The following is a 57,671-nucleotide window of genomic DNA, read 5'->3' as shown; positions in this document are numbered from 1 at the left end:
GGAGCGAGCCCTGTTGGCCGAACTGGAGGCCGGCTGCTCCGCACCGGTGGGCGCGATCGCTGAAGTGGTCGAGTCCATCGATGAGGAAGGCCGGATCTTCGAAGAGCTGTCGCTGCGTGGTTGCGTGGCGGCGCTGGACGGGTCCGACGTGATCCGCGCATCCGGCATCGGCACTCCCGGTCGGGCACGAGAGCTCGGGCTTTCGGTCGCCGCGGAGCTGTTCGAGCTAGGTGCCCGAGAGCTGATGCGCGGAGCGCGGGAAGACCCGACGCGAGGAAATTAAGTGCGAGTTACGTGGGAGCGACAATGACGACGCGAGGGCGTAAGCCGACACCCGGCCGCATCACGTACGTGGGCTCCGGCCCCGGTGATCCTGGACTGTTGACGGCCCGGGCAGCCACGGTGCTGACGAACGCCGCTCTGGTGTTCACCGACCCTGACGTGCCCGAGCCGGTGCTGGCGTTGATCGGCAAAGACCTGCCGCCGGTGTCCGGCCCGGCCCCTGCCGACCCGGCCGCTTCCAACGGCGACGGCGCCGACCAAGGCCAGACGCAGGCGGCGGTGATCTCCGGCGGCCCCGACATCCGCCCGGCGCTGGGTGACCCCGCCGAGGTTGCCAAGACGTTGACCCACGAGGCGCGGACGGGCGTCGACGTGGTGCGGCTGGTGGCCGGTGACCCGCTGACGGTCGACGCCGTCATCACCGAGGTCAACGCGATCGCGCGGAGCCACCTGCACATCGAGATCGTGCCGGGCCTGGCGCCCGCCAACGCCGTCCCGACGTACGCGGGGCTGCCGCTGGGCTCGTCGCACACGGTGGCCGACGTGCGTGACCCGCAGGTGGATTGGGACGCGTTGGCCGCGGCGCCCGGACCGCTGATTCTGCAGGCCACGTCGTCGCATCTGGCCGACGCGGCGCGCACCCTGATCGACCATGAGCTCGCCGAGAACACGCCGTGCGTGGTGACCGCCCAGGGCACCACCTGCCAGCAGCGTTCCATCGAGACGACGCTGCACGGCCTGACCGACTCGGCCGTGCTGGGCGGCACCGATCCGGCGGGTCCGCTGACCGGTCCGCTGGTGGTGACCATCGGCAAGACGGTGTCCAGCCGCGCGAAGCTGAACTGGTGGGAGAGCCGCGCCCTGTACGGCTGGACCGTGTTGGTGCCCCGCACCAAGGACCAGGCCGGCGAGATGAGCGAGCGGCTGACGTCCTACGGCGCGCTGCCGATCGAGGTGCCGACCATCGCCGTCGAGCCGCCACGCAGCCCCGCGCAGATGGAGCGGGCCGTCAAGGGATTGGTCGACGGCCGATTCCAGTGGGTGGTGTTCACCTCCACCAACGCGGTGCGCGCGGTGTGGGAGAAGTTCGGCGAGTTCGGTCTGGACGCGCGGGCGTTCTCCGGGGTGAAGATCGCCTGCGTGGGTGAGTCGACCGCCGACCGGGTCCGGGCGTTCGGGATCAGCCCCGAGCTGGTGCCGGCCGGCGAGCAGTCCTCGCTGGGTCTGCTCGACGACTTCCCGCCCTACGACAGCGTTTTCGATCCGGTCAACCGGGTCTTGCTGCCGCGGGCAGACATCGCCACGGAGACGCTGGCCGAGGGTCTGCGCGAACGCGGTTGGGAGATCGAGGATGTCACCGCCTACCGGACGGTGCGGGCCGCGCCGCCGCCGGCGGAGACGCGGGAAATGATCAAGACCGGCGGGTTCGACGCGGTGTGCTTCACGTCCAGCTCCACGGTGCGCAACCTGGTCGGTATCGCCGGCAAGCCGCACGCGCGGACGATCATCGCCTGCATCGGTCCCAAGACCGCCGAGACCGCCGCCGAGTTCGGGCTGCGGGTGGATGTCCAGCCCGAGACCGCCGCGGTCGGTCCGCTGGTCGACGCTTTGGCCGAACACGCCGCGCGGTTGCGCGCCGAGGGCGCGCTGCCACCGCCGCGCAAAAAGAGCCGCAGGCGCTAGTGTCCTACCCGCGGCAGCGTCCGCGTCGGCTCCGCTCAACCCCGGCGTTGCGCCGTTTGGTCGCGCAAACGTCCCTGGAGCCAAGGCATTTGGTGCTGCCGATGTTCGTCGCCGACGGCATCGACGAACCCCGGCCGATCGCCTCCATGCCGGGGGTGGTGCAACACACCCGCGACTCGTTGCGCAGCGCGGCCGCCAGTGCCGTCGCCGCCGGGGTGGGCGGGCTGATGCTGTTCGGGGTGCCGCGTGAGGAGGACAAGGACTCGGTGGGGTCGGCCGGTACCGACCCCGACGGCGTCCTCAACGTCGCCCTGCGCGACTTGGCCAAGGACCTCGGCGAGGCCACCGTGTTGATGGCCGACACCTGCCTGGACGAGTTCACCGACCACGGCCACTGCGGCGTCCTCGACGACCGCGGCCGGGTCGACAACGACGCGACCGTGGCGCGCTACGTGAAACTTGCTGTGGCGCAAGCGGAATCGGGCGCTCATGTGGTGGGTCCGAGCGGGATGATGGATGGTCAGGTCGGCGCGATTCGCGACGGGCTGGATGCCGCCGGCCACACCGACGTGGCGATCCTGGCCTATGCCGCCAAGTTCGCCTCGGCGTTCTACGGCCCGTTCCGCGAGGCGGTCAGTTCCAGCCTGTCCGGAGACCGGCGCACCTATCAGCAGGAGCCTGGCAATTCCCGCGAGGCGCTCCGCGAAATACGGCTCGATCTGGACGAGGGCGCCGACATCGTGATGGTGAAGCCGGCATTGGGTTATCTGGACGTAGTGTCCGCGGCGGCCTCGATTTCGCCGGTGCCGGTGGCCGCCTACCAGGTGTCGGGGGAGTACGCGATGATTTGCGCTGCCGCCGCGAACAATTGGATCGACGAGCGCGCCGCGGCCCTGGAATCATTGACGAGCATCCGCCGCGCCGGAGCCGATATCGTTCTCACCTATTGGGCCGCGGATGCGGCAGGGTGGCTTTCGTGAGACGGGGCTTGCTTTGACATCAGAGACGACTAGAAGCGACACCCAACCGAAGCCGTTGTTCTACGAACCCGGCGCCAGTTGGTGGTGGGTGGCGTCGGGCCCCGCCGCGGCGGGGGCCATGGTCCTGATCGAAATCTGGAGCGGTGCCAAGGTGTCGTTCGTGGTCCCCGTGATCTTCTTGGTCCTGGTGTCGGCCTTCGTGGGGTTGCAGGTGAAGGCGGCACGGATCCACGTCTCGGTCGAGCTGACCGAAGACGCCCTACGCCAGGGCACCGAGACGATCTTGGTGCGCGAAATCGTCAGGGTCTATCCCGAGCCCGAGAACCACGAAGCCTCCGGCAAGGAGCTGGCGCGATGGCAGTCGGCGCGGGCGCTCGGCGAGCTGGTCGGGGTGCCGCGCGGGCGGATCGGTATCGGCCTCAAGCTCACCAACGGCCGCACCGCCCAGGCGTGGGCGCGTCGTCATCGTCAGCTGCGGGCGGCCCTGACGCCCCTGGTCCAAGAGCGGGTGGAGCCCACCGGGACCGATGTCATCGACGACGAAAGGGACGACCTCCCTGATGACCAGGCCGGGCCCGCGCAATGATCGCCAGCTACCGGGCGGTGGTCGAGCTCGTCGTGGCGGTTGCCGCCCTGGCGGGCTCGGGAATCAGCTGGACGCGCTCGCATCACACCGTGGCCGTCGCGCCCATCGCCGAGGGGCAGCCCTTCACCACGTCGGTGGTTTACGACCCGCAGCTGTTGCTGCTGACGCTGGTGCTGTTGACGTGCGCCGGCGTGCTGGCGGTCGTCGGAGCAGCCAGGCTGCGGCGTTCCCGTTCGGGCGCTACGGCGTCTTCCTGACCAGCGGCAACGCCATCCGGCGGCGGATCCTGATCGCGTCGGCCCGATCGCGCAGCGCCTCCTGAACAGAGCGCATCAGCGGGAAGCTGACGTCGTGACCGGTGTCTTCGAGCACCTCGGTGACCGCCGAGCTGGCCACCAGCGTCCAATCCACGCCGGCGGCGCGACAATCGGCGTCCAACGCGTATAAGAGCGAGATAGCGGCCTCAGCAAACTGGCTGAGATCGGCGACGTCGAGTACCAAAGGGTTTTCCCCGAGCGTGAAACGCCGAATGTGGTGACTGACGCGGTCGACATTCGCGTCATTGATTTCGCCGCGAATATGCACCACGGTCGCCAGGTGCCGATAGTGCGCGCGCACCTGAGCGCCCTCGCACTCAAAGACGCAGTTGTCCTGGCGACTCCCGGTGCCTGCGCTCGTCATGAGGACCCCTCACTCTCCGTGCCGCTCGCGCCGGCCTTGGAGGGCGCCTCCCCGCTCACCAAAGCCGCCTTAAACGCTAGGCCGCAAGCCTAAGGAGACCGGTAGCCACGCCTAACTCTTTGCTAAGAAGCGAATGAGGTTTCCGGGCGGAGCAAACCTCCGAAATTCGCCGTGGGCGCTCCGGGCGGCGCTGAAGGCCGTGTGCCACACCATAACCGTCCACGCATGCCGGCGATTGCGCTGCTAGGCTGCCATGGCTGCCGGTTGCCAGTCGGGGGGCTTGCGAAATGGCGAGATCGCCCGCCTCAGCCGACAGCGGGAGAACGGAACGGCAGGATCCAGACGGGAAGAGCAGCGTGCGGGGCGGAGAGATCCGGGGCGAAATCAAGGCCCTGACGGGACTCCGTATCGTCGCCGCGGTCTGGGTGGTGCTCTTTCACTTCCGGCCGATGCTCGGGGATGCATCGCCCGACTTCCGCGATGCGCTGGCCCCCGTCCTCAACTGCGGCGCCCAGGGCGTCGACCTCTTCTTCATCCTCAGTGGATTCGTCCTGACGTACAACTATCTCGACCGGATGGGCCGGTCCTGGTCGACCCGCGCCACTTTGCACTTCCTGTGGCTGCGGCTGGCCCGGGTATGGCCGGTGTATCTGGTCACGTTGCACCTGGCCGCCCTGTGGGTGATCTTCACCCTGCATGTCGGTCACGTGCCCTCGCCGGACGCCGCTTCGCTCACCGCGATCAGCTACGTGCGCCAGATCCTGTTGGTGCAGTTGTGGTTTGTGCCGTTCTTCGATGACTCGAGTTGGGACGGGCCGGCCTGGTCGATCAGTGCGGAATGGCTGGCGTACGTCCTCTTCGCCCTGCTGGTGTTGGTGCTGTTGCGGATGAAGCAGGCGACGCGGGCGCGCAGCCTGATGGTGCTGGCGTTCGCGGCGTCGCTGCCCCCCGTGGTGATGCTGCTGGCCAGCGGCCACTTCTACACGCCGTGGAGCTGGCTGCCGCGGATCGTCACGCAGTTCACCGCGGGTGCCCTAGCCTGTGCCGCCGTGCGCAGACTGCGGCTGACCGACCGTGGCCGCCGCGTCGCGGGGTACATCTCCCTGCTTCTGCTGGCCGCCATGGTGGGCGTCCTGTATTGGTTTGGCGCACACCCGATATCCGGCGTGGTGGAAAACGACAGCGGCGGCGTCGTCGACGTGTTGTTCGTTCCGCTGGTGATCTCCCTGGCCGTCGGCCTGGGGAGCCTACCGAGGGTGTTGTCGACGCGGGCGATGGTGTACGGCGGTCAGATCTCGTTCTGCCTGTACATGGTTCACGAATTGGTGCACACGTCCTGGGGCTGGGCCGTGGAACAATTCGAGCTCGCAACGCAGGACAACCCGTGGAAATGGAACGTCATCGGCCTGCTCGCAATTGCCGTGGTCCTGTCGATCGTGTTGTATCACGGCGTCGAAGAGCCCGCCCGCCGTTGGATGCGCAAGATGGTCGATGTCAGGGCCGTGAACGCGAGAAGTGATCCCGGTGAGTCAACGAACGGCAAGCCGCATCCGATCGACCGTCCGCTGGAAGCGATTTCGGTCCGCGCGGTGTGATGGCTGCTTTTGCGCCCGGCCGTGATTCGCGGGCAGTATTCGATGAGTACATAGCGGCACCCGACCATGCCGTTGACAGTGGAGGTAAGAGTGAGTCGTCTGGCCACCTTTCTCATTGGGGTGAGTTTTCTGGGGGGCGTGGGCATCGCATACCCGCCGCAGGTGCGCACTTACGAGACGCTGACGCTGGACTTCCGGCTCAATCACCTGGCAGTCATCGGGGATTCGTATACCACCGGCACCGATGAAGGCGGCCTGGGCGCGCGGTCATGGCCGTCGCGGGCGTGGCAGACGCTCGGCGCGCGGGGTTCGCGGGTTTCGGCCGATGTGGCGGCCGAGGGCCGCGCCGGTTACGCCGCGCCCGGCGACCACGGCAGTACCTTCGAGGACCTGACCGCCAGGGCCGTCCACCCCGATGACGCGCTGGTGGTGTTCTTCGGCTCCCGCAACGACCAGGATATCGATCCTCTGGTGCTGACCGAAAAGACCCACGCCGCTTTGGATCTGGCGCGCCGATTCGCCCCGGCCGCGCGTTTGCTGGTGATCGGGCCGCCGTGGCCGACCGCCGACGTTCCGCCGTCGATGTTCCTGATTCGCGACATCCTCGGCGGTGCGGCAGGGGCCGCCGGGGCGACGTTCATCGACCCGATCGCCGAACACTGGTTCGTCGGCAGGCCCGACCTGATCGGCCCCGACGGCGTGCACCCGAACGACGCGGGGCATCAGTACATGGCGGACAAGATCGCACCGCTCATCCGTACTCAGCTGTCGACCTGACGGGCCGCCTCCCGGGCGAGCTGGACCCGCGATGACACGGCGAGTTTGGCGTAGACGTGCGTCAGGTGGGTCTGCACGGTGCGTGGTGAGACGAACAGCCGCGTCGCAATGTCCTTGTTGGGCAACCCTTCGCTGACGAGCCGGACGACGTCGCGCTCGGTCGGCGTGAGTGACTCCCATCCGCTGGCCGGGCGGCTGCGCGTGCCGCGGCCGCGCTGCGTGTAGGCGATGGCCTCCGGGGTGGACAGGGCGTTGCCCTCGGACCAGGCGGCTTCAAAGGCTCTCCGCCCCAATGCCTTACGTGCGGCCGCCAGTGAAGCATCGTAGTCCGCTTGAAAAACTCTGAGCCGTATTTCGCGATGGCGCTGCCGCATGCCCTCCGCGGCGCCGAGGAGCCGCGCGGCATGCTCGGCGTTGGTGTCGGCGGCCAGGGCGGCGAGGCATTCGAGTGCTTCAGGCAGGCGCAGGTGCCCGCCGGTGCGCTCGGCGACCTCGATCGCGTCGTGCAGGTCGCGTTCGGCCCGCTGCGGCTCGCCCTGGGCAATGGCGACCCGCCCTCGTGCGAGAAGCGCCCACGCGCGAAAACTCCCGGGAACGACCGCGATGGCATCGTCGGCCCAGCGGCGGGCGCCAACCAGATCGCCGCATCCCATGGCGGCCTCGGCGATCGGCACCGTGCTCCGGGTCAACAGCTCCTTCAGCGGGTACGTGTGCCGCCACGCGGCGTCGCAGGCCTGTTTGGCGGCGGCGGCGTCGCCGGCGGCCAGTGCGGCAATGGCCAGGGAGACGTAGGTCGAGTCCTCATGAAAACCGCCCAGGGTGGCGCCAATCTCCAGGCCGGCTTCGGCCGCCGCGCGCGCCGCGCCAGGATCGGTGTACGCGAGGGCCTGCGCCATCGTGATGAGACCGAAGGTCTCCATTGGGCGGTCCGCCGCGGCGCGCGCCTCTTCGACCAGCGAACGGAATACGAGGAGCGCCTCGGCCAGCTTGCCCTGTACTGCTAGTGCACTCCCTAGGAACGTGCGGCTATACCGCGACATGAAGCTCTCGCCGAGCGCGTCGGCGAGGTTTCGCCCCTCCTCGCCGGCCGCCTGCCCAGCGATGGGATTTCCGGCGACGCCCTCGGCGAAACTCTGATAGGCGCGCAGGTGGCAAAGCGCCGCAGCATCTTTCGAGGCGCGAGCCAGGTGTACGCCCTCGGCGAGATACGGTTCTGCCAGCTCGGTGTTGTTGACCGCCAGCATGCCGCAGGTCATCAGGCAATGTGCGACGAGCGCTTGGTCGCCGAGTTCGCGCGCCGCGGCCAGCGCCTCTTCGCCTCGTTGCAGGCTGGCCGGGATGGAGAACCAGACCGCCAGCAGTCCCGCGTCGGCGACCGCCCGTACCCAGACCTCGGCGGCGACGTCATCGTCGCGGTAGCGCGCGTCGCCGAAGACGGCGTCGAAACCGGCCACGCCCTCGCGAAATCGCCCGCGCGTCACCCACAGCCGCTGCAGCGCCGACACGAGCCGCAGCGCCTGCTCGAATTCCGCTGCGTCACAACTCCACGCGTGGGCCGCCCGCAGGTTGTCCATCTCGAGTTCGGCCCAGGGGACCAACGGCGTGCCGTCGCCGCGCGTCCGCGATGCCAGCGCCACGGCGGCCGCGGTGTAGTGGTCGCGGTGACGGGTCCGCACCGCCTCGGCTTCGCCCGATTCCGCCAGCTTTTCCAGACCGTACTGGCGGACGGTCTCCAGCAGGCGGTAGCGCATCATGCCGTCGACCTCTTCGGTGACGATCAGCGATTTGTCGACGAGCAGCCCGAGCTGATCGACGAGCTGAAAGTGCTCCACGTCCGCGTCGGCGCCCACCGCGTGGGCGGCATCGAGATCGAAGCCGCCCATGAACACGGCCAGGCGGCGAAACAGGATGCGCTCGGGCTCGGTGAGCATGGCGTGCGACCAGTCGATGGAGGCGCGCAGCGTCTGTTGACGGCGGACCGCGGTGCGCGCGCCTCCGGCGAGCAGGCGGAAGTTGTGGTGGAGACCATCGACGATCTGCGTCAGCGACAGGGTGCGGATCCGCGCCGCGGCGAGCTCGATCGCCAGCGGCATGCCGTCCAGGCGCCGGCAGATCTCAACGATCGCGGCCGAATTACCCTCGGACAGACGGAAATCCGGCCGCGTACGGCGGGCCCGGTCGATGAACAACTCGACGGCCTCGCCATCCACCGACAGCGACGGCACGCGCCAGGTGAGCTCTCCGGCGATGCCGATCGGCTCCCGGCTGGTCGCCAGCACGGTGACATCCGGTCCCGCGTCAAGCAGGGCCACGGCCAGCGTCGCGCTGGCGTCCAGCAGGTGCTCGCAATTGTCCAGGATCAGCAGCATCTTTCGATTGCGGACGAACCTCGACAGCGTTTCCATCGTGGAGCGGCCCGGCTGGTCGGGAAGACCCAGAGTGCGCGCCACGGTGACGGGTACGACGAGGGGATTGGTGACCGGCGCGAGGTCGACGAACCAAGCCCCGCCGGCGAATTCCGCGGCAATCAGGTCGGCGACCTGCACTGCCAACCGTGTCTTTCCGACGCCGCCCGCGCCGGTCAGGGTCACCAACCTGTTGTCGCGCAGGGCCTGCCCGATGTCACTGATCTGGGTGCCGCGCCCGACGAAGCTGGTCAACTGGCTCGGAAGATGGGAACTGGCACCGTCATTCGCCACGCGCAACGGCGGGAAGTCGTTGCGCAGATCGGGATGGTTGAGTTGGACGACCCGTTCCGGCCGCGGCAGATCCCGTAGCGGGTGCTCACCCAGCTCGGTCAGCCACGCGTCGGCGGGTAGGCGGTCGATCACCAACGGCTCGGTCGCGCCGGACAGCACGGTCTGCCCGCCGTGGGCGAGGTCGCGCAGCCGTGCGGTCCGATTGATGGTGGGTCCGGCGTAGTTGCCGGCGTCGCGCAGTTGGATCTCCCCGGTGTGCAGGCCGATGCGGATGCGGATCGGCGGCTGCACGGTTAGCTGCAACTCCAGTGCGCACGCGACGGCGTCGCTGGCGCGCGCGAACGCGACCACGAAGCTGTCGCCCTCGCCCTGTTCGACGGGCCGCACGCCGCCGTAGTGGGCGACCAGATCGTTCACGGTGTGGTTGAGCTGCTCGAGCGCGGTTGTCATCGTGTCGGACTGGGTTTCCCACAATCGCGTCGAGCCTTCGACGTCGGCGAGCAGCAACGTCACGGTTCCAGTGGGCAGCTCGCTCACGATCTGCTCGCTCCAGTTCAGCAGTGGCGTGTCGGCCGGCGGATCAATGCTGATCATGTTAGCCAGCATGCGGGCGCCAGGGGTGCAAAAACATCAGCGCAAACGCGTAGAACCAGACCCACGCGATGCGGATTTACTGACCAGGTGCCTTTGCTACGGGCGTTCTAGTCCTCCGCGTGGCGCTCGTAGTCCCACCGCTCCAGGCGATCTTGCAGGTGCAGGAGGCCGACTCCGGCGAAGGGCGCAGCGACTGCGATGCAGACCAGCAGCAGTGGAGACATCATCTAAAACCTCCAAGAACCCTTCACTGATCTGACGTTCGTCCGCCGCGAGTAGTTCATTGCCCTTCACCCGTCCGCCACGGCGCGGTCCACCAGCACACCCATCACGGGCGCCAGCAGCCGCGCGTACTCGGTCGTCACGTGGTTGTCATCGCGGAACACCAGGGTGTTGCCGACGATCAGCGGGCAGCGGTCGGGGGCGCAGAACAGGTCGGTCAGGTCGGCGTAGCGCCCGCCATTGCCGACGGTCGCGGCGCGCTCGGCGGCGATCCCGTCGTCGTTGGCGGCCGCGGATCGCGTTGGCGCACAAGCGGTTGCGTCATCGAGGTGCGCGGACAGGCAGGTCGGTGCGGACGAATGCGGATCGGCGGCGGGCCCCAGCACCAGGACGGTGGCGCCGGTGCCGCGCAATTGCGCCACGGTGCGTCCCAGGGCGTCGATCCACGCCGGGTCGTAGGAGGTGAAGCCGAAGTCCCCGCCGTAGCGCCGACTCATGTCCAGCACCACCAGCCGCGGGTGTTCGGCGTTCATCCGGGCCATGATCTGGGCGCGCCACTGTTCGCATTCGGTGTACTCGCGGCCCAGATACGGGCTCATGATGTGCAGGTCCTGCAGCGGGCAGGTCACCTTGGCCAGCGTCTCCAGCCGCCAGTGCCGTTGCTCGGCGAGTTGCTCGAACGCGGGGTTCCACATGGCGGCGTGCGAGTCGCCGATCAGGGCCACGGTCGTCGGCGAGCCGGTGTCACCGGTCGCGCATTCGCTTTGGCCGACGTCACGCCAGGACCGCACACAGCCGTTGACGAACACCGCGGCCTTGTCGGCCGGCGCCTTGTCCAGCGGCGGGTCGAGGTTCGACGGGACGGCGCGCAGGCCGGCGGCCCCCGCGAGGATGACGTGCGCCTGGTCGAAGGCCTGACGGACCGCGGCTTCCTGCGGGCTGACGGCGGGGACGCCGGCCGGGGGCGCCGCGACGATGTTGGCCCGCGGCGCCGCAACCCCATGGCCCACGGGCGCGGGGATCACGTTGAGCAGCAGCATGCATGCGCACGCGGTGGCGGCGCTGGCGCCCCCCGCCACGACCAGGCTGACTTTCGCCGATCGGCGCAGGGCGGCGGCGAAGCGGCCGGGGTTTTCCACCAGATGCAGGGTGATGACGGCCAGTCCGGCGGACACGGCCGTCGCGCTCAGCCGGGCCGGTAGCCCCGCCGGCTCGCCGAGCAGCGCCGGCATCAGCAGCAGCACCGGCCAGTGCCACAGGTACCACGAGTAGGAGATCCGGCCGATGGCGCGCATCGCGGGGCGGCACAGCAGCCGGCCGGGCCCGAGTCCGCCGGTGACGGCGCCGCCGCCGATGATCAGCGCGGTGCCCAGCACGGGCAGCAGCGCCTCGGTTCCGGGGTAGGGGGTGTGGGAGTTGAGTTGGGTGCAGGTCAGCAGGATCAACGCCAAACCGCCCCAGCCGACGATCGACGCGGTCAGCAGCGACAGGCGGCGCCACTGCTCGATCGACAGCGCCACCAGGCCGCCGGCCGCCAGTTCCCAGGCCCGGGTCGGCAGCGAGAAGAACGCCCACGACGGCGACGTGTGGGTCCACAGCGCGCCGGCCGTCAGCGACGCGGCGGCGACCACCGCGAGGACCGCCGCGTACGGCGCCGCGCGCTTCGCGGTGCCGCGCAGGAGCGGGACGCGCCGTGCCAACCACGCGGTGGCGATGATCAGCACCGGCCACACCAGGTAGAACTGCTCCTCGACGCCCAGCGACCAATAGTGCTGGAACGGCGACGGCGCGTCGGTGGTCAGGTAGTCGGTGCCGTGCAGGGCGAATCGGTAGTTGCCGACGTACAGCGCGCTGGCGATGCCGTCGAGGAACACGCTGCGGGCCTGCAGCGGCGGCAGCACCGCGGCGGCGGCGATCGCGGTGACGGTGCCGACGATGGCCGCGGCTGGCAGCAGCCGTCGGGCGCGCGCGCCGTAAAACCGGCCCAGCGCAACGGTATTCGTGGTGGCCGCTTCCCGAAAGAGCAGCCCGGTGATGAGGAAGCCGGAGATGACGAAGAAGACGTCCACCCCGATGTAGCCGCCGCTGACGCCGGGGATGCCGGCGTGGTAGAGCACGACGGCGATCACCGCGACGGCGCGCAGTCCTTCGATGTCGGGCCGGAATCCCCTTCGGGAAGTCCGCCGCCCCACGCGGTGTGGGCTGCCGGCGACTGATTCCTCCCGAAGTGTCATCGTTGGCTCAGGTCGCCATCCAGGCCAGTTCGCCGGGTAGTTGGCTGCGCCAGTAGGCGACGTCGTGGCCGCCGAGCGAGAAGCTGCCCGCCGGTGGCGTCTTCAACTGGTAGACGAATTGCTTTGTGGCGAAATAGAAGCGGTCGAAATTGCCGCAATCCACGCGCAGCGGAATGGAATTCAGCGCCGGTAAACCCATCACGCTGTTCTGCACGAAGTCCTCGTTGCTGTCGAATGCGCCGGGGGCGCTCGTCGCGTACGACGTGTACAGGGCCGGGCTGATGGCGCAGATTCCGGCGGTCCGGGACGGGCCCAACTTGGCGCCCAGACGAAGCGCCCCGTATCCGCCCATCGACCAGCCCATGAAGCCGACCCGGGACGTGTCGAAACCCATCGTGGACAGCATGGGCAGCAGCTCGTCGAGCACCATCGCGCCCGAGTCCTCGCCGGAAGTCCTTTTGTGCCAGTAGGTGTTGCCGCCGTCGACGCCGACGACCGCGAACGGCGGCTTGCCCTCCTTGGCCAGCCGGGCCAGCCCGTCGGGCACGCCCATGTCGATCATCTGGTTGGCGTCGCCGTCCACACCGTGCAGCGCGATCACCGGACGCAACATCTTGCTCTGGCCGGGCGGCATGGCGATCACGTAGTTGGTCTTGATCCCCCCACGGGCGGCCGACACGAACGACCCGGTGAGTCTGTTCGGCAGGGCGCTGCCCGCCGTCGGCGGCTCGAACGGGGCGGGAGCTTGCGGCAGCGTCGCGGCCTGCGACGTCTCGGCGGCCAGCAGCGAGCTGAACGCGTACACGCCGGCGGCTCCGAGGCTGGCACCGGCGCCCATCCGGAGCACCGCCCGGCGTGTGAGGTCAGGCATGATCGCAATGATGCCGCCCGGAGCGGGGATTACCCGCCGAGCCACGCCGTATTGGAAGCATTGTGTGATCTGGCGTGACCTTTCGGTCACGATGCGGTGATCTTTACGGGCGTCGGGCCTTGATCCGGCGCGGTCACCCTTCGCGCCGGGTTGCGGCGTCGGCTCACATCGTAGCGGTGGCGACGAAGGCTTGCCACCACCGGAAACATTGCGATCGTATTGCCTTCTGGCGCAGCGGCAGACCCCCGTGCCGGGAATGCAATCTCGAAGGTTTCAACCCTCGCCCGACGGCCGTGGATTGCGAAGGATGGAGCTTTCTGTGCACAGGGGCGAAAGAGGATTGTGACGTGAGTCTCGCGTTTCATTGGTTTCTGCCGACCTACGGCGATTCGCGGAATCTGGTCGCGGGCGGGCACGGCACGTCGATGTCCGGCGACCGGCCCGCCACGCTGCGGTATCTGCACCAGATCTGTACGGCCGCCGAAGACAACGGGTTCGAGGCGGTCCTCACCCCCACCGGATTGTGGTGTGAGGACGCGTGGTTGACGACGGCGATGCTGGTCGAATCGACCGAGACCCTGAAATTTCTGGTCGCGTTTCGGCCCGGGCTGCTCAGTCCCACCCTGGCGGCCCAGATGGCCGGGACCTTCCAGCGACACTCGGACGGACGGCTGCTGCTCAATGTCGTCACCGGTGGCGAACCACACGAGCAGCGGGCCCACGGGGACTTCCTGGACAAAGAGGCGCGCTACGCCCGCACCGCCGAGTTCTTGCATGTGGTGCGGCAACTGTGGACCTCCAACGAGCCGGTCACCTTTTCCGGCGAGCACATCCGGGTCGAAGGCGCGCAACTGAACAACCCGCCCAACCCGATACCGCGGGTGTTCTTCGGCGGGTCGTCGGCGGCCGCGGGGCCGGTCGCGGCCAAGCACTCCGACGTATATCTCACCTGGGGCGAGCCGCTCCCGGCGGTCGCCGAAAAGCTGGACTGGGTCCGTGGGCTGGCTGTCGACGCCGGTCGAATTCTCCGATACGGCTTACGGATTCACGTGATCAGCCGTGATACGTCCGCCGAAGCGTGGGCGGAGGCCGACCGATTGCTGGCGGCGATCGACCCGGCCGACATCGCACGGGTCCAGGACAGCTTGGCGCGCAGCGAATCCGAGGGCCAGCGCCGCATGCGGGAGCTGCACGGCGGTGACAGCAGCAAGTTGCTGGTCGCGCCGAACCTGTGGGCCGGCGTGGGCCTGGTGCGTGGGGGAGCCGGCACCGCCCTGGTCGGGTCGCACGCCGAGGTCGCCGAGCGGCTGGCCGAATACGCCAAATTGGGGATCACCCACTTCATCCTGTCGGGTTATCCGCATCTGGAAGAGGCCTACTGGTTCGGCGAGGGCGTATTGCCGATTCTGGAGCGGATGGGATTGTGGCGCCACCCCAACCGCCAGACGCACCCGTCCGGGGCGACACCCTTCGCGGTCGCGTCGGCGCACTGAGGGTCATGGCAGCCACGTTGCCCGCGGCGCCACCCGCCGCCGCGTCAGCCGACGCGTATCCAGTCGGTGAAAGCTCCGAGCAGCAGCGCCGGCGGTTGCGCATCGTCGTCGCGGCGAGCCTGTTGGGGACCACGGTCGAGTGGTACGACTTCTTCCTGTATGCCACCGCGGCCGGACTGGTCTTCAATAAGGTGTTCTTTCCGAATGAAAGTTCCTTGGTGGGAACGCTATTGGCGTTCGCGACCTTCGCCGTCGGCTTTGTCATGCGGCCCATCGGGGGCGTGGTGTTCGGTCACATCGGTGACAAGATCGGTCGCAAGCGCAGCCTGGCGTTGACCATGCTCATCATGGGCGGCGCGACGGCGTTGATCGGGCTGTTGCCGACCGCCGCGCAGATCGGGGCGTGGGCGCCGGTGCTGCTGCTGGTGTTGCGCGTGCTGCAGGGTTTCGCGCTCGGCGGCGAGTGGGGCGGCGCGGTGCTGTTGGCCGTCGAACACAGCCCCGACGACCGGCGCGGCCGCTATGGTGCCGTCCCACAAGTCGGGCTGGCGCTCGGGCTGGCCATGGGCACGGGCATCTTCGCGTTCTTGCAGATTGTGTTGGGGCCGAGCCGATTCCTCGCGTACGGCTGGCGCATCGGCTTCATGCTGAGTCTGTTGTTGGTCGTGATCGGCATCGTGGTGCGGTTGCGGGTCGACGAGACTCCCGCATTCCGGGAGCTGCAAGATTTGCAGGCCGCGTCCACCGTGCCGATCCGCGACATCGTGCGCGAGCCCCGCTCGCGGCGCAACACGCTGCTCGGGTTGCTGTCGCGGTGGGCGGAAGGCTCGGCGTTCAACACCTGGGGCGTTTTCGCGATCAGCTACGCGACGGGAGCACTGGGACTGAATCGGATCTCGGTCCTGGTCGCCGTGACCATCGCCGCGTTGTTGATGGCTGTGCTGCTGCCGATTTCGGGACGATTGACCGAGCGCTTCGGTGCGCGACGGGTGTACCTGGTCGGCATCGCCTGCTACGGCCTGACGGCCTTTCCCGCCTTCGCCCTGTTCGGCACCAGGAAGCTGCTGTGGTTCGGCCTGGCGATGATCATCGTCTTCGGCGTCGTGCACGCCCTTTTCTACGGGGCGCAGGGCACGCTGTACTCCGCGCTGTACCCCACGAACACCCGCTACACGGGCCTGTCGTTCGTCTACCAGGTCTCGGGAATCTACGCGTCCGGGGTCACCCCGATGATCTTGACGGCGCTGATCGCCGCCCTCGGCGGGGCGCCGTGGCTGGCGTGCGGGTATTTGGTTGCGACAGCGGTCATTAGCGTGATCGCCACCGCGCTGATCCGCGAGCGCGATTTGTATCTTTAGCGCCCCGGCTGGTGTCCCCGCGCCCGATGTGCTGTGGTTGATAACCAATACCGGGATGCGCGCAGGAGGTGGCTCGCCATGGCCAGCACTTCGCAACTGCGCCAAGGGCTGTCGCATCGGCAACTGAGCATGATCGCCCTCGGCGGCGTGATCGGTGCCGGCTTGTTCGTGGGATCGGGCGTGGTGATCAAGGACACCGGACCGGCCGCATTCCTCACCTACGCCCTGTGCGGTCTGCTCGTCGTCCTGGTCATGCGGATGCTGGGTGAGATGGCGGCCGCGAACCCGTCGACGGGATCGTTCGCCGACTACGCGGCCACCGCCCTGGGCCGCTGGGCGGGGTTTTCGGTCGCCTGGCTGTATTGGTACTTCTGGGTGATCGTGGTGGGCTTCGAGGCGGTCGCCGGCGGAAGGGTCCTCACCTACTGGTTTCACGCGCCCCTGTGGGTGCTGTCGCTGGGCCTGATGGTGTTGATGACCGCGACCAACCTGTTCTCGGTCTCGTCCTTCGGGGAGTTCGAATTCTGGTTCGCCGGAATCAAAGTCGCGGCGATCGCGGTCTTCCTCGCCACCGGAGCGGCGTATGTCCTGGGGTTGATGCCGGGCCATCACGGGGGCCTGGCCAACCTGCATGCACACGGCGGATTCTTTCCGCACGGTGTGGGCGCGGTGTTCGCCGCCATCGTGGTGGTGATCTTCTCCATGGTGGGAGCCGAGATCGTCACCGTCGCCGCGGCGGAAAGCCGCGACCCCGAGCTCGCGGTCCAAAAGGCGACCAGGTCGGTCGTGGCGCGCATCGGCATCTTCTTCGTCGGCTCGGTCTTTCTGCTTGTCGTGATCCTGCCGTGGGACTCCGTGCAGCGCGGCGCCTCGCCGTACGTGGCCGCGCTCAAGCACATGGGCCTGCCCGGAGCGGATCAGGTGATGAACGCGGTCGTGCTCACCGCGGTGCTGTCGTGCTTGAACTCCGGGCTTTACACGGCGTCGCGCATGCTGTTCGTGCTCGCCGAGCGGGGCGAGGCGCCGATGCGGTTGGTCAAGCTGAGCGGGCGCGGCGTTCCCGATCTCGCGATCCTGTGCTCGTCGGCCGTCGGTTTCGGGTGCGTCCTCATGGCGTGGGTCGCGCCGCACACGGTATTCCTGTTCCTGCTCAACTCATCTGGCGCCGTCATCTTGTTCGTCTACTGGCTGATCGCGCTGTCGCAGATCGTCCTGCGCCGCCGCACGCCTGTCGAAAAACTGACGGTGAAGATGTGGTTCTTCCCGGTGCTGTCGATCCTCACCCTGACCGGAATCACCGCGGTGCTGGTGCAGATGGCGTTCGATCGCGCGGCGCGCAGTCAGCTATGGCTCAGCCTGCTGTCCTGGGCGGTGGTGGTCGCGTTCTACTTCGTCGCCCGGCTGCGCGGCCGCGCCGGTGTCGCTTCCGGCGACTGAGCACACACCGGCGGGCGATCCCTCATCCGGCGTGCGCTCCGGCGCGGGTGCGCAGCAGACCCAGGCGCTGCAGGTCGGTGACGTATTTGTCGATCAACGCCTCCGTCACGTGCGGAACGTCGCGGGTGGCGCCGATGCCCGCGGATTGCACTGCCGCACGGAACTTTTCGGCGGGCATGCCGGTGCCGTGAGTCGGCTGGCCCGGCTTGGCGTAGGCGTTCATCAGCGGCAGCAGGGAACTCTTCCGTTGGTTGTCCGGAAGCGACTTCATCGCCGCGGTGAATCTGGCCAGCCACTCGTCGTAGTCGTCGACCCGTTCGATCTTGTGCCCGTCGGCGATGAGCCAGTCCACGAAGGTGTCCAACGAGACGCCGTCGTCATGGGTGTTGAGCACGTTGTAGGTGTGGTAGCCCTGGCGGGCGCTCGCGCCCAGCGTGGTGATGGCCTCCGCGGTGAAATCGGCCGGCAGCCCGTCGTAATGGGCGCGCTGCGGGTTGCCGGACGCGTCAAGCTGATAGAAGGAGCGCGGCGCGATCCCGGTGGCCACCAGGCTCAAGATCAGACGGGTGAACATGTCCGGCACGTTCAGCTGACCGGCGAAGTGGCTGTGCGCCAGGATCATGTCGGAACGGAAGACCGCCACCGGCACCCCGCACAAGTCGTGGGCCTCGCGCAGCAGCACCTCGCCCGCCCACTTGCTGGTCGCGTACCCGCTGGCATACGACTCGTCGAGGGACCGCGACGGGCTGGCCGAACGCACGTCGGCATCCTCGCCGATGAAGCTGCCATCCGGCAGGGTCGTCACCGCGACGGTGGAGATGTAATTGATCGGCTTGAGCCGCTTGCTGATTGCCAGCTTGACGATCTCGGCGGTGCCCACCACGTTCGGGCCGAACAGCTGGCTGTAGGGCAGCACATGGTTGACCAGGGCGGCCGAATGCACGACGAGGTCCACCGATTGCGCGAGGCGCTCGTAGGTGCGGATGTCCAGCCCGAGGTTGCCCGCGCCCACGTCACCGACGAGCACCTGCAGATGCTGGTCGGCCAATTGCCGGAAACGCTGCGACAATTCGGCGTCGCCGCTGTCGATCGCCGCCTCGATGCGCTGACGCCCGGCCGTCCGGTCCGCCCCACGGGCCAGACAGATCACCGTTCCCCCCGTCTGCGCCAGGCGCTCGAGCCAATCCAGGCACAGGAAGCGCCCGAGGTAGCCGTTGGCCCCGGTCAGCAGCACGGTGTTGACGGCGCCGGCCGGCGCCGGAAGGCGCGGTGCGGCGGCCAACGTGTCGTCGTCGATGAACTTGTCCAGCGTCAGGTCCGCGGCGCGGGCCACGGTGGCACCGCGGCCGTGCACCGAGGCGAAGGTCGGCCGTGTCGATTCCGACGTCCGTTCGCCGTCGACGTAGTTCGCGACGGTGGCCAGGGTCGCCGTCGGGCTGACGATGGTCTGCACGGGCACGTCGATGTGGAAGATCTCCGACAGCAGCGTGGCGAAGGAGAACGCGGACAGCGAATCTCCGCCCAGTTCAATGAACTTCGCATCGCCGCGCAGCGCGGCGTCCGCCGGCAGGCCCAGGGTTGCGGCGGCCGCCCGCCGCACCGTGTCGATGGTGGGCAGGTCGCGGCTCGCGGAGCGCAGCTCGTCGAGCTGGTTGCCGTGGCTGGCCTCGATCTCGTCGTACATGGCGTCGAGACGCTCACCGTAACGGGCCTTGAGGGCCGGACGCAGCAGCTTTCCCACCCCGGACAGCAGGCCGTTGTCCCGGGTGAAACGCTCGGACTCCAGCAGGAAGTCGCGCGGAATCTCATACGGGTGCAGGTGGGCGTCGGCGGCGATCTGTTGCAGCGAGTCCGCGATCAGCGCGTGCGCATCCCCGCCGCCGATGGCGTCGGCGTTCGGCACGATCACCGCGAGCAGGAACGGTTGCTCGCTGCTGCCGTACAGGAAAATCTGCCGGATGTAGGGGCTGGTCGAGAAGGTGGCCTCCAACTGGGAGACGGCGACGAACTCGCCCTGCGAGAGTTTGATGACGTTGTTGCTGCGGTCCAGATACATCAGGTGGTCGGGTCCCAGCTCGGCCATGATGTCGCCGGTCTTGTAGAACCCCTCGTCGTCGAAGATCTGCTCCGAGAGCTCCGGGTGCTTGAAATACCCCGGAATCACGTTGCTGGCCTTCAGATGTAGCTCGCCGCGCGGGTACGGCTTGTCGGTGGTGAGGTAGCCCAGCTCGGGGACGTCGACGAGTTTGTAGTCCGTCACCGGTGGGCGCCTGATCCTGCCGCTGCGCATGATGCCGCCGCCGGTCTCGGTGGCGCCGTAGCCGTCGGCCACCGTGACGTCGAGCAGCGACTCCATGAAGGCGTGCATCTGCTTGGACAGCGGCGCGCTGCCGCACATCGCCGAAACGACCCGCCCCCCGATGAAGTCTTGCCGCAGTTCGGCTTTCACCTCGTCGTCGCGCTGTTCGGCGGTGAGGTCGTCGCCGGCTCGTTGGTCGAGCTCTTTGCGGTAGCGGCGAAAGAACATGTCGCACACCCGGGGCACGAGGTTCAAGGCGGTGGGCCGCACCAAGCCGATGTCATCGAACAGGGTGGACATGTCGCTTTTGGCGGCGAAGTAGCCGATGCCGCCGGAGGACAGGGTGGCGATCAGCCACTCCAGCCCGTACACGTGCGACAGCGGCATGTATTGCAGGTGGATGGCCGGTACCACCCGGCCGATATCCACCGAGGGGCTGTGCGGACGCTGCCAGATCCGGGTCATCATGTCGACGGTGTACATCGCCCCTTTCGGGGTGCCGGTGCTGCCGGAGGTGTAAATCAGTGTGGCCAGCGGGTTTTCGCCCTCGCTCGGAACGGACGCCTCAGGTGCCGGGAGGCTGCGACCCGACGAGAGCTCGGCGGAAAGCGACACCACCTCGGCGCGGTGCCCGGCCTCGCGCAGGCGCGCGCGGGCGTCGTCGTAGCGGTCCCGCTGTTCGTCGTCGTCGCTGGTGTAATCGAACACCACCAGCCGCTGGACCGACGGTGCCTCGAGCACGACATCGACTGCGGTGCCCAGGGACTCGACGCTGACGGCCAGGATGCGTGGCGCGGTCTCGGCGACGATCGGGGCGAGCTGGGCCGCCGTCGAACTGGTCTGCAGCGGCACGAACACCGCGCCCAGCCGGATGCACGCCAGGTAGTGCACGACGTAGTCAATGCTGGTGAAGCCCAACACGCCGACGAAGTCGCCCGGGCGCAAGCCGCCGGGCAGGCTGGAGTGCCACGCGGCGGCCAGCGCCGCGACCCGGTCACCCAGCTCGCGGTAGGTGATGGTCTCGAATCCGGACAGCAGGGTCGTCGCCGCGCGCCCGGTCGCCGGATCGCGCACCACCTCGCAGGCGCGCTGGCCGAGCGCGGGCCGGTCGGCATAGCCGCTCAGGTAGATGTCGACGACCTCGGCCAGCCGCAGTCCCGCGCGGTGCGCGGCTTCGGTCACTTCCGGCGAGGGCGCGGCGGCCCGAAACTGCGGGTCGTTGGCGTACAGCTGTTCGACGCGCTCGGTCAGACGCTGCTCGCGGCCCGAGTCGGTGATGGTGTCGGTCATCGGCGGCTTCCTCTCATCGCGGCGCATGCCGGTGCCGTATACCCGCCCTGGCCCGTTCTAGCGGAGGCCGGTCAGCCCCACCGCCGTTCGATCGACTTGATCAGGGCGGTCAGCGTCGCGTTCACCGGCGCCGACACGCCGACGCGGGCGCCTTGGCGTGGCACCGCGCCGTTGATGACGTCGATCTCGCTGACGCGGCGGGCCTCGTGGTCCAGCAGCGCCGACGGTTTGGCGTCGGGCATCTGCGCGCCGAAGGCGCGAGCGTGGGCGACGGGGTCGGTGACGGCGACCGCGATGCCGGACGCGCGGGCGACGGTCCACGCTTCGGTCGCGGCGGCCTGGCTGACCGGACCCATCTCCGGGTCGTCCATCACCTGGCCGACGGTCATGCCGGTCAGCGCGCACGGCGCGCTGTAGGCGGCGTTGCAGATGAGCTTCTCCCACTGCATGGCGGCGATGTCGGTGACCGCGGCGGCGTCGAATCCGGCGTCGGTCCAGGCCCGCGCGATCGCTTCGACCGTCGTGTGTGGCAGTGACGAGTAGGCGCCGAAGCGCATGGCTTTCATGGCGTTGTGATGCACGTGGCCGGGGGCCACCCGGGACGCCCCGAACCCGCTGGCGATCCCGACGGCGACCCGCTCGGCGCCGACGATGCCCGCGACCGTCTCCGCCGACCCCAATCCGTTCTGGATGGTCAGCACCGGCGTGGCCGGGCCCAGCATCGGAAGGGCTTGCCGCGCACCGACGGTCACGTCGGCCGCCTTGACCGCCAGCACGACCAGATCCATCGGCTCGTCGGGCGCGGTGGTGCTCGCCCGCAGCGGCACCACCCGGTCGTAGCCCGGGCCGGTGACCCGCAGGCCGTCGCGGCTGATCCGTTCGATGCTGGGCTCGTGGCGGTCGATGGCCAGCACGTCGTTACCCGCGGTCGCCAGCCTGGCGGCATAAATGGAACCCATTGCCCCGCAACCGATTACCGCGATCTTCATCCGCACCCTCCGGTCAGCTCCGCGATCAGTTCGGCCAGGCCCGCCTTCTCCTCGAGCCCGAACCCGGCCGCGTCCGTCGGCGCGATCCGGCCCCCCGAAATCACGCAGGCCTCCGAATAGCCGCCGAACGGCGCGAACACTCCCGGGTAAGCCTCACACCCGCCCAGGCTGAGCCCGGCGGCGACGTGCAGGTTGATCAGGTGCCCGCCGTGCGGAAACGCGAAGCGGCGATCGAAACCATGGGCTTCCAGGACGTCGAGCATCCGCAGGTACTCGCCCAGCCCGTAGCTCAGGCCCGGATCCATCTGGAAGACATCACGATTCGGCCGCATGCCCCCGTAGCGCACCAGATTTGTCACGTCCGGCACCGAGAACAGGTTTTCGCCGGTGGCCACCGCGCCGTCGTAGCAGTCCGTCACCGCGTGGTGCAGCGCGTAATCCAACGGATCGCCCGGCTCCTCGTACCAGCGCAGGCCGTAGGGGGCCAACGCGGCCGCCCAGCGGGTGGCCTCCTGCCGGTCGAAGCGGCCGTTCGCGTCGACCGCGACCCGTCCGCCGTCGCCGACGGTGTCGACGACCGCCTCGATCCGCGCCAGGTCCTCGCCCAGCGGGGCGCCGCCGATCTTCATCTTGACCGCGTCATAGCCGAGGTCGAGGTACCCGCGCATTTCGCGGCGCAGCTGGTCGACGCCGCCCTCGGCGTAGTAGTAGCCGCCGGCGGCATACACCGGCACGTCCGGCGCGGGGTCCCGCCCGGCGTGGCGGGCGATGGTCACGCAGGCGGGCTCGTCGCGCAGTTTGGCGTTGAGGTCCCAGCACGCCAGTTCCAGCGCGCCCGCCGCGGCCGCCCGGTCCCCGTGACCGCCGGGTTTCTCGTCGGTCAGCGCGCACGCCACGACCGCGGCCGGGTCGAGGAACCCGGACGCATCCAGCAGCGCGTCGGGGGGCGCGGCCAGCACCCGCGGGAACATCCGGTCGCGCAGGATCCCGCTCTGCGCAAACCGTCCGATCGAGTTGAAAGCCACGCCCGCCACGGGTCGCCCGCGCCGGATCACGTCGGTGATCACCGCGACCAAGGAGACGGTGTGGTGCGAGAAGTTGACCATCGCGTTGGCGGGCCCGCCGCGCCGCCCGCTGTCGAGGCCGACCGCCCGCTCGACGATCGCCGCGATCCGCATCACCCGGCGGTCAGGACGTCCGGGTGAGCAATACCGCCTGCTCGAACGGCAGCCTGGCGAAGACCCGTCGCGCTGCGGGCGTGAGGTGGGCCGCCGCCTCGGCCTTGGAGACCACCCGCGGATCGGCGATGCCGATGGTTTTGCGCCGGCTGCGCAGCCGGCCGCCGCCCGCCGCGGACAGATTCTTCAGCCAATCCCGGTCGGGGCCATATGTCAGCAGGATCGCCACCCCGGGTTTGCCGTCGACCTCGGTGCGGAAGACGTTCACGGGTGTGCGGTACGGCTTGCCCGAGCGCCGCCCGACATGCTCGACGATGCCGAAGGACGGGAGCCAACCGGCCCACATCCGCTGAATCGGGTTGGTGACATGACGGTTGAACCGGGCAAGTCCTTGGGGGAGCTGCATCCTCCCATCCAACTCGCACGCCTGGGGCCAGGACAACCCCGAGAGTTCCCGTCCTGCTACACCCTGTAGTTGGACGGCCCGCGAAGGCTGGGACACTGGTCGTCATGGGAAGCAGTGATCGGGCGACCGCGCACGCCACCGGAAGCCCCCGGGCCACGGCGGTGTCGGCGCGGCTGTTCGAGGACGCCTGCGCCGTCATCCCCGGCGGCGTCAACTCTCCCGTGCGGGCGTTCACGGCGGTCGGCGGGACACCGCCGTTCATTACCCAGGCTGGCGGGTGCTGGCTGACCGACGCCGACGGCAACCGCTACGTGGACCTGGTCTGCTCGTGGGGCCCGATGATCCTGGGCCACGCCCACCCCGCCGTGGTCGACGCCGTCGCCAAGGCCGCCGCCTCGGGCCTGTCGTTCGGGGCGCCCACCCCGGCCGAGAGCGAACTGGCCGCCGAGATGATCGCGCGGGTGGCCCCGGTCGAGCGGATCCGGCTGGTCAACTCCGGCACCGAGGCCACCATGAGCGCGGTGCGGCTGGCCCGCGGCTTCACCGGCCGGGCCAAGGTCATCAAGTTCTCCGGCTGCTACCACGGCCATGTCGACGCGCTGCTCGCCGACGCCGGCTCCGGGGTGGCCACGCTGGGGCTGCCGTCCTCACCGGGCGTCACCGGGGCGACGGCGGCCGACACCATCGTGTTGCCCTACAACGACATCGACGCCGTACACCAGACCTTCGCCCGGTTCGGTGACCAGATCGCCGCCGTGATCACCGAAGCCAGCCCCGGCAACATGGGGGTGGTTCCCCCCGCGGCCGGCTACAACGCGGCGCTGCGGACGATCACCGCCGAACACCGGGCGCTGCTGATCATCGACGAGGTGATGACGGGCTTCCGGGTCAGCCGAAGTGGTTGGTACGGAATCGATCCCGTCGATGCCGACCTGTTCACCTTCGGCAAGGTGATGAGCGGCGGGTTGCCGGCCGCCGCCTTCGGTGGGCGGGCCGAGGTGATGGAGCGGCTGGCGCCGCTGGGCCCGGTCTATCAGGCCGGCACCCTGTCGGGAAACCCGGTCGCGATGGCCGCCGGGCTGGCGACGCTGCGCAACGCCGACGCCGCCGCCTACGCGACGCTGGACGCCAACGCCGACCGCCTGGCCGGGCTGTTCTCCGAGGCGTTGACGAATGCCGGTGTGGCGCACCAGATTCCGCGGGCCGGCAACATGCTCAGCGTGTTCTTCTCGGACACGCCGATCACGGACTTCGCGTCCGCGCGGGCCAGCCAGACCTGGCGTTATCCACCGTTCTTTCACTCGCTGCTGGACGCGGGCGTCTACCCGCCGTGCAGCGCCTTCGAGGCGTGGTTCGTCTCGACCGCGCTGGACGACGGCGCCTTCGACCGGATCGCCGGGGCCCTGCCGGCCGCGGCGCGGGCCGCCGCCGAAGCCGAGGAGGGGAAATCCTGATGGCCGAGCAAACCCGGGTGCACGTCGTGCGGCACGGCGAGGTGTACAACCCGAGCGGCATCCTCTACGGGCGCCTGCCCGGGTTTCACCTGTCCGACGCGGGCCGGGCGCAGGCCGCCGCGGTGGCCGACGCGCTCGCTCACCGCGACATCGTCGCGGTGATCGCCTCGCCCCTGCAGCGCGCCCAGGAAACGGCCGCGCCCATCGCCGCCGAGCACGGCCTTCCCGTCGACAGCGACCCCGACCTGATCGAGTCCGCCAACTTCTTCCAGGGCCGCCGCGTCAGCCCCGGCGACGGCGCCTGGCGCGACCCGCGGGTGTGGTGGCAGCTGCGCAACCCGTTCCGGCCGTCCTGGGGCGAGCCCTACACCGAGATCGCGGCCCGCATGGAGACGGCGGTGGACAAGGCCCGCGCCCGCGGCACCGGCCACGAGGTGGTGTGCGTCAGCCACCAGCTGCCGGTGTGGACGCTGCGCCTGCACCTGACCGGTCAGCGGCTGTGGCACGACCCGCGGCGGCGGCAATGCGGCCTCGCGTCGGTGACCACCCTGGTCTACGACGGCGACCGGCTGGCCGGCGTCGAGTACTCCGAGCCGGCGGCCCCTTGAACATACGAGGGCTGGCGATGACCGGGGCCGCGCTGGCGGCCCTGGTTTCCGGCCTGCTCGCCGGCTGTTCCTCCGGCCACGACGCGGTCGCCCAGGGCGGCACCTTCGAATTCGTCTCGCCCGGCGGCAAGACCGACATCTACTACGACCCGCCGTCCAGCCGCGGCCGCCCCGGCCCGCTGTCGGGCCCCGACCTGGCCGACCCCGCGCACACCATGTCGCTGGACGATCCGATCTTCGCCGGCCGGGTCGTGGTCATCAACATCTGGGGGCAGTGGTGCGGACCGTGCCGCGCCGAGGTCACCCAGCTCCAGCAGGTGTATGACGCCACCCGCGGCGCCGGGGTGTCGTTTCTGGGCATCGACGTCCGCGACAACAACCGGCAGGCGCCGCTGGACTTCGTCAACGACCGCCAGGTCACGTTCCCGTCGATCTACGACCCGGCCATGCGCACCCTGATCGCGTTCGGCGGCAGATACCCCACCACCGTGATCCCGTCCACGCTGGTCCTGGACCGCCAGCACCGCGTCGCGGCGGTCTTCTTGCGCGAGATGCTGGCGTCCGACCTACAACCCGTGGTGCAGCGGATGGCCCGCGAATGACCGGCTTCACCCAGCTCGCCGCCGCCGGGCCGCTTTTGGTGGCGCTCGGCGCGTGCCTGCTGGCCGGGCTGGTGTCGTTCGCGTCGCCGTGCGTGGTGCCGCTGGTGCCCGGCTACCTGTCGTATCTGGCCGCGGTCGTCGGCGTGGACGAACAGCCGCCCCCGGGGGCGCTCAAACCCCCGCCGGGGGCGCGGTGGCGGGTCGCCGGGTCGGCGGCGCTGTTCGTCGCCGGGTTCACCACGGTGTTCACCCTCGGCACCGTCGCCGTCCTCGGCATGACGACCACGCTGATCACCAACCAGCTGCTGCTGCAGCGGGCCGGCGGCGTGCTGACCATCGTGATGGGGCTGGTGTTCGTCGGGCTCATCCCGGCCCTGCAACGCCAGGCCCGGTTCAGCCCGCGGCAGCTGACCACGGTCGCCGGGGCCCCGGTGCTGGGCGCGGTCTTCGCGTTGGGCTGGACACCGTGCCTGGGGCCGACGCTGGCCGGCGTGATCACCGTCGCCTCGGCCACCGACGGCGCCAGCGTGGCGCGCGGCATCGTGCTGGTGATCGCGTACTGCCTGGGCCTGGGAATCCCGTTCGTGCTGTTGGCATTCGGCTCGGCCGGTGCGGTGGCGGGCCTGGGCTGGCTGCGCCGCCACACCCGGGCCATCCAGGTGTTCGGTGGCATGCTGCTGATCACGGTCGGCGCCCTGCTGATCACCGGGGTGTGGAACGACTTCGTCTCCTGGCTGCGCGACGCGTTCGTGTCCGACGTGAGGCTCCCGATTTGAGCGCGCCCGTAGAGCTGCTCGCGCAGAAAGCGCGCAACACGTGGCGCGCGCTGACCTCGATGGGCACCGCGCTGGTGCTGCTGTTCCTGCTCGCGCTCGGCGCGATCCCCGGCGCGCTGTTGCCGCAGCGCAGCCTCAACGCCGGCAAGGTCGACGACTACCTGAAGGCGCACCCGGTGATCGGGCCCTGGCTGGACCGGTTGCAGGCCTTCAGCGTGTTCTCCAGCTTCTGGTTCACCGCCATTTATGTGCTGCTGTTCGTGTCCCTGGTCGGCTGCCTCACCCCGCGGATGGTCGAGCACGCCCGCAGCCTGCGGTCCACCCCCGTCGCCGCCCCGCGCAACCTGGCCCGGCTGCCCAAGCACGCCAGCCGCCGGATCCAGGCCGGCGCCGAGGAGCTCAATACCCTGGCGAACGCGATCGCCGGACGGCTGCGCGGCTGGCGCACCGCCATCCGCCACGAAGACGGCGCGGCGTCGGACGTCGTGGAGGTGTCGGCGGAAAAGGGCTACCTCCGCGAATTCGGCAACATCGTCTTCCACTTCTCGCTGCTGGGCCTGCTGGTCGCGGTGGCCGTCGGCAAGCTGTTCGGCTACGAGGGCAACGTGATCGTCATCGCCGACGCCGGCCCCGGCTTCTGTTCCGCCTCGCCGGCCGCGTTCGACTCGTTCCGGGCCGGCAACACCGTCGACGGCACCTCGCTGCACCCGCTGTGCATCCGCGTCGACGACTTCGTCGCGCACTACCTGCCGTCGGGGCAGGCCACGTCGTTCGCCGCGAACATCGCCTACCAGTCCGGCACCGACCTGTTCGCCAACAGCTGGCGGCATTACCGGCTGGAGGTCAACCATCCGCTGCGGCTCGGCGGTGACCGCGTGTACCTGCAGGGGCACGGCTACGCGCCCACCTTCAGCGTCACGTTCCCGGACGGGCAGGTCCGCACGTCGACCGTGCAGTGGCGGCCCGACAATCCGCAGACCCTGCTCTCCTCGGGCGTGGCGCGCATCGATCCGCCGGCCGGCACCTACCCCAACGCGACCGAGCGCCGCCAGCACCAGATCGCCATCCAGGGGCTGCTGGCGCCGACCGAACAGCTGGACGGCACGCTGTTGTCGTCGCGGTTCCCGGCCCTGAACGCGCCCGCGGTGGCCGTCGACATCTACCGCGGCGACACCGGCCTGGACACCGGACGCCCCCAGTCGCTGTTCACCCTGGATCCCCGGCTGATCGAGCAGGGCCGGCTGACCAAGGAGAAGCGGGTCAACCTGCGCGCGGGCCAGGCGGTCCGGATCGACCAGGGGCCGGCGGCGGGCACCGAGATCCGCTTCGTCGGCGCCGTCCCGTTCGTCAACCTCCAGGTTTCCCACGACCCGGGCCAGACCTGGGTGCTCGTCTTCGCGATCACCATGATGGGCGGCCTGCTGGTGTCGCTGCTGGTGCGCCGCCGCCGGGTGTGGGTCCGTCTGACGCCCGACGCCGGCGGGGCACCCGGTACGGTGAACGTCGAGCTGGGCGGGCTGGCGCGCACCGACAACTCCGGGTGGGGCGACGAGTTCGAGCGATTGACCGAGCGGTTGCTGGACGGACTGGAGGCCGGCCGCGCCGAGACGCCCCCCGCGTCCCAAAGGAGTTCTCAGGTGGACGTCACATGAACACGCTGCACGTCAACATCGAGCTGGCGCGCTACTCCGACTGGGCGTTCACGTCGGCCGTCGTCGCGCTCGTCATCGCGCTGCTGCTGCTGGCCTTCGAGCTGGCGTACGCCGGCGGGCGCCGAGCCGACCAGCGCGACCGGGTGCTGGCCGGCGCGGTCAGCGCCGACTCCGCCACCCCCGGCGTGGTCGAACAGACCACCCAGCGCCCGCTCGACGAGCGCGTCGGGCGCGCCGGGTTGTCCGTGGTGTACCTGGGCACCGGCCTGCTGCTGGCCTGCCTGGTGCTGCGCGGCCTGGCCACGGTGCGGGTGCCGTGGGGCAACATGTACGAATTCATCAACCTGACCTGCCTGTGCGGGTTGATCGCCGGGGCGGTCGTGCTACGCCGCCCCCAATACCGCCCGCTGTGGGTCTTTCTGCTGCTGCCGGTGCTGATCCTGCTCACGGTGTCCGGACGCTGGCTCTACACCAACGCCGCGCCGGTGATGCCCGCGCTGCAGTCCTACTGGCTGCCCATCCACGTGTCGGTGGTCAGCCTGGGATCCGGCGTGTTCCTGGTCGCCGGGATCGCCAGCATCCTGTTCCTGCTGCGCACCTCGCGGCTCGGTGATCCCGACACCGACAGCGCTCCGGCCCGGCTGGTGCGGCGCTTCCCGGACGCGGAAACCCTGGACCGCATCGCCTACCGCACCACGATCTTCGCGTTCCCGGTGTTCGGCTTCGGTGTCATCTTCGGGGCCATCTGGGCCGAGGAAGCCTGGGGCAGGTATTGGGGCTGGGACCCCAAAGAGACCGTGTCCTTCGTCGCGTGGGTGATTTACGCCGCCTACCTGCACGCCAGGTCGACCGCCGGGTGGCGGGACCGCAAGGCCGCCTGGATCAACGTCGCGGGGTTCGTGGCGATGGTCTTCAATTTGTTCTTCGTTAATCTGGTGACTGTCGGCCTGCATTCTTATGCGGGCGTGGGGTGAGACCGAACTAGCCGAACAGGCGCCCCGACCAGCGCACACAACGGAATAGCGCACAACCAAGCGCACAACAAGGGGGAATGCAGTGTCCGAGCATCCAACGGCGGGCGTGGGGGCGCCCGACCAACCAACCACGCAAATTCCCCCACAGACGTCACCGGCGGCCGGCAAGCAGGACGCGGCCCAACCGCCGTCGGAGTCGGGCGGCCCGGGTGCCGACGCCCCGACTCGCGCCTTCACCGGATTCCGCACCGAACGCCGCGTCCCCGGCCCCGAGCACCACCAGGAGGCGGCCCCGCCGACGGCGCCCCGGCCCGGCGCCATGCCGCCGTGGGACTCCACCCCGGTCACCGGCATCCCGCGCGTCGACCCGACGGCCTACGGCGCCTATTACGCCGGGCCCGACGCTCCGCCCACCCAGATGCAGGGGGCGCCGCAGCGCCCCGAGCACCTCCCGCACACGCCGTACCCGGAGCTGTCCACCGGCATGCTGCTGCGGCCCGTCCAGCCGCCGCCGTCCGACGGGTGGCGCCTGCTGCTGTACAAGGCCTCCGGCGGGCTGATCAACCTGGGCGAAAGCCCCCGCGCCAGCCGCTACAACAACCTGGTCGCCCAGGTGAACCGGCCGTTGCGGGGCTCGTATCGGGTGGCGTTCCTGTCGCTGAAGGGCGGCGTCGGCAAGACAACGATCGCCGCGACGCTGGGCGCCACCTTCGCCTCCATCCGCGGTGACCGGGTGGTGGCCGTGGACGCCAACCCCGACCGCGGCACGCTGAGCCAGAAGATCCCGCTGGAGACGGCCGCGACCGTGCGTCAGCTGCTGCACGACGCCGGAACCATCGAGCGCTACAGCGACGTGCGCCGCTACACCTCGAAGGGGCCCAGCGGTCTGGAGGTGCTCGCGTCGGAGACGGACCCCGCCATCTCGGAGGCGTTCAGCGCCGAGGACTACGCGCGGATCCTGGACATCCTGGAACGGTTCTACGGCCTGGTGCTCACCGACTGCGGCCCCGGCCTGTTGCACTCGGTGATGAAGTCGGTGCTGGACAAGGCCGACGCCCTGGTCGTGGTCAGCTCGGCCTCCATCGACGGCGCGCGCAGCGCGTCGGCCACGCTGGACTGGCTGGACGCCCACGGCCACGAAGACCTGGTCCGCAATTCGATCGCGGTGATCAACGGGGTGCGCCCGCGCCCCGGCAAGGTCGACATGAACAAGGTGATCGACCACTTCTCCCGGCGCTGCCGCGCGGTCCAGCTGGTGCCGTTCGACCCGCACCTGGAGGAGGGCGCCGAGATCGACCTGGAGCGGTTGCGGCGTCCGACCCGCGAGGCGCTCACCGAGCTGGCCGCGATCGTCGCCGACGGCTTCCCCGGCGACCAGCGCAACCCGGGCGTCCTGGGCTAGCGGGCCGCCGCCATCTGAGCTAGCGCGGGTTGTTGTCGCCGTGGCCCAACCGCCGCAGGAAATCCGGATCGTCGTCGGGCCCGATGACGCGGGTCTTCGGTCGATTGGCCTGGGACCGCGCCGCACGCCATCCGACGTAGATCAGCGTTCCCAAAATCACGACGAGCAGCAGGTAGAGCACACAACACCTCCTTCGGGCGAATATACCCGCGCCGTAGGCTTTGGCTGTGTCACAAGAAGGTAGCGACAACAGCACTGGGGGCCCGGGCAACGACGGCGGCGGCGAGAGCGCCGAGAACCACGTCGTCGTCCCCGTTTTGGCATACATGGCGGCGCGGTTGCTGCTGGCGGTCGTGCTCACCGCCGTGATCTACGGCGTCGCGCGGCTGGCGGGCATCACGCAATTCCCCCTCGTGGTGGCGGCGCTGTTCGCCCTGGTCATCGCGATGCCGTTGGGCATCTGGGTGTTCGGGCCGCTGCGCCGACGCGCCACCGCGGCGCTGGCGGTCGCCGGTGAACGGCGCCGACGGGAGCGCGAGCTGCTGCAGGCCCGGCTGCACGGGGACGCAACGCCCGACGAGCCGCGCGACGACGGGTGACGGGTCAGCCGTTGGGCAGCCGGACGACCTGGGCGGCATAGCTCAGGCCGGCGCCGTAACCGATCAGCAGGGCCAGGTCGCCGGCCTTGGCGGCCCCGGTCGCCAGCACCTCGGCCATGGCCAACGGGATGGACGCCGCCGAGGTGTTGCCGGTGTGCTCGATGTCGTTGGCGATCACCGCGTCCGGCCGCAACTCGAGGCTCTTGGCCAAAATCTCGTTGATTCGGCTGTTGGCCTGGTGCGGCACGAAGACGTCGATCTCGTCGGGCCGGATCCCCGCCGCGTCCATGGCCTGCTGGCCGACCTTGCCCATCTCGAAAGCCGCCCAGCGGAAGACCGCGCTGCCCTCGAGCCGGAGGAAGGGGCGCGGGCCGGTGGGATTCTCCAGGTAGTCGAGCCAGTCGATGTCCTGGCGGATGGCGCTGGCCTGGTTGCCGTCACTACCCCAGACGGTCGGCCCGATGCCCTGCGTGGGCGTCTCGCCCACCACCACGCCGGCCGCGCCGTCGGCGAAGATGAAGCAGTTGCTCCGGTCTTGCATGTCGATCGTGGGGGACAGCTTCTCCGAGCCCAGGACCAGCACCCTGGCGGCGGTCCCACCGCGGATCATGTCGGCCGCGACGCCCAGCGCGTACCCGAACCCGGCGCAGCCCGCCGAGATGTCGAAGGCGGGCACCCCGGTGGCGCCCAACGCCGCCGCGACCGCGGGGGCGCATGCGGGGGTCTGCAGGAGATGGGTGCTGGTGGCCACGATGACGCAGTCGATGTCGGACGCCTCGAGGGACGCCTTGGCGATCGCCTCCCGCCCGGCCTCGGTCGCCATCGAGGCGGCGGATTCGTCGCGCGCGGCGAACCGGCGCGTCTTGATCCCGGTGCGCGAATAGATCCACTCGTCGGAGGAGTCGATGTTTTCGCAGAGCTCGTCGTTTGTCACCACGCGTTCGGGGCGGTATGACCCGACGCTGAGCAAGCCGATGTTGGTGGGCCCGCTGGTCGCGGAAATCTGCTTCATTGCGGTCCTTCGCTATCCCCGGGGCAGACGCAAAAGTACCGCAAAAGCGCGGTTTTCGGGTGCCTTTACGTCTGCTCGCACTCTAGGTACCCATAGCCAGCGCCGCCGCCACCGCGATCGCCCACACCACCATCGCCAGGCCGGTATCGCGCAGCACCGGGATCAGCTCCGGGCCGCCGCGGCCGGATCGCACCGGGGCCGTGGCGCGCAGGGCCAGGGGCGTGGCCACCAGCCCCACGGCGCACCACGGCGTGGCCACCACGAGCACCAGGGTCAGCACTGCGGCGGTGCCCAGCAGCGCCTGATACAGGATGCGGGTGCGGGCATCGCCCAACCGCACCGCGAGGGTGACCTTGCCCGACCGCGCGTCGGTGGGGATGTCGCGCAGGTTGTTGGCCACCAGCACCGACGACGACAGCGCCCCGATCGACACCGCCAGCAGCAGACCGACCCAGTCCACCCGCAACGCCTGCGTGTACTGGGTGCCGAGCACGGCGACCAGGCCGAAGAACAGGAACACCGCGACCTCGCCAAAACCGGCGTAGCCGTAGGGTTTCGAGCCGCCGGTGTACAGCCACGCCCCGGCGATGCAGGCCGCACCGACCGCGATCAGCCACGGCGCGCTGCACAGCGCCAGCGCTAACCCGGCGAGCGCCCCGATTGTCAGGCTCGCGACGGCGGCGCCCAGCACCGCGCGCGGGGCCGCGAGCCGCGAGCCGACCAGGCGCACCGGGCCGGCCCGGTCGTCATCGGTGCCGCGGATGCCGTCGGAGTAGTCGTTGGCGTAGTTGACGCCGACGGTCAGTGCGAGCGCGACGGCCAGCGCCAGCAGCGCCTTCCACCACACCGCGGATCCCAACCAGGCCGCGGCGCCGGTGCCGGCGACGACCGGCGCCACCGCGTTGGGCAACGTCCGCGGCCGCGCACCCGAAACCCACTGCCCGAGATTGGCCACAACGCCATCCTGCCAGGGTGCGGGCCGCGCGGCCGCGCGCCCCGCACCCGCGGTCACGCCGACGTCATGGCCCACAATGGTCGGATGCTCGGAGTCATCGGCGGCAGCGGCTTCTACACCTTCTTCGGATCCGACGCCGAGGACGTCACGGTCGACACCCCCTACGGAGCGCCCAGCGCCCCGGTCACCGTCGGCGCCGTCGAGGGACACGACGTCGCGTTCCTGCCCCGTCACGGCGCCAAGCACGAGTTCTCCGCGCACACCGTGCCGTACCGGGCCAACATGTGGGCCCTGCGCAAACTCGGCGTGCGGCGGGTGCTCGCGCCGTGCGCGGTCGGCAGCCTCAAACCCGAACTCGGCCCGGGCTCCATCGTGGTGCCCGATCAGCTGGTCGATCGCACCCGGGGCCGCGCCGACACCTATTTCGATTCCGGCGGCATCCACGTCGACTTCGCCGATCCGTACTGCCCGACGCTGCGCGCCGCGGTCACCGAGGTCCCCGACGTGGTCGACGGCGGCACCATGGTGGTGATCCAGGGGCCGCGCTTTTCCACCCGCGCCGAAAGCCGGTGGTTCGCCTCGGCCGGGTTCGCGCTGGTGAACATGACCGGATACCCGGAGGCGGTGCTCGCCCGGGAGCTCGAAATCTGTTACGCGCCAATCGCTTTGGTCACAGACCTGGACGCCGGCGTGAGCGCCGGGGAGGGCGTGCGGACCGTCGACGTGTTCGCCGAATTCGAACGCAACATCGGACCCTTCAAGGCGCTGGTGCGCGCGGCCATCGGCCGGGTCGCCGCCGACCGCACCTGCACGCACTGCCTGCCGCACACCGGCGTGACGCTGCCCATCGAGCTGCCGTGAGGGTGCTGTTGACCGGCGCGGCCGGGTTCATCGGCTCGCGGGTGGGCGCCGCGCTGCGCGCCGCCGGCCACGACGTCGTCGCCGTCGATATTCTGCTGCCCGCCGCGCACGGCCCAAATCCGGTGCCGCCGAAGGGATGTCACCGGGTCGACGTGCGCGACGCCGACGCGCTGGCCCCGCTGCTGGACGGCGTGGACGTGGTGTGTCATCAGGCGGCGATGGTGGGCGCGGGGGTGGACGCCGCCGACGCGCCCGCCTACGGCGGCCACAACGATCTGGCCACCACGGTGTTGCTGGCGCAGATGTTCGCCGCCGGGGTGCGGCGCCTGGTGCTGGCGTCGTCGATGGTGGTGTACGGGCAGGGGAGTTATCACTGCCAGCGGCACGGACGCGTGGAGCCGCTGCCGCGGCGGCGCGCGGACCTCGACGCCGGGACCTTCGAGCACCGGTGCCCGGCCGGCGGGGAGGAGCTGGCCTGGCGCCTCGTCGGCGAAGACGCCTGCCTGCGGCCGCGCAGCCTGTACGCGGCCAGCAAGACCGCGCAGGAGCATTACGCGCTGGCCTGGTCGGAGGCCACCGGCGGCTCGGTGGTGGCGCTGCGCTACCACAACGTCTACGGCCCCGGCATGCCCCGCGACACCCCGTATTCGGGCGTGGCGGCGATCTTCCGGTCATCGCTGGAAAAGGGCGATCCGCCAAGGGTTTTCGAGGACGGCGGTCAGATGCGCGACTTCGTGCACGTCGATGACGTGGCCGCCGCCAACGTCGCGGCGCTGCAACATGACGAGGGTTTTCTCGCGGCCAATGTCTGCTCGGGGCAACCCATTTCGATCTTGGAGGTGGCCGCCGCGCTGTGCGAGGCGCGGGGCGGTTCGCTGTCCCCGGTGATCACCGGCCAGTACCGCAGCGGCGACGTGCGCCACATCGTCGCCGACCCGTCCCGGGCCGCCGAGGTGCTGGGGTTTCGCGCGGCCGTCCTACCGCGCGACGGGTTACGCGAATTCGCGTTCGCGCCGCTGCGCTGAACCGCTACGCCTGCGGCGGGCGGTAGATCTGCGGCTTCGGAACCGGTATCTGCCGCGTGCCGGAGTCGTCGCCGCGAAAGATCCTGGGTGAGCCGGCCAGCGGCGGTATCTCCGCGGTGGGCGGGTCGCTCTCGGCGCCTCCGGTGGGGATGCGGGTAGTGGCCGCGGCCGACGGCGCGGCGGCCTGGCCCACCCGCACCCGGGTCGTCGGTGCCGCCGCATTGGCGTCGGCCGCGCGCCTGCGGGCGGCGCGGCGAGCCAGCCGTCGCCCGCGCAGTTGCCCGGCCACGACGGCGGCCGCCAGGATGCCCAGCGCCAGGCCGCACAGCGTCACGTCGAAGGTGCTGGTGATCTGCTGGGCGAGATCGTTGCCGTAGACCGGGTGCCGCGCAGGCGAATTGGGCGATTCCGCGAACCGCGGCGCCAGCGCGACGCCGACGATCACGCGGGCGACGCTGAGGGCGACGACCAGCCCGCACAGCGACGTGACCAGTCGCGCGGAGAGGTTGGCCAGGCTGCGGCGCAGCCAGATCGCCAGGGCCGCGGTCACCAGATCGAAGACGGCCAGCACGACGCTGTCGTACCGGGAGAACGGATAGTTCAGGACGATGCCGACAACGAGGTCGGTGAGCCGCATCGCGATCGACCCCACGGCCCAAACGGCGATGAGCAGCAAGCCGTTTCGGGTCGCCGCGCGCCACGCGGATTCCTCCGTCGGCGACGGGTTTCGCTGACCGAACAGGGCCCGCGGCGCGAAGATGGCCGCGCCGGCGGCCCACGCCAGGTAGCCCTCGAACCCGACGCCGGCGGTCGAGGTGTTCTGCGCGATGCCGTGGAACGCGTCGAGGTCGCGACCGGCGGGCAGGATCCACACCAGAATCCCCGCGATTAACGTCGACGCGCCGAGCGCGACGGTGGTCAGCCGGCTCGCGCGGGTGCGCTGCAGCAGCCACCTCGAGGCGACCAGGACCGCGACCAGCGCCACCACCCCGTACACCACCGCGGTGGCGATCACCGCGACGTTCTGCTTGCCGAATTCGGCCGCGCCGCTGGTGCTTTGCAGCGCGTAGCGCACCCGCCAGTACAGGTTGAAACCGAAGCTGAGCACCGCCGCGAGCATCGACACCGCGCCGATGATCCGGGCGGACCGGTGCCAACCGGTGTACTCGTCACCCGCCGGGACCGCCGGCACCGCTTGGGCACTCAACAACGCGCCGGCGACGCCGACCCACGCCCCCGGCCCCACGCCACCTGGCACGGTGACCGTGCCCCCGAACCGCACGGTCTCGTACGCGTCGAACACGACGAATCCGAGCACCAGCAGCAGATAGGGGACGTTGAGCGCCAACCGAAGCCGCTCAGGGCCGGACCGCGCGCCGGACGACCTCCACGACCCGGCCACCGCGAGGGCGGCGACGGCCAGCACCGTGACGGCGAGCAGCAGCGCGAACAGGGCCGGATTGCTGTCGGGAATCCCGACGCCGAAGTACAGATTCCAGGGCAGGAACACGGCGACGACCAGCAGCACCGCCGCGGTCGCGTCGCTGACGATGGCCCGGCGCCGTCCCGTCCCCCCGGCGGCGGGCGCCGTGGCGCCCGTGGCGTGCGGGCGGATGATGCGGGGCGCGGGCGCCTGCTGGGCCCGGGCCCCGATGGGGCCGGTTGGCGTGTCGTCGCTGCTCTGGCTCACCATGCCCCCCGGGATTCAAGGACAACCATTTTCGGCGCAGTTGCCGGTGTCCGGCGGGGGAATACCCTGCCGAGCCGCCTGCACTGCTCGCTTGCGAACATATTCTCCGTTCGGCTGCCGTGGCGGTGGCGGGGACCGGCCGCGGCGCGGAGGCGATTCCGCGGCGACCGTCCTGTCATTCGAAAAGCTGGTTACGCTGCGCTAGTAGGCGAACCTTGTCGCCGAATGACTGACACTGCCGACGGTATCGCAAGTGTAATGATGCCGGGACATTGCTGGCCGCGGGGTGGCCAGGGTGAAGGAGAAGCGGGATGGACGTGGTTTTGGGGGTCGCGGTCACCGGTCCCGTCGCCCGCTTGGCGCTCCTAGGGCCGGGCGCCCAGGGCACCGACGTGATCGACCAATCCGTCATCGATCTCGCGGACAATCCGCTCGACACGCTCACCGAGACCGTGGTCGGCACCAATCGCTTGTTGGCCGACGAGAACCACCGGCTGGTCGGCACCCGGCTGTGCTGGTCCGACGATCCCCGGGCCGACCAGTTGCGGCGGGCGCTGGAGGATTCCGGCGTGCACAACGTCGCGGTGCTCTCCGAGTCGCAGGCGGTGGCCGCCCTGATGCGCGCGGCCGGGCGGCCCGGCGCCGCGCTGGTGATGGACGACGCGACTGCCACCCTGTCGGTGGTCGGCCGGGACACCGGCGATCCCGACGCGCCGCCGACCGTGTTGGCCAGCCAGCCGCTGACCGGCGCCGCGGGCCCAGACGCCACCGCCGCGTTCCAGACGATGATGGCGAACCTCGGCACGCATCCCGATGCGCCGGGCGAGGTGTATCTGATGGGCGCCTCGCCCGACCTCAACCGCGTCGCCGACGAATTGCGCGACGCGTCCACCATGCGGGTGCAGGTCGCCGAGGACCCCACGTTCGCGCTCGCGCGCGGCGCCGCGATCGCCGCGGCGGCGGCGTCCGCGGGGGACGCGACGGCCATGGCGCCGGCGGTCGGCCTGACCGGTGACGCCACCGCGATGGCGCCCGCGGTCGGGGATGCCACCGCGATGGCCCCCGCGGCGGGCCTCACCGGGGATGAGACGACGGTCGTGCCCGCGCCGGACGCCGAGGAGCCGCAGCTTGCGTATTCGATGGCCGACGAGGGCGGGGTCTATCCGGGCGAGATGGACGAGTACGACCCCGAATTCGACGACTACGACTTCGGCGAGGACTTCGGCGAGGACGCCGATGTCGATGAGGCCGCGCCGACCAAGCTGTCGCGGCGATCGCTGGTGATCGGCAACGCCGTGATCGCCTTCGCGGTCATCGGATTGGCGTCGCTGGCCACCGCGATCGCCGTCGCCGTTGAACCGACCGCCAGCCGGCAGCCGGTGGTGGGTGTGCAGAACGGCACTCCGGGCAAGTTCATGCCGATCCTGCCGAGCCAGCAGCAGGCGCCGCTGCCCCCGCCGCCGGCCGAGGCGCCCAACGCCGGGTTCCAGGGCGGCACCGTCCCGGCTCCCGAGCACGTGGCGCCCCCGTCCGGAGGGGGCCCGCAGGTCGCTCCGGTTCCCGAGGCGCCGAGCAACCCCGGTGTCGTGCCCAACCCCGATCCGGGTTGGGCGCCGCGCCCGAATCCCATTGTGCCGGTTCCCATTCCGATTCCCATTCCGATCCCGGGGTGGCAACCGCCCTACAACCCGCCGTATAACCCGACGACGCCCTACACGCCGCCGACCACCACGCCGTCCCAGCCTCCGACGACCACGTATTCGCCTCCGACGACGACGTATTCGCCTCCGACGACGACGTACGAACCGCCCACCACCACCTACTCGCCCCCGACCACCACGTACTCGCCCCCGACGACGACGTATTCGCCTCCGACGACGACGTATTCGCCCCCGACGACGACGTATTCGCCTCCGACGACCACGTACGCGCCGCCGAGCACCAAGGCAACCACCCAACCGCCGGTGCAGACGCACACCCAGCAGACCGCACCGCCGACGCACTCGCAGCAGCCGCTGTTCCCGCAGGAACCCCGCCCCCGCCGCGGGTTCTGACGCGTGCCTGACACCGGCGACCTGGTCACGGTGGTCCTGCCCTGCCTCAACGAGGAGGAGTCGCTGCCGGCCGTGCTGGCCGCCATCCCGGCCGGATACCGGGCGCTGGTGGTCGACAACAACAGCACGGACGACACCGCCGGGGTCGCCGCGCGCCACGGCGCCCGGGTCGTCACCGAACCGCGGGCCGGGTACGGCTCGGCCGTGCACGCGGGCGTCGTGGCCGCGACGACCCCGATCGTGGCGGTCATCGACGCCGACGGCTCGATGGACGGCGGCGACCTGCCACGGCTGGTCGCCGCGCTCGAGCAGGGCGCCGACCTGGTGACCGGCCGGCGCCGGCCGGTGCCCGGGCTGCACTGGCCGTGGGTGGCCCGCGTGGGCACCGTCGTCATGAGCTGGCGGCTGCGCACCCGCCATGGCCTGCCGGTGCACGACGTCGCGCCCATGCGGGTCGCCCGGCGCGAGGCGCTGTTGGGGCTGGGCGTCGCCGACCGCCGATCGGGTTATCCGCTGGAACTCTTGGTGCGCGCCGCGGCCGCCGGCTGGCGCGTCGTCGAACTCGACGTCAGCTACGGCCCGCGCACGGGCGGCAAGTCGAAGGTCAGCGGATCGCTGCGCGGCAGCATCACCGCGATCCTCGACTTCTGGAAGGTGATCTCGTGACCGCCCTGCCGGTGACCCTGCTGGTGGTCGCCAAAGCGCCCGAGCCGGGCCGGGCCAAGACGCGGCTCGCGGCGAGCGTCGGGGACCGGGTGGCCGCCGAGATCGCCGCCGCCGCATTGCTCGACACGCTGGACGCGGTGGCCGCCGCGCCGGTGGCGGCGCGGGTTGTCGCGCTCACCGGCGACCTGGACCGCGCCGCGAGCGCCGCCGACATCCGGCGACGACTGGCGTCCTTCACCGTGATCGCCCAGCGCGGCGACGATTTCGCCGCAAGGCTCGCCAACGCGCACGCCGACGCGTCGTCGGACGGCCTGCCGGTGCTGCAGATCGGGATGGACACTCCCCAGGTCACCGCCGAGTTGTTGACCGGCTGCGCGCGCCGGCTGCTCGAGGTCCCGGCCGTGCTCGGGCCGGCCCGCGACGGCGGTTGGTGGGTGCTGGGCGTGGGCGCCCCGGCGATGGCCCAATGCCTGCGCACCGTTCCGATGTCGGCGCCCGACACCGGGAAGATGACGCTGAAGGCATTGCGCGACAACGGTATTGACGCCACTACGGTGCAGACGCTGGCGGACGTCGACGTCGTCGACGACGTCGCCGCGGTGCGCGAGGCCTGCGGGCCCGACAGCCGCTTCGCGCGGGTCACCCGCGCGGCCGGGCTCTGACCGCCCCTACCAGTTCGTCAAGATGATCGTGTTGAGCGCCACGGCGCCGACGGCGTTGAGCGCCAGCCAGATCCGGTGCGACCGGACGGGCAGCAGCGCGGCGGCCGCGGTGAGCCAGATGGTGAACGGCAGCCAGATGCGCTCCACCTCGGCCTTGCTGAGCATGCTCAGGTCCGCGCACACGATCGCGGCCAGCACGCCCAACAGCACCAGGTGAAACCCGGAGCGGCGACGGATGGCGTCCCCGTCGAACACCCGCCCGAGGCCGGCGACACCGCCCAAGCCGATCGCGCAGACCACGCACGCCAGGTTGGCCCAGCTCCAATACTGAAAGGGTCGGTCCTTGGCGATGCCCTGCCAATAGCGTTGCTGCACAAGGTGATAGCCGTCGAACCAGTAGAACCCCGCGACGGCGAAGGCCACCGCCACCCCGATCGCGGCCAGGGCCGCCGGGCCGAGCGCCCGCAGGATCGCCCTCCAGTCCGCCGCGGACGCCAACACCGCCGCCGCCGGCAGGCCCATCAGCATCAGGCCGTAGTTGCAGAACACGCCCCAGCCCAGCAGCAGCCCGGCGCCCGCGGCGGTCAGGGCGGGGAACCGGACCGGGCGGTGCACCGCCACGGCCAGCAGCGCGATACCCCACGCGGCCACCCCGGCGAAGTATCCGTCGGCGGAGACGGCCACCCAGATCGCCGTCGGCGCCAGCGCCACGAACGGGGCGGCCCGCCGCGCGGTCGCCTCGTCCGCCAGCGCGCGCACGGCGATCACCACCGCGGCGGCGGCGCTGGAGCCGACCAGTAGGCACAGCAGCCCGGCCCAGGCGCCGCCGTGCAAACCCATGCGGTCCAGCCAGACGAACGTCAGCAACGCACCGGGCGGATGCCCGGACACGTGGGTGGTCCACGAATGCGGTTGGTAATCCACGATCCGGCTGGAGAACGTGCGCAGCGTGGCTGGAATGTCGGTGATGCCCGGCACTTGCGACAGGTATTCGTCCCGGGTGGTCAAACGGCCGGCGAAGCCGCGCTGCCAGCCGTCGATCATCGCCAGCGCGAACGCCCACCCGCCGGCGAGCGCCCAGCTGCCCAGCGTCAACGCGCGCCACGAAAGCCGTTGCGCCAGAATCGGTCCCCACGCGACGGCGGCGACGGCCAGGGCGATGGCCGGGCCGGTTCCCCAGCCGGCGTGGATCAGCCATTCGCCGAAGATCGGCGCGGCGCCGGCGTGGGTGGCGAACTGTTCCCGCCCGACGTCGAGGCGCGGCCGCACCCCCGGGTTCATCCGCGGCAGCAGGAACGCCGCCGCCACCAGCGCCGCCCCGGCCACGGCCGCGACGGCGTCCCGCACTGCCTCCCGTCGAGCGAGCCTCACGGACGCACAGCCTATTGATCGCTCGCGCCGGCGAAGCGGCGCACCAACGCCGCGCGGTCGACCTTGCCGATGCCGCGGCGCGGCAGCGCGTCGACCAAGTGCACCTCGCGCGGCGCGGCGGTGGCGTCCAGGGTGCGTGTCACGTGGGCGCGCAGCGCGTCCAGGGTCGGCGGCACGCAGCCGTCCTTCAGCACGATCGCGGCGACCACCCGTTGCCCCAGGCGTTCGTCGGGCAGCCCGAACACCGCGCACTCGCTCACGGCGGGGTGGCGGCACAGCGCCGCCTCGACGGGTTGCGGCAGCACGGTCAGCCCGCCGGTGCTGATCGCGTCGTCGGCGCGGCCCAGGACCGTCAGCACGCCCGCGCCGTCGAGGGCGCCGAGGTCGCCGGTCGCGAACCAGCCGGGCTCGGCGAACGGGTCCGGGTCGACGGGATTGCGGTAGCCCTTGGCCACCGTCGCGCCGCCGATGACGATGCGCCCGTCGGCCACCTTCAGCCGCACCCCGGCGAGCGGGACGCCGTCGTACACGCACCCGCCGGCGGTCTCGCTCATGCCGTAGGTGCGCACCACGGTGATTCCGGCCGCGGCCGCGGCGTCCAGGACGGGTTGTGGGGCGGGCCCGCCGCCGAGCAGCACGGCGTCGAGTTCGGCGAGGGCCGCCGCGGCCGCCGGGTCGGTGAGCGCCTTCGCCAGCTGCGCGGCGACCAGCGAGGTGTATCTCCGGCCGGGGCCCAAAGCGCCGATGACCCTGGGCAATTCGGCGACATCAAATCCTGCGGAGACGTCCACCTCGACCGGCGTCGTTCCGGCGAGCAGGCTGCGGACCAGCACCTGCACCCCGGCGATGTGGTGTGGCGGCAAGGCGAGCAGCCAGCTGCCCGGCCCGCCGAGACGGTCGTGGGTGGCCGCGGCGCTGGCCCGCAGCGCGGCGGCGGTCAGCAGGGCGCCCTTCGGGGTGCCGGTGGTGCCCGACGTGGCCGCCACCAAGGCGACGTCGTCGTCGATCGCCTCCCCGACCCGCAGCCCCGCCCGCAGCACTTCCGACTCGCGGTCGTCACCGACGGCCACCAGCGCGGGGTCGCGTCCCTCCAGCACGCCTTCCAAGGCGGGTAACAGCGTCCCGACCGCCGAGCCCGGCGGGACGTGCAGCGCGCGCAGTACGGCTATGCGGGGTCCCCGGCCTGGTCGGCGTCGTCGAACGGCCAGCCCTGGGCCGCCAACCGCACCCGCACCCGCTCGACGTCCTCGGGCGAGGGCAGCTCGTCGGTGATCTGGGTGATCAGCACGCCGATGTCGACGTCGTCGAACTCGCCGCGCCGAACCAGCTCGCAAGCCACGGCCTTGGCTTCGCCGTTGGACAACCGGCGGGCCAGCAGCGCGAGCACCGGGAACGTGTCGGTGGGTGGCACGCCGTCGGGGTAACCCGCGCGGAGCCACGAAACGATGGAATTGAGAAATCCATTCACGCGGATACAGCTCTCCCCGGCGTCCGGTTCGCCAACTCGGTGGGCAACTCGGTGGGCATTGAACGATGCTACTTGGGTTTCGCTCCGAGTAGCGGATAGCCAGTGTGATGGGCGATGAAGTCCCGGGCAATGTAGAGCAAGGCCAGTACGATCACCGCGATGACCAGCGCGTAGATGGTCCACGCCAGTGCGGTCAGCATCGGGTTGCGCCTCGGGGCCGAGCCGTTGCTGGCGCCGTCCAGATTGATGTCGCCGGCACCCGCGGACTGCAGCCGGATCCCGAGGGCGAACAACCCCGGCAGGGCGGCGCCGGCCAGCATGGCGAAGAGCAGAATCTTCAGGCTGGCCTGGTAGTTGAACCAGTCGCCGATGTGGCTCATGAGGCGTTCGCTTTCAGCGACGGGTCGTCGGAGTCGTACCGGGTGGACATGTCGCCGAACGGGGGCCCGGTGTGGGTGGGCGGGCGCCGGTCGTCGGCCGTGTCCAGCCCGCTGGTCAGATCGCCCTTCCATTCGGCGTTGACGTTGTGGTGGTCGACCTTGACCTTGCGCGACCGGATGTAGATGGTGGCCGAGACCGCGACCAGCAGCGCGAAACCGACGATCGCGCCGGGGTAGCCGCCGATCAGGTGCACGATCTCGTAGGTGAAGGCGCCGACCAGCCCGGCCAGCGGGAGGGTGACCAGCCAGGCGACCCCCATGCGGCCGGCGACGCCCCAGCGGACCTCGCCGCCGGGCTTGCCCAGCCCGCTGCCCAGCACCGAGCCGGTGCACACCTGAGTGGTCGACAGCGCGTAGCCGAAGTGGGCCGACAGCAGGATCACCGCGGCCGAGGAGGACTCGGCGGCCATGCCCTGCGGCGACTGGATCTCGACCAGGCCCTTGCCCAGGGTGCGGATGATGCGCCACCCGCCGAGGTAGGTGCCGGTCGCCATCGCCAGCGCGCAGCTCACGATGACCCACAGCGGCGGCATGGTGGCGGTCTTGCTGACCGAGCCGTAGGAGATCAGCGCCAGGAAGATGATGCCCATCGTCTTCTGCGCGTCGTTGGTGCCGTGTGCCAGCGAGACGAGCGACGCCGAGCCGATCTGGCCGCGCCGGAAGCCCGCTTCGGTGCGCGCCTTCGGGACGCCGCGGGTGATCCGGTAGACCAGCCAGGTGGCGACCGCGCCGATCGCGATGGCCAAAATCGCCGACACGACGGCCGGGATGATGGCCTTGGAGATCACGCCCTTCCAGATCACCCCGTGCGCGCCGACGGCGGCGATCGTGGCGCCGACGATGCCGCCAATCAAGGCGTGCGACGAACTCGAGGGGATACCGAGGAGCCAGGTCAGCAGGTTCCAGACGACGCCGCCGACCAGGCCGGCGAACACGAGTTCCAGCGTCACGATGTTGGCGTCGATGAGGCCCTTGGCGATCGTCGCGGCCACCGCGGTGGACATGAACGCGCCCACCAGATTCAGTACCGCCGAGAGCAGAACCGCCGTTTTGGGCTTGAGCGCTCCACTGGCGATGGAGGTCGCCATCGCGTTGCCCGTGTCGTGGAAGCCGTTGGTGAAATCGAAAGCCAGTGCCGTGATTACGACGATGATCAAGAGGAACAATTGGATGTTCACAGGGCCTGATTCTGGTGGTAGGGGCAATCCATTGTCGAATGCGGCATGACCTGAAACGCGGGTTGACCTTGAGTCGTCGCCAGATGTTACCTCTCAGTTAACCGGCGTTTCCCTGCCGTTCACCTCGGGTGTCGCGGCGCAGCGGGTGGTCCGCGGGGATCTGAAGGAAAATGAGCGTGATCCCGTCGGGGTCGAGCACGTGCATCTCGTGCAGGCCCCAGGGTTCCTGGCGTGCCTCGCGGGCGATCGACACGCCGCGACCGCGCAGCTCGGCCTGGGTCGCCTCGAGGTCGCGGACCTGCAGCCACAGCGCGCCGGGGAACGGGCCGCGGGAGTGGTCCGGGGAGCCGTATCCGGCCAGCTCCAGCAGCGACTGCCCCGCGAAAAACACTGTGCCGCCGCCGTATTCACGGGCTATCGCCAGGCCGATCTGGTCGCGGTAGAAGGCCAGCGACTGCTGATAGTCCGCCGGCCGGAGCAGCATCCGGCTGGCCAGGATCTCCATAGCCTCGTGTCTATCACACAGCCTGATCGAGCCCGGTCGGCTCAGCTGTCGCCCGTGCGATTGGGCTGGATTCGCTGGCGTTGCAGCATGGCGTTGACCCAGCGGGGGCCGAAGGTGTCCAGCGCCTTGGCCGCGATCGCCATCCGCGGTGCGATGCGCACCGGCCGGGTGCGGGCGGCGGTGATCATCCACTCGCCGGCCTCCTCCGGCGTCAGCGCCGGCATGCCCTCGTAGGCCTTCGTCGGCGCGATCATCGGGGTGGCCACCAGCGGGTAGTACAGCGTCGTGGAGTGCACACCCCGCTCGCCCCACTCCGTTTCGACGACCCGGCTCACCGTCGACAGCGCCGCCTTCGACGCGTTGTACACCGAGAACAGCGGTGAGGCCTCCGAGAGCACCCCCCACGTCGAGACGTTGATGATGTGGCCGTCGCCGCGCTCGATCATCCCCGGCGCCAGGCCGCGAATCAGCCGCAACGGCGCGTAGTAGTTGAGCACCATGGTGCGTTCGACGTCGTGCCAGCGTTCCAGCGACTCGGCCAGCGGCCGGCGGATGGAGCGGCCGGCGTTGTTGATCAGGATGTCGACGCCGCCGAGCCGCTTCTCGACGTCGGCGACGAGCGCGTCGACGGCGTCCATGTCCGAGACGTCGCACGCGATCGCCGTGGCCTCACCGCCGGCCGCGGTGATCCGCGCGGCCAGCGCGTCCAGCAGCTCCTGGCGCCGGGCGACGACCACCACCGTGGCGCCCTCGCGGGCGAACTGCTCGGCCGCGGCCTCGCCGATCCCCGACGACGCCCCGGTGAGCACGATGCGCTTGCCCGCCAGGTCGATCGGCTTGATCAGCGGCCGGTTGACCAGCACCTGCGGGGCCATGGGCGGTCGCATGGTGGCCAGCACCAGCTGGTCGGCGAACCGGCGTAGCGGACTCTTACTCACGGGACGCGAGTCTAGGCGGGCGGGCGGCCTCAGAAGTACCGGGGAAACCGGCTCCAGTCGGGGTCCCGCTTTTCTAAGAAGGCGTCGCGGCCCTCGACGGCCTCGTCGGTCATGTACGCCAGCCGGGTGGCCTCGCCCGCGAACAGCTGCTGGCCCACCAGGCCGTCGTCGAGCAGGTTGAACGCGAACTTCAGCATGCGTTGCGCCTGAGGGGATTTGGCGTTGATCTCGCGCGCCCACTGGATCGCTTCCGACTCCAGCTCCGCATGGTCGACGACGGCGTTGACCGCGCCCATGTGATGCATCTGCTCGGCGGTGTAGACCCGGCCGAGAAAGAAGACCTCGCGGGCGAACTTCTGGCCCACCTGGCGGGCCAGATACGCGCTGCCGTAGCCGCCGTCGAAGCTGCCCACGTCGGCGTCGGTCTGCTTGAACCGGGCGTGCTCGCGGCTGGCCAGGGTGAGGTCGCAGACCACGTGCAGGCTGTGCCCGCCGCCAGCCGCCCACCCGTTGACCAGGCAGATGACCACCTTGGGCATGAACCGGATCAGCCGCTGCACCTCGAGGATGTGCAGCCGGCCTGCGCGGGCGGGGTCGACGGTGTCGGCGGTCTCGCCGCTGGCGTACTGGTAGCCGCTGCGCCCGCGGATGCGCTGATCCCCGCCGGAGCAGAACGCCCAGCCGCCGTCCTTGGGGGAGGGGCCGTTGCCGGTCAGCAACACCACGCCCACGTCGGGGGACATCCGGGCGTGGTCGAGCACCCGGTAGAGCTCGTCGACGGTGTGCGGCCGGAACGCGTTGCGCACCTCGGGCCGGTTGAACGCCACCCGCACCGTCGCGTCGTCGACGTGCCGGTGGTAGGTGATGTCGGTCAGGTCGTCGAAGCCGTTGACGGGACGCCACGCCTGCGCATCAAAGGGGTTGTCGCTCAAGGGTTTTGAACTCCTATGCCGGGTCCAGGCGGAACACGGCGCAGCGGCCGGCCAGCGCCTCGAACTCTTCGGGGCGCCCGTCGGTGACCAGGCCGGCCCGCTTCATGAAACCGACGCCGGTGGGCACCTCGGTGGGGAAGGCCCGCAGGATGGGCCGCGCGTCCTCGGGGGACAACTCGGCCATCCGCACCCGCTCGACGTGCCGGCCGCGGGCGATCGTCGCCTCGCCTGCCGCCCGCACGTTGGCCACCCAGTCGGCGCCGGGGAATCCGGCGACGACGTACCGCTCGCCGTCGAGGGTCATCGGGGTCACCGGGGTCAACCGCGCGGCGCCGGAGGTGCGGCCGGGCACGGTCAAGACGACCGGACTCTCACCGCCGAAACGCATTCCCAGCCGAGACATTCCGATGAAGACCTTGTTGGCCGGCTTCAGCCACCACGGCGGCCGGACACGGTTGGCGCTTCCCATAGGCAGCGACGTTACCTCTGGAAGGGCTCGACGCCATGAGGCTGGGGCTCCGTCGCGCCCACGGCGTCGAGCCGTGCCAGCGCGTCGGCGTCCAGGGACACGTCGGCCGCGCCGAGGTTCTCCTCGAGGTGGGTGATCGACCGGGTGCCGGGGATCAGCAACGTGTTCGGCGCGTGCGCCAGGATCCAGGCCAACCCGACCTGGGCGCCGGTGACGCCCAACTCCCCGGCGATGCCGGCCACCACCGGATCGTCGCCGACCTTCGGGAATCCCGGGAAGGCCGAACCGAGCGGGAAGTACGGCACCCACGCGATGCCCTCGGCCTTGCACAGCTCGAGCGTCGCTTCTTGCGAGCGGTCCAGCAGGCTGTAGGCGTTCTGCACGCAGACGATTCCGGCGGGCAGCGCGCGCTGCACCACCTCGAGCGGCACGGCGCTGATCCCGATCCCGCCGATCTTGCCCTCGTCGCGCAGGGCGATCATCTCGGCGAGTTGGTCATCGAGGTCGACGACCTGGTCGCCCTCGGCGGCCAGTCCCGGACCGAGATCGAGCCGGCGCAGGTTGACCACCGGAATCCGGTCCAGACCGAGTTGGCGCAGGTCGTCTTCCACGGCGGCGCGCAGCTCGGCCGGCTTCTGGGCGGCGGCCAGCGGAATGGGTTGGTCGCCGGTATAGCGGGCGCCGACCTTGCTGACGATGACGAGGTCGTCCGGGTAGGGCGCCAGCGCCGCGCGGATCCGGCGGTCCACCTCGCCGGGGCCGTAGAACGACGCGGTGTCGATGTGGTTGACGCCGAGTTCGATCGCGCGCCGCAGCACGGCGGCCGCGTCCTGCGGGGACGCCTCGAACAGTTGCATGGTGCCGTAGCCCATCCGGGCGACGTCCGCCGTGCCGAGAGTGCCGATGCCGCCGGGCCGGGGTTGGTCTGTCATGGTGCTCCCTTGATCGTGAGAGACTGGAGAATGCGGAGGGTCCTCCGCTTTCGTCAGAGTAGCAGAACCGGAGGAGCCTCCGCTTTGGTCGGAAGATCGGATGCGCGCCGCAATCGCGAACGGCTGCTGGAGGCGGCCACCGCGGCATTCACCGAGCACGGCGGCTCGGTGTCGCTCGAGTCCATCGCCCGCGACGCGGGGGTGGGGATCGGCACGCTCTACCGCCATTTCCCGAACCGCGAGGCGCTGGTCGAGGCGATCTACCGCGCCGAGCTCGCCGAGGTGGCCGCGGCCGCCGAGCGGCTGCTCGAGCGGCATCCGCCCAAGACCGCGTTGCGGCGCTGGATGGACCGTTACGCGGGCTTCGTGGCCGCCAAGCGCGGCATGGCCGAGTCCCTGCACGCGATCTTCGACTCCGGCGCCATGGAGCCGAGCCAGACTCGCGACAGCATCGTCGGCGCCGTCGCTTCGCTGTTGCGGGCCGGCGCCGACGACGGCAGCCTGCGCGCCGACGTGCGCGCCGACGATGTGGTGTCCAGCCTCATCGGCATCTTCGTGGCCAGCGGTTCACCGGAGCAGACCGGCCGCATGCTCGACCTGCTGGTGGCCGGGGTGACGGCCTAGCTTGCCGACTGCCCGCCGAGCGTGCGGCCAGCTTCACGTTCGGCCTCGAGTGTGCGGCCGGCCGCACGTTGGGCGAGCCTCTAGCCCACGGAGCGCTCGGCGCCCTCCCAGAACTGCGCGCGGACGGCCTTCTTGTCCGGCTTGCCCAGCCCGGTCAGCGGCAGCGAGTCGGCCAGCACCACGCGCTTGGGCGACTGCACCGAGCCCTTGCGGTCCTTGACCGCGGCCTGGATCTCGGCGGTCATCTTCTCGATCGCCGCGTCGTCGCGGGGCGCGTCGGCGCGCAGCACCACCACCGCGGTGACGGCCTCGCCCCACTTCTCGTCCGGCGCGCCGACCACGCACACCTGGGCGATCGCCGGGTGCTCGGCGACCACGTCCTCGACCTCGCGGGGGAACACGTTGAAGCCACCGGTGACGATCATGTCCTTTACCCGGTCGACGATGAAGTAGAAGCCGTCCTCGTCCTCGCGGGCCATGTCGCCGGTGTGCAACCAGCCGTCCTTGAACGTCTCGGCCGTCGCCTCCGGCAGGTTCCAGTAGCCGCCGGCCAAAAGCGGTCCGCTGACACAGATTTCGCCCGGCTCGCCCTGCGGAACCGGCTTGCCGTCCTCGCCGAGCAGCGCGACCCGCGCGAACAGCGTCGGGCGCCCGCAGGAGGTGAGCCGCTTCTCGTCGTGCTCGTTCTTGGCCAGGTAGGTGATCGCCATCGGCGCCTCGGACTGCCCGTAGTTCTGGGCGAAGATCTTGCCGAACCGCCGGATCGCCTCGGCCAGCCGCACCGGGTTGATCGCCGAGGCCCCGTAATAGACGGTCTGCAGCGACGACAGGTCGCGGGTGTGCGAATCCGGGTGATCCATCAACGCATACAGCATCGACGGCACCAGGAAGGTTGCCGTAATGCGCTTTTCTTCAATGGTTTTCAGCACATCGGCCGGGTCGAATTTGGGCAGCACGTGCATCTCGCCGCCCTTGATCAGGGTGGGCAGGAAATACGCCGCGCCGGCGTGCGACAGCGGCGTGATCATCAAGAACCGCGGCTCCTCCGGCCACTCCCACTCCGAGAGCTGGATCTGGGTCATCGACGAGATCGACTGCGCGGTGCCCATCACGCCCTTGGGCTTGCCGGTGGTGCCGCCGGTGTAGGTCAGGCCGATGACCTGATCCGGCGGCAGGTCCGCGGCTGCCAGCGGCTGCGGGTCGTACTTGGCCGCCTCGGCCGCCAGGTCGACCGCCACCCCGTTCAAAGCCTCGGGCACCGGGCCGATCGTCAGGATCTGCCTGAGCCCCGGCACCTTCTCCAGCAGGGCCAGCGCACGCTCGACGAACATCGGGTTGGGATCGATGATCAGCGAGCTGATGCCGGCATCGTTGAGCACGTACGCGTGGTCGTCCAGCGAGCCCAGCGGGTGCAGGGCGGTGCGCCGGTAGCCGCGGGTCTGGCCGGCGCCGATGATCAGCAGCACCTCGGGACGGTTGAGCGACAGCAGGCCGACCGCGACACCGGTGCCCGCGCCCAGCGCCTCGAACGCCTGGATGTACTGGCTGATCCGCTCGGCCATCTGACCGCCGGTCAGCGTGGTGTCGCCGAGGAACAGCACCGGCTTGTTCTTGTGGCGCTTGAGGGCGCCCACGAGCAGGTGGCCGTTATGGGTCGGGTTGCGCAGCAGCTCGTCCGTCATGGCGCCGCTCCTCCTCATCGCTTCGCTCTGCCATCGTCGCGGACGCGACTCAATGAGCAAGACTAGAACGTGTTGCAATTTGGGTCTGCCGCGCCCTCGATCACCCCGCGGATCTAGGCCTGACCCGTGCCGACCCGCTTCGATCGGCTCCGCCGCTCTCGCGATCGCCACTAGGCCTGACCCGCGCCGACCCGCTTCGATCGGCTCCGCCGCTCTCGCGGTCGCCACTAGGTCTAACTGTGTGCCGACCCGCTTCGATCGGCTCCGCCGCTCTCGCGATCGCCACTAGGATCGCTCCCCATGGGGCAGGCAGATCTCGTCGTGACCGGAACCATCCTGACCGTCGACGAGGCCCGGCCCACCGCCGAGGCGCTCGCGGTGGCCGACGGCCGGATCGTCGCCGTCGGGACTCGTGCCGAGGTCGCCGACGCCATCGGGCCCGACACCGAGACCGTCGACGTCGGTGACGGCTGCGTCATGCCGGGATTCGTTGAGGCCCACGGCCATCCGCTGATGGAGGCGGTCGCGTTGTCGGACCGTCTGGTCGACATCCGACCGGTCACCATGCGCGGCGCCGACGACGTCGTCGCCGCGGTGCGCTCCGAGGTCGCGCGGCGCGGATCCGACGGCGCCTACCTCAACGGCTGGGATCCGCTGTTGCAGAACGGTCTTCCGGAGCCGACGCTGAGCTGGCTCGACGGCATCGCGCCCGACGGCCCGCTGGTGATCATGCACAACTCCGGGCACAAGGCGTACTTCAATTCGCGCGCCGCGCAGCTGCACGGACTGAACCGTGACACCCCGGACCCCAAGGGCGCCAAGTATGGCCGCGACGCCAACGGTGAACTCGACGGCACGGCCGAGGAGACCGGCGCGGTGTTCCCGCTGCTGGGCGGGGTCATCGACTTCGCCGACTACCCGCGGATGCTGCTCGCCGAGTGTGCCCGGCTCAACCGCGCCGGGCTGACCACCTGTTCGGAGATGGCGTTCGACCCCGGGTTCCGGCCACTGGTCGACGAGCTGCGCGGGCGGCTGACGGTGCGGCTGCGGACCTACGAGATCTCCAACCCGCAGATGTCCACCGACGCCACACCCAGGCAGGGCGACGACATGCTCCGCCAGGTCGGCATCAAGATCTGGGTCGACGGCTCGCCCTGGATCGGCAACATCGACCTCTCGTTCCCCTACCTGGACACCGAGGCCACCCGCATCATCGGCGTCGTACCGGGTTCGTGCGGCTGCGCCAACTACACGAAAGAGCAGCTGCACGAGATCGTCGGCGCCTACTTCCCGCTCGGCTGGCCGATGGCCTGCCACGTGCAGGGCGACGCCGGCGTCGACACCATCCTCGACGTCTACGAGGAGGCCCTGCAACGCCATCCGCGCGACGATCACCGGCTGCGGCTCGAGCACGTCGGCGCCATCCGGCCCGAGCAGCTGCGGCGCGCCCACGACCTCGGCGTCACCTGCAGCATCTTCGTCGACCAGATCCACTACTGGGGCGACGTCATCGTCGACGGCCTGTTCGGCGAGGAGCGCGGAACCCGTTGGATGCCAGCGGGATCCGCGGTGGCCACCGGGATGCGGATCTCGCTGCACAACGACCCGCCGGTCACGCCCGAGGAGCCGCTGCGCAACATCAGCGTGGCCGTGACCCGGACGGCGCCCAGCGGCCGGGTGCTCGGGCCCGAGGAGCGGCTGACGGTCGAGCAGGCCATCCGCGCCCAGACCATCGACGCCGCGTGGCAGCTGTTCTCCGACGACGTGATCGGCTCGCTGGAGGTCGGCAAGTACGCCGACCTGGTCGTGCTCTCGGCCGACCCGCGCATGGTGCCGCCCGAGCGCATCGCCGACCTCGACGTGCGGGCGACGTATCTGGCGGGCCGCCAGGTCTACAGCGCGTGAGGCCGCCCCTCGAGGATCTGCTGGACCGCCTGCACGTGGTGGCGCTGCCCATGCGGGTGCGGTTCCGCGGCATCACCACCCGCGAAGTCGCGCTGATCGAGGGCCCGGCCGGCTGGGGGGAGTTCGGGGCTTTCCTCGAATACCAGCCGCCCGAGGCCGCGCACTGGCTGGCCTCCGGCATCGAGGCCGCCTACCGGCAGCCGCCGCCGGTACGACGGGAGCGCATCCCGATCAACGCCACCGTGCCGGCCGTGCCGGCCGCGCAGGTGGGCGAGGTGCTGGCCCGCTTTCCCGGCGCCGGGACGGCCAAGGTGAAGGTCGCCGAGCCCGGCCAGACGCTGGCCGACGACGTCGCCCGGGTCAACGCGGTGCGCGACCTGGTGGCGACCGTGCGGGTGGACGCCAACGGCGGCTGGAGCGTCGAGCAGGCGGCCCAGGCGGCTGGAGCGTTGACCGCCGACGGCCCGCTGGAATACCTCGAACAGCCCTGCGCGACGGTCGGCGAACTCGCCGAGCTGCGGCGCCGCGTCGACGTGCCGATCGCCGCCGACGAAAGCATCCGCAAGGCCGACGACCCGCTGGCCGTGGTCCGCGCCGGCGCCGCCGACATCGCGGTGCTCAAAGTCGCTCCGCTGGGCGGGATTTCGGCCATGCTCGCCATCGCCGACCAGATCGACATCCCCGTCGTGGTCTCCAGCGCGCTGGACTCCGCGGTCGGGATCGCCGCCGGGCTGACCGCCGCGGCGGCCCTGCCGCGGCTGCGGCACGCCTGCGGGCTGGGTACCGGGGGGCTGTTCGTCGAGGACGTCGCCGAGACCGCCGCACCCGTCGACGGGAACCTGGCCGTCGGGCCGGTGACGCCGGATCCGGCGCGGCTGCGCACGCTGGCGGCACCGCCCGAGCGGCGGCAGTGGTGGATCGACCGGGTCAAGGCGTGCCATCGGCTGCTTGTACCGTCGTCCGGGTGATCAACCTGGCTTACGACGACCGCGGCTCCGGTGAGCCCGTGGTCTTTATCGCCGGCCACGGCGGCGCCGGACGGACCTGGCACCCCTATCAAGTCCCCGCGTTCCTGGCGGCCGGATACCGCGTCATCACCTTCGACAACCGCGGGATCGGCGCCACGGAGAACGCCGAGGGCTTCTCGACGCAAACCATGGTCGCCGACACCGTGGCGCTGATCGAAGGGCTGAACGCGGCCCCCGCCCGCATCGTCGGAATGTCGATGGGCGCCTTCATCACCCAGGAACTCATGCTCACCCGGCCCGATCTGGTGAGCGCGGCGGTCCTGATGGGCACCCGCGGCCGCATGGACCGTGCGCGGCAGTTCTTCCGCGACGCCGAGGCCGAGCTGTCCGACGCCGGCGTCGCACTGCCGGCCGCCTACGAGGCGAAAATCCGCCTGCTGGAAAACTTTTCCCGCAAAACTCTCAACGACGACACCGCGGTCGCCGACTGGATCGCCATGTTTTCCACCTGGCCCGTCAAGTCCACCCCGGGCATGCGCGCCCAGCTGGATGTCGCGCCCTACACCAGCCGGTTGTCGGCTTACCGCAGCATCGCGACGCCGGTGCTGGTGATCGGCTTCTCCGACGACGTCCTGACGCCGCCGTATCTGGGCCGGGAGGTTGCCGACGCGCTGCCCAACGGCCGCTACATGCAAATACCCGACACCGGGCACCTCGGGTTCTTCGAGCGGCCCGACGCCGTCAACGCCGCCATGCTCAAGTTCTTCGCCGAGCCCCGATAGCCGCCCAGCGTCGACTTGTTGCGCGAGATCACGGCGATCCGCCGCAACCACTCCACGCTCGGCGTGCGATCGGCGGGCTGTGACACCCTGTAGGAGTGAACCCCTCGACGACTCAGGCTCGCGTCGTCGTTGACGAGCTGATTCGCGGCGGTGTCCGCGACGTGGTGCTGTGCCCGGGTTCGCGCAACGCCCCGCTCGCCTTCGCGCTGCAGGACGCCGACCGGTCCGGCCGGATCCGCCTGCACGTCCGCATCGACGAGCGCACCGCCGGCTACCTGGCCATCGGCCTGGCGATCGCCGACGGCGCGCCCGTGTGCGTCGCCATGACGTCCGGCACCGCCGTGGCCAACCTGGGCCCGGCCGTGGTGGAGGCCAACTATGCCCGGGTGCCGCTGATCGTGCTGTCGGCCAACCGGCCCTACGAACTGCTGGGCACCGGGGCCAACCAGACCATGGAGCAGCTGGGCTACTTCGGCACCCAGGTCCGCGCCACCATCAGCCTCGGCCTCGCCGAGGACGCCCCCGAACGGCTGGACGCGCACAACGCCACCTGGCGCTCGGCCACCTGCCGGGTCCTGGCGGCCGCCACCGGGTCTCGCACCGCCAACGCCGGCCCCGTCCAGTTCGACATCCCCCTGCGCGAACCCCTGGTGCCGGATCCCGAACCGCGCGGCGCGGTGATGCCGCAGGGCCGCCCGGGCGGGCGGCCGTGGACCTACACCCCGCCGGTCAGCTTCGACCAGCCGCTCGAAATCGACCTCACGCCCGACACGGTCGTCATCGCCGGCCACGGCGCCGGCGCCCACCCCGCCCTCGCCGAGCTGCCCACCGTGGCCGAACCGACCGCTCCGGCCCCGGAGAACCCGCTGCACCCGCTGGCGCTTCCGTTGCTGCGGCCCAAGCAGGTGATCATGCTCGGCCGCCCCACCCTGCACCGCCCGGTGTCGGCGCTACTGGCCGACCCCCTGGTGCCGGTGTACGCGCTGACCACCGGCCCCCGCTGGCCCGACGTCTCGGGAAACTCGCAGGCCACCGGCACGCGGGCGGTCACCACCGGGGCGCCGAACCCGGCGTGGCTGCACCGCTGCGCGGAGACGAACCGGCACGCCAACGACGCGGTGCGCGGCCAGCTCGCGGCGCACCCCCTGACCACCGGCCTGCACGTCGCGGCGGCGGTGGCCGACGCGCTGCGGCCCGGCGACCAGCTGGTGCTCGGGGCGTCCAACCCGGTCCGCGACGCGGCGCTGGTCGGCCTGGACACCCACGGCATCCGGGTGCGCTCCAACCGCGGGGTCGCCGGCATCGACGGCACCGTCTCCACCGCGATCGGGGCGGCGCTCGCCCACGAACGCGAGGGCGACCCGGACAGCCCGGCGCGGACCGTCGCGCTGATCGGCGATCTGACCTTCGTGCACGACAGCTCCGGGCTGCTGATCGGCCCCACCGAACCCACCCCACGCCACCTGACCATCGTGGTCTCCAACGACAACGGCGGCGGCATCTTCGAACTGCTCGAGCAGGGCGACCCGCGGTTCTCCGACGTGTCGTCGCGGGTGTTCGGCACCCCGCACGACGTCGACGTGGGGGCGTTGTGCCGCGCGTATCACGTGGAGAGCCGGCAGATCGAGGTCGACGAATTGCACGCCGCGCTCGACGAACCCGGCGCCGGGATGCGGGTGCTGGAAGTCAAGGCGGACCGCTCCTCGCTGCGGCAGCTGCACGCCGCCATCAAGGCGGCGCTGTGAGGCGCGCATAGATGGCGAGATCCCCAAAGGTTCTGCTGCACATACTGATTCACGGACGCAGTGACGAACCTCCGAAAACCCGTGCCAAGGTCGCGTTGCGGTGGGCCCGGATCGCGGTGCTGATCGTCGCCGGCCTGGTCACGCTGCAGTCGGTGCTTCTGGTGGCCGGCGCGTGGCGCAACGACCTGGCGATCAGCCACAACATGGGCGTCGCGCAGGCGGAGGTGCTCAGCGCCGGGCCGCGCCGCTCCACCATCGAATTCGTCACCCCCGAGCGGGTCACCTACCGTCCCGAACTCGGTGTGCTCTACCCGTCCCACCTGGCCACCGGGATGCGGATCTACGTGGAGTACAACAAGAACGACCCCAACCTGGTTCGCGTGCAGCATCGCAACGCCGGCCTGGCGATCATCCCGGCCGGATCGATCGCGGTGGTGGGCTGGCTGGGGGCGGCGGCGCTGCTGGCGCTGCTGGCGCTGCTGGACAAGTGGCTGGATCGCCGCGCCGCAAGCGCCGAACCTGCAAATTTCGCGTGACGGATGCCCGCAGGCAACCTTGTCGACAGGCGGCGCTGACACGGTGGTGAGGTGCGCGTTGCCATCGTCGCGGAATCTTTCCTGCCGGAAGTCAACGGTGTCAGCAACTCGGTGATCCGGGTGCTCGAGCACCTGCGCCGCACGGGCCACGAGGCCCTCGTCATCGCCCCCGACACGCCTCCCGGCGAACCCCGGGCGGAGCGCATCCACGACGGCATCCGCGTCCACCGGGTGCCGTCACGCATGTTCCCGAAGGTGACCACGCTGCCGCTGGGCGTGCCGACACCCCGGCTGGTGAGCGTCCTGCGCGGATTCGACCCGCACGTCGTGCATCTGGCGTCGCCGGCGCTGCTGGGTTATGGCGGGGTGCGCGCGGCGCGGTGGCTGCGGGTGCCGACGGTCGCGGTGTACCAAACCGACGTCCCGGGTTTCGCGGCGAGCTATGGCATCCCGATGACTGCACGGGCCGCGTGGGCGTGGTTCCGGCACCTGCACGGCCTCGCCGACCGCACCCTTGCCCCGTCCAGCGTGACGATGGAAGCGCTTGTCG

At 70.3% G+C, this 57,671-nt stretch carries 52 protein-coding genes and 1 pseudogene (1 of these 53 running past the window's edge); 30 read left to right on the top strand and 23 right to left on the bottom strand.

Features of this window, described 5'->3' with window-relative positions:
• The 5 genes in view from hemC to JF781_RS10050 are tightly spaced (at most 55 nt apart) and all read left to right on the top strand, a layout consistent with a single transcriptional unit that may run on beyond the window.
• Positions 1-283, top strand: partial view of a hydroxymethylbilane synthase gene (gene hemC / locus JF781_RS10070; protein WP_225328821.1) — the 3' portion only. Its footprint begins 665 nt before the window's first position; only the last 283 of its 948 coding nucleotides appear in the window; its start codon lies beyond the left edge, outside the window; the stop codon is at positions 281-283.
• Between the two features lie 23 nt (positions 284-306).
• Positions 307-1,965: a uroporphyrinogen-III synthase gene (locus tag JF781_RS10065; RefSeq protein WP_225328797.1), complete on the top strand. Its 1,659-nt coding sequence runs from the start codon at positions 307-309 to the stop codon at positions 1,963-1,965.
• Positions 1,965-2,945, top strand: coding sequence for a porphobilinogen synthase (hemB, locus tag JF781_RS10060; protein WP_225328798.1), 981 nt, complete (start codon positions 1,965-1,967; stop codon positions 2,943-2,945). Before JF781_RS10065 ends, hemB begins: the two co-directional genes overlap by 1 nt.
• 55 nt (positions 2,946-3,000) lie before the next feature.
• On the top strand, positions 3,001-3,531 hold the full coding sequence (locus JF781_RS10055; RefSeq protein WP_225328822.1) for a DUF3093 family protein: 531 nt from the start codon (positions 3,001-3,003) through the stop codon (positions 3,529-3,531).
• On the top strand, positions 3,528-3,788 hold the full coding sequence (locus JF781_RS10050; RefSeq protein WP_225328799.1) for a hypothetical protein: 261 nt from the start codon (positions 3,528-3,530) through the stop codon (positions 3,786-3,788). Before JF781_RS10055 ends, JF781_RS10050 begins: the two co-directional genes overlap by 4 nt.
• Here the strand turns inward: JF781_RS10050 and JF781_RS10045 are convergent.
• On the bottom strand, positions 3,772-4,212 hold the full coding sequence (locus tag JF781_RS10045) for an STAS domain-containing protein (protein WP_225328800.1): 441 nt from the start codon (positions 4,210-4,212) through the stop codon (positions 3,772-3,774). The two genes, JF781_RS10050 and JF781_RS10045, sit on opposite strands and share 17 nt — an antisense overlap.
• 356 nt (positions 4,213-4,568) lie before the next feature.
• On the opposite strand from JF781_RS10045, the gene JF781_RS10040 reads away from it, so the two are divergent.
• Together JF781_RS10040 and JF781_RS10035 are read left to right on the top strand one after the other, a co-directional pair.
• The gene (locus tag JF781_RS10040) at positions 4,569-5,807 is read left to right on the top strand and encodes an acyltransferase (protein ID WP_225328801.1); all 1,239 of its coding nucleotides are present in this window, start codon (positions 4,569-4,571) and stop codon (positions 5,805-5,807) included.
• A 90-nt stretch (positions 5,808-5,897) separates the two neighbouring features.
• Positions 5,898-6,584 (top strand): Rv0518 family GDSL lipase, encoded by a 687-nt coding sequence (locus JF781_RS10035; RefSeq protein WP_225328802.1) that lies wholly within the window; start codon positions 5,898-5,900, stop codon positions 6,582-6,584.
• On the opposite strand, the gene JF781_RS10030 is transcribed toward JF781_RS10035, so the two are convergent.
• The 3 genes from JF781_RS10030 to JF781_RS10020 form a co-directional block, all read right to left on the bottom strand.
• A complete protein-coding gene (locus JF781_RS10030; RefSeq protein ID WP_225328803.1) occupies positions 6,569-9,889 on the bottom strand; it encodes a LuxR C-terminal-related transcriptional regulator in 3,321 nt (1,106 codons plus the stop codon). The two genes, JF781_RS10035 and JF781_RS10030, sit on opposite strands and share 16 nt — an antisense overlap.
• A 278-nt stretch (positions 9,890-10,167) precedes the next feature.
• Positions 10,168-12,291, bottom strand: coding sequence for an acyltransferase family protein (locus JF781_RS10025; protein WP_225328823.1), 2,124 nt, complete (start codon positions 12,289-12,291; stop codon positions 10,168-10,170).
• Between the two features lie 49 nt (positions 12,292-12,340).
• Entirely contained in the window at positions 12,341-13,204 is an 864-nt protein-coding gene (locus JF781_RS10020) for an esterase family protein (protein WP_255641572.1), read from the bottom strand.
• Positions 13,205-13,551: 347 nt separating this feature from the next.
• Between JF781_RS10020 and JF781_RS10015 the strand changes: the two genes are divergently transcribed.
• From JF781_RS10015 to JF781_RS10005, 3 genes are all read left to right on the top strand, one after another.
• Positions 13,552-14,697, top strand: coding sequence for an LLM class flavin-dependent oxidoreductase (locus tag JF781_RS10015; RefSeq protein ID WP_225328804.1), 1,146 nt, complete (start codon positions 13,552-13,554; stop codon positions 14,695-14,697).
• A gap of 5 nt (positions 14,698-14,702) precedes the next feature.
• Complete coding sequence (locus tag JF781_RS10010) at positions 14,703-16,055, top strand: MFS transporter (protein WP_225328805.1); 1,353 nt, start codon at positions 14,703-14,705, stop codon at positions 16,053-16,055.
• A gap of 78 nt (positions 16,056-16,133) precedes the next feature.
• Entirely contained in the window at positions 16,134-17,492 is a 1,359-nt protein-coding gene (locus tag JF781_RS10005) for an amino acid permease (protein WP_225328806.1), read from the top strand.
• A 22-nt stretch (positions 17,493-17,514) separates the two neighbouring features.
• Here the strand turns inward: JF781_RS10005 and car are convergent, their stop codons facing one another.
• From car to JF781_RS09985, 4 genes are all read right to left on the bottom strand, one after another.
• The gene (gene car / locus JF781_RS10000; RefSeq protein WP_225328807.1) at positions 17,515-21,081 is read right to left on the bottom strand and encodes a carboxylic acid reductase; all 3,567 of its coding nucleotides are present in this window, start codon (positions 21,079-21,081) and stop codon (positions 17,515-17,517) included.
• A 71-nt stretch (positions 21,082-21,152) separates the two neighbouring features.
• A complete protein-coding gene (locus tag JF781_RS09995; RefSeq protein ID WP_225328808.1) occupies positions 21,153-22,070 on the bottom strand; it encodes a ketopantoate reductase family protein in 918 nt (305 codons plus the stop codon).
• Positions 22,067-23,248 (bottom strand): enolase C-terminal domain-like protein, encoded by a 1,182-nt coding sequence (locus JF781_RS09990; protein WP_225328809.1) that lies wholly within the window; start codon positions 23,246-23,248, stop codon positions 22,067-22,069. The genes JF781_RS09995 and JF781_RS09990 overlap by 4 nt, the downstream gene beginning before the upstream one ends.
• Positions 23,249-23,258: 10 nt before the next feature.
• Positions 23,259-23,654: a nitroreductase family deazaflavin-dependent oxidoreductase gene (locus tag JF781_RS09985; RefSeq protein WP_225328810.1), complete on the bottom strand. Its 396-nt coding sequence runs from the start codon at positions 23,652-23,654 to the stop codon at positions 23,259-23,261.
• 104 nt (positions 23,655-23,758) lie between these two features.
• On the opposite strand from JF781_RS09985, the gene hemL reads away from it, so the two are divergent.
• The 7 genes from hemL (at position 23,759) to JF781_RS09950 (ending at position 31,122) form a co-directional block, all read left to right on the top strand.
• Positions 23,759-25,108: a glutamate-1-semialdehyde 2,1-aminomutase gene (gene hemL / locus JF781_RS09980; protein ID WP_225328811.1), complete on the top strand. Its 1,350-nt coding sequence runs from the start codon at positions 23,759-23,761 to the stop codon at positions 25,106-25,108.
• Positions 25,108-25,716 carry a histidine phosphatase family protein gene (locus tag JF781_RS09975; protein WP_225328812.1) on the top strand — a complete coding sequence of 203 codons (609 nt, stop codon included), beginning with the start codon at positions 25,108-25,110 and terminating at the stop codon, positions 25,714-25,716. Before hemL ends, JF781_RS09975 begins: the two co-directional genes overlap by 1 nt.
• A 17-nt stretch (positions 25,717-25,733) precedes the next feature.
• Positions 25,734-26,318: a TlpA disulfide reductase family protein gene (locus JF781_RS09970; protein ID WP_225328813.1), complete on the top strand. Its 585-nt coding sequence runs from the start codon at positions 25,734-25,736 to the stop codon at positions 26,316-26,318.
• Positions 26,315-27,094, top strand: coding sequence for a cytochrome c biogenesis CcdA family protein (locus JF781_RS09965; protein WP_225328814.1), 780 nt, complete (start codon positions 26,315-26,317; stop codon positions 27,092-27,094). The genes JF781_RS09970 and JF781_RS09965 overlap by 4 nt, the downstream gene beginning before the upstream one ends.
• Positions 27,095-27,153: 59 nt before the next feature.
• The gene (locus JF781_RS09960; RefSeq protein WP_225328825.1) at positions 27,154-28,746 is read left to right on the top strand and encodes a cytochrome c biogenesis protein ResB; all 1,593 of its coding nucleotides are present in this window, start codon (positions 27,154-27,156) and stop codon (positions 28,744-28,746) included.
• Positions 28,743-29,720, top strand: coding sequence for a c-type cytochrome biogenesis protein CcsB (ccsB, locus tag JF781_RS09955; RefSeq protein ID WP_225328815.1), 978 nt, complete (start codon positions 28,743-28,745; stop codon positions 29,718-29,720). Before JF781_RS09960 ends, ccsB begins: the two co-directional genes overlap by 4 nt.
• A gap of 82 nt (positions 29,721-29,802) precedes the next feature.
• Positions 29,803-31,122: a MinD/ParA family protein gene (locus tag JF781_RS09950; protein WP_225328816.1), complete on the top strand. Its 1,320-nt coding sequence runs from the start codon at positions 29,803-29,805 to the stop codon at positions 31,120-31,122.
• 19 nt (positions 31,123-31,141) lie between these two features.
• On the opposite strand, the gene JF781_RS09945 is transcribed toward JF781_RS09950, so the two are convergent.
• Positions 31,142-31,303, bottom strand: a complete 162-nt coding sequence (locus tag JF781_RS09945) for a hypothetical protein (RefSeq protein WP_225328817.1) — start codon at positions 31,301-31,303, stop codon at positions 31,142-31,144.
• Positions 31,304-31,349: 46 nt separating this feature from the next.
• Here JF781_RS09945 and JF781_RS09940 point away from each other — a divergent pair, with 46 nt between their 5' ends.
• Entirely contained in the window at positions 31,350-31,721 is a 372-nt protein-coding gene (locus JF781_RS09940) for a DUF4229 domain-containing protein (protein WP_225328818.1), read from the top strand.
• Positions 31,722-31,725: 4 nt separating this feature from the next.
• Here JF781_RS09940 and JF781_RS09935 read toward each other — a convergent pair whose 3' ends face one another.
• Together JF781_RS09935 and JF781_RS09930 are read right to left on the bottom strand one after the other, a co-directional pair.
• Positions 31,726-32,733 (bottom strand): beta-ketoacyl-ACP synthase III, encoded by a 1,008-nt coding sequence (locus JF781_RS09935; protein ID WP_008261082.1) that lies wholly within the window; start codon positions 32,731-32,733, stop codon positions 31,726-31,728.
• An 82-nt stretch (positions 32,734-32,815) separates the two neighbouring features.
• Positions 32,816-33,688: a 1,4-dihydroxy-2-naphthoate polyprenyltransferase gene (locus tag JF781_RS09930; protein WP_225328826.1), complete on the bottom strand. Its 873-nt coding sequence runs from the start codon at positions 33,686-33,688 to the stop codon at positions 32,816-32,818.
• A gap of 84 nt (positions 33,689-33,772) precedes the next feature.
• Between JF781_RS09930 and JF781_RS09925 the strand changes: the two genes are divergently transcribed.
• The gene (locus JF781_RS09925) at positions 33,773-34,549 is read left to right on the top strand and encodes an S-methyl-5'-thioadenosine phosphorylase (RefSeq protein ID WP_225328819.1); all 777 of its coding nucleotides are present in this window, start codon (positions 33,773-33,775) and stop codon (positions 34,547-34,549) included.
• A complete protein-coding gene (locus JF781_RS09920; RefSeq protein ID WP_225328820.1) occupies positions 34,546-35,574 on the top strand; it encodes an NAD-dependent epimerase/dehydratase family protein in 1,029 nt (342 codons plus the stop codon). Before JF781_RS09925 ends, JF781_RS09920 begins: the two co-directional genes overlap by 4 nt.
• A 4-nt stretch (positions 35,575-35,578) precedes the next feature.
• On the opposite strand, the gene JF781_RS09915 is transcribed toward JF781_RS09920, so the two are convergent.
• Entirely contained in the window at positions 35,579-37,267 is a 1,689-nt protein-coding gene (locus JF781_RS09915) for a hypothetical protein (RefSeq protein WP_225341161.1), read from the bottom strand.
• Positions 37,268-37,575: 308 nt separating this feature from the next.
• On the opposite strand from JF781_RS09915, the gene JF781_RS09910 reads away from it, so the two are divergent.
• The 3 genes from JF781_RS09910 to JF781_RS09900 are packed head-to-tail and all read left to right on the top strand — an operon-like array spanning position 37,576 to position 40,646.
• Entirely contained in the window at positions 37,576-39,318 is a 1,743-nt protein-coding gene (locus JF781_RS09910) for a hypothetical protein (RefSeq protein WP_225329445.1), read from the top strand.
• Positions 39,319-39,321: 3 nt separating this feature from the next.
• On the top strand, positions 39,322-39,984 hold the full coding sequence (locus JF781_RS09905) for a glycosyltransferase family 2 protein (RefSeq protein WP_225329444.1): 663 nt from the start codon (positions 39,322-39,324) through the stop codon (positions 39,982-39,984).
• The gene (locus JF781_RS09900) at positions 39,981-40,646 is read left to right on the top strand and encodes a DUF2064 domain-containing protein (protein ID WP_225329443.1); all 666 of its coding nucleotides are present in this window, start codon (positions 39,981-39,983) and stop codon (positions 40,644-40,646) included. Before JF781_RS09905 ends, JF781_RS09900 begins: the two co-directional genes overlap by 4 nt.
• 6 nt (positions 40,647-40,652) lie before the next feature.
• Here the strand turns inward: JF781_RS09900 and JF781_RS09895 are convergent, their stop codons facing one another.
• From JF781_RS09895 to JF781_RS09850, 10 genes and pseudogenes are all read right to left on the bottom strand, one after another.
• Positions 40,653-42,017, bottom strand: coding sequence for a hypothetical protein (locus tag JF781_RS09895; protein ID WP_374109686.1), 1,365 nt, complete (start codon positions 42,015-42,017; stop codon positions 40,653-40,655).
• An 11-nt stretch (positions 42,018-42,028) separates the two neighbouring features.
• Positions 42,029-43,114 (bottom strand): o-succinylbenzoate--CoA ligase, encoded by a 1,086-nt coding sequence (gene menE / locus JF781_RS09890; RefSeq protein ID WP_308011586.1) that lies wholly within the window; start codon positions 43,112-43,114, stop codon positions 42,029-42,031.
• Positions 43,115-43,182: 68 nt separating this feature from the next.
• Positions 43,183-43,485: a DUF3349 domain-containing protein gene (locus tag JF781_RS09885; protein ID WP_225329441.1), complete on the bottom strand. Its 303-nt coding sequence runs from the start codon at positions 43,483-43,485 to the stop codon at positions 43,183-43,185.
• Between the two features lie 68 nt (positions 43,486-43,553).
• A complete protein-coding gene (locus tag JF781_RS09880; protein WP_225329440.1) occupies positions 43,554-43,865 on the bottom strand; it encodes a hypothetical protein in 312 nt (103 codons plus the stop codon).
• 13 nt (positions 43,866-43,878) lie between these two features.
• Positions 43,879-45,103 (bottom strand): annotated as a pseudogene (locus tag JF781_RS09875) (anion permease).
• A gap of 97 nt (positions 45,104-45,200) precedes the next feature.
• Positions 45,201-45,608 carry a VOC family protein gene (locus JF781_RS09870; RefSeq protein ID WP_225329438.1) on the bottom strand — a complete coding sequence of 136 codons (408 nt, stop codon included), beginning with the start codon at positions 45,606-45,608 and terminating at the stop codon, positions 45,201-45,203.
• Positions 45,609-45,649: 41 nt separating this feature from the next.
• Positions 45,650-46,546 carry an SDR family oxidoreductase gene (locus tag JF781_RS09865; protein WP_225329437.1) on the bottom strand — a complete coding sequence of 299 codons (897 nt, stop codon included), beginning with the start codon at positions 46,544-46,546 and terminating at the stop codon, positions 45,650-45,652.
• 29 nt (positions 46,547-46,575) lie between these two features.
• Positions 46,576-47,478 carry a 1,4-dihydroxy-2-naphthoyl-CoA synthase gene (locus tag JF781_RS09860; RefSeq protein WP_225329436.1) on the bottom strand — a complete coding sequence of 301 codons (903 nt, stop codon included), beginning with the start codon at positions 47,476-47,478 and terminating at the stop codon, positions 46,576-46,578.
• A gap of 13 nt (positions 47,479-47,491) precedes the next feature.
• Positions 47,492-47,947: a nitroreductase family deazaflavin-dependent oxidoreductase gene (locus JF781_RS09855; RefSeq protein WP_225329435.1), complete on the bottom strand. Its 456-nt coding sequence runs from the start codon at positions 47,945-47,947 to the stop codon at positions 47,492-47,494.
• Between the two features lie 11 nt (positions 47,948-47,958).
• Complete coding sequence (locus JF781_RS09850) at positions 47,959-48,879, bottom strand: aldo/keto reductase (protein ID WP_225329434.1); 921 nt, start codon at positions 48,877-48,879, stop codon at positions 47,959-47,961.
• Between the two features lie 84 nt (positions 48,880-48,963).
• Between JF781_RS09850 and JF781_RS09845 the strand changes: the two genes are divergently transcribed.
• The gene (locus tag JF781_RS09845; protein WP_225329433.1) at positions 48,964-49,503 is read left to right on the top strand and encodes a TetR/AcrR family transcriptional regulator; all 540 of its coding nucleotides are present in this window, start codon (positions 48,964-48,966) and stop codon (positions 49,501-49,503) included.
• A gap of 80 nt (positions 49,504-49,583) precedes the next feature.
• Here JF781_RS09845 and fadD8 read toward each other — a convergent pair whose 3' ends face one another.
• Positions 49,584-51,203 (bottom strand): fatty-acid--CoA ligase FadD8, encoded by a 1,620-nt coding sequence (gene fadD8 / locus JF781_RS09840; protein ID WP_374109685.1) that lies wholly within the window; start codon positions 51,201-51,203, stop codon positions 49,584-49,586.
• 282 nt (positions 51,204-51,485) lie between these two features.
• On the opposite strand from fadD8, the gene JF781_RS09835 reads away from it, so the two are divergent.
• The 6 genes from JF781_RS09835 to JF781_RS09810 form a co-directional block, all read left to right on the top strand.
• Positions 51,486-53,090 (top strand): amidohydrolase, encoded by a 1,605-nt coding sequence (locus tag JF781_RS09835; protein WP_225329431.1) that lies wholly within the window; start codon positions 51,486-51,488, stop codon positions 53,088-53,090.
• A 50-nt stretch (positions 53,091-53,140) separates the two neighbouring features.
• Entirely contained in the window at positions 53,141-54,058 is a 918-nt protein-coding gene (locus JF781_RS09830) for an o-succinylbenzoate synthase (RefSeq protein ID WP_374109688.1), read from the top strand.
• The gene (locus JF781_RS09825) at positions 54,055-54,840 is read left to right on the top strand and encodes an alpha/beta fold hydrolase (protein ID WP_225329429.1); all 786 of its coding nucleotides are present in this window, start codon (positions 54,055-54,057) and stop codon (positions 54,838-54,840) included. Before JF781_RS09830 ends, JF781_RS09825 begins: the two co-directional genes overlap by 4 nt.
• Before the next feature lie 95 nt (positions 54,841-54,935).
• Positions 54,936-56,585: a 2-succinyl-5-enolpyruvyl-6-hydroxy-3-cyclohexene-1-carboxylic-acid synthase gene (gene menD, locus JF781_RS09820; protein ID WP_225329428.1), complete on the top strand. Its 1,650-nt coding sequence runs from the start codon at positions 54,936-54,938 to the stop codon at positions 56,583-56,585.
• A gap of 11 nt (positions 56,586-56,596) precedes the next feature.
• Positions 56,597-57,121 carry a DUF3592 domain-containing protein gene (locus JF781_RS09815; protein ID WP_225329427.1) on the top strand — a complete coding sequence of 175 codons (525 nt, stop codon included), beginning with the start codon at positions 56,597-56,599 and terminating at the stop codon, positions 57,119-57,121.
• Positions 57,122-57,172: 51 nt separating this feature from the next.
• The coding region (locus tag JF781_RS09810) for a glycosyltransferase (protein WP_225341160.1) at positions 57,173-57,671 on the top strand (499 nt) is incomplete at its 3' end.

Source organism: Mycobacterium sp. WUMAC-067, assembly GCF_020217485.1.
Taxonomy (GTDB): domain Bacteria; phylum Actinomycetota; class Actinomycetes; order Mycobacteriales; family Mycobacteriaceae; genus Mycobacterium.
This window is presented reverse-complemented; position numbering and strand designations above follow the sequence as displayed.

Bases quoted from the DNA above. Each gene is read 5' to 3' on its own strand.
- JF781_RS10065 (WP_225328797.1), top strand. From the start codon at position 307: ATGACGACGCGAGGGCGTAAGCCGACACCCGGCCGCATCACGTACGTG.
- JF781_RS10050 (WP_225328799.1), top strand. From the start codon at position 3,528: ATGATCGCCAGCTACCGGGCGGTGGTCGAGCTCGTCGTGGCGGTTGCC.
- JF781_RS10045 (WP_225328800.1), bottom strand. From the start codon at position 4,212: ATGACGAGCGCAGGCACCGGGAGTCGCCAGGACAACTGCGTCTTTGAG.
- JF781_RS10030 (WP_225328803.1), bottom strand. From the start codon at position 9,889: ATGCTGGCTAACATGATCAGCATTGATCCGCCGGCCGACACGCCACTG.
- JF781_RS10020 (WP_255641572.1), bottom strand. From the start codon at position 13,204: ATGCCTGACCTCACACGCCGGGCGGTGCTCCGGATGGGCGCCGGTGCC.
- JF781_RS10010 (WP_225328805.1), top strand. From the start codon at position 14,703: ATGGCAGCCACGTTGCCCGCGGCGCCACCCGCCGCCGCGTCAGCCGAC.
- JF781_RS10005 (WP_225328806.1), top strand. From the start codon at position 16,134: ATGGCCAGCACTTCGCAACTGCGCCAAGGGCTGTCGCATCGGCAACTG.
- car (WP_225328807.1), bottom strand. From the start codon at position 21,081: ATGACCGACACCATCACCGACTCGGGCCGCGAGCAGCGTCTGACCGAG.
- JF781_RS09995 (WP_225328808.1), bottom strand. From the start codon at position 22,070: ATGAAGATCGCGGTAATCGGTTGCGGGGCAATGGGTTCCATTTATGCC.
- JF781_RS09990 (WP_225328809.1), bottom strand. From the start codon at position 23,248: ATGCGGATCGCGGCGATCGTCGAGCGGGCGGTCGGCCTCGACAGCGGG.
- JF781_RS09985 (WP_225328810.1), bottom strand. From the start codon at position 23,654: ATGCAGCTCCCCCAAGGACTTGCCCGGTTCAACCGTCATGTCACCAAC.
- hemL (WP_225328811.1), top strand. From the start codon at position 23,759: ATGGGAAGCAGTGATCGGGCGACCGCGCACGCCACCGGAAGCCCCCGG.
- JF781_RS09975 (WP_225328812.1), top strand. From the start codon at position 25,108: ATGGCCGAGCAAACCCGGGTGCACGTCGTGCGGCACGGCGAGGTGTAC.
- JF781_RS09970 (WP_225328813.1), top strand. From the start codon at position 25,734: ATGACCGGGGCCGCGCTGGCGGCCCTGGTTTCCGGCCTGCTCGCCGGC.
- JF781_RS09965 (WP_225328814.1), top strand. From the start codon at position 26,315: ATGACCGGCTTCACCCAGCTCGCCGCCGCCGGGCCGCTTTTGGTGGCG.
- JF781_RS09960 (WP_225328825.1), top strand. From the start codon at position 27,154: ATGGGCACCGCGCTGGTGCTGCTGTTCCTGCTCGCGCTCGGCGCGATC.
- ccsB (WP_225328815.1), top strand. From the start codon at position 28,743: ATGAACACGCTGCACGTCAACATCGAGCTGGCGCGCTACTCCGACTGG.
- JF781_RS09935 (WP_008261082.1), bottom strand. From the start codon at position 32,733: ATGAAGCAGATTTCCGCGACCAGCGGGCCCACCAACATCGGCTTGCTC.
- JF781_RS09925 (WP_225328819.1), top strand. From the start codon at position 33,773: ATGCTCGGAGTCATCGGCGGCAGCGGCTTCTACACCTTCTTCGGATCC.
- JF781_RS09915 (WP_225341161.1), bottom strand. From the start codon at position 37,267: ATGGTGAGCCAGAGCAGCGACGACACGCCAACCGGCCCCATCGGGGCC.
- JF781_RS09910 (WP_225329445.1), top strand. From the start codon at position 37,576: ATGGACGTGGTTTTGGGGGTCGCGGTCACCGGTCCCGTCGCCCGCTTG.
- JF781_RS09880 (WP_225329440.1), bottom strand. From the start codon at position 43,865: ATGAGCCACATCGGCGACTGGTTCAACTACCAGGCCAGCCTGAAGATT.
- JF781_RS09870 (WP_225329438.1), bottom strand. From the start codon at position 45,608: ATGGAGATCCTGGCCAGCCGGATGCTGCTCCGGCCGGCGGACTATCAG.
- JF781_RS09855 (WP_225329435.1), bottom strand. From the start codon at position 47,947: ATGGGAAGCGCCAACCGTGTCCGGCCGCCGTGGTGGCTGAAGCCGGCC.
- JF781_RS09850 (WP_225329434.1), bottom strand. From the start codon at position 48,879: ATGACAGACCAACCCCGGCCCGGCGGCATCGGCACTCTCGGCACGGCG.
- fadD8 (WP_374109685.1), bottom strand. From the start codon at position 51,203: ATGAGGAGGAGCGGCGCCATGACGGACGAGCTGCTGCGCAACCCGACC.
- JF781_RS09835 (WP_225329431.1), top strand. From the start codon at position 51,486: ATGGGGCAGGCAGATCTCGTCGTGACCGGAACCATCCTGACCGTCGAC.
- JF781_RS09830 (WP_374109688.1), top strand. From the start codon at position 53,141: ATGCGGGTGCGGTTCCGCGGCATCACCACCCGCGAAGTCGCGCTGATC.
- JF781_RS09815 (WP_225329427.1), top strand. From the start codon at position 56,597: ATGGCGAGATCCCCAAAGGTTCTGCTGCACATACTGATTCACGGACGC.